At 62.1% G+C, this 46,074-nt stretch carries 40 protein-coding genes; 20 read left to right on the top strand and 20 right to left on the bottom strand.

Annotated features, from left to right (window positions below; all coding sequences use genetic code 11):
- Positions 1–108: 108 nt before the first annotated feature.
- From AB9K34_RS02985 to AB9K34_RS02975, 3 genes are all read right to left on the bottom strand, one after another.
- Positions 109–1,185, bottom strand: a complete 1,077-nt coding sequence (locus AB9K34_RS02985) for an IS1182 family transposase (RefSeq protein ID WP_369952962.1) — start codon at positions 1,183–1,185, stop codon at positions 109–111.
- A gap of 169 nt (positions 1,186–1,354) precedes the next feature.
- Positions 1,355–2,305, bottom strand: coding sequence for a hypothetical protein (locus AB9K34_RS02980; protein WP_369952961.1), 951 nt, complete (start codon positions 2,303–2,305; stop codon positions 1,355–1,357).
- 374 nt (positions 2,306–2,679) lie between these two features.
- Positions 2,680–5,796, bottom strand: coding sequence for a valine--tRNA ligase (locus AB9K34_RS02975; RefSeq protein WP_369952963.1), 3,117 nt, complete (start codon positions 5,794–5,796; stop codon positions 2,680–2,682).
- A gap of 205 nt (positions 5,797–6,001) precedes the next feature.
- Between AB9K34_RS02975 and AB9K34_RS02970 the strand changes: the two genes are divergently transcribed.
- Complete coding sequence (locus tag AB9K34_RS02970) at positions 6,002–8,302, top strand: xanthine dehydrogenase family protein molybdopterin-binding subunit (protein ID WP_369952960.1); 2,301 nt, start codon at positions 6,002–6,004, stop codon at positions 8,300–8,302.
- Positions 8,277–9,356 carry a DUF2235 domain-containing protein gene (locus AB9K34_RS02965; RefSeq protein ID WP_369952959.1) on the top strand — a complete coding sequence of 360 codons (1,080 nt, stop codon included), beginning with the start codon at positions 8,277–8,279 and terminating at the stop codon, positions 9,354–9,356. Before AB9K34_RS02970 ends, AB9K34_RS02965 begins: the two co-directional genes overlap by 26 nt.
- A gap of 9 nt (positions 9,357–9,365) precedes the next feature.
- Here the strand turns inward: AB9K34_RS02965 and AB9K34_RS02960 are convergent, their stop codons facing one another.
- Entirely contained in the window at positions 9,366–9,851 is a 486-nt protein-coding gene (locus AB9K34_RS02960; protein WP_369952958.1) for a PaaI family thioesterase, read from the bottom strand.
- A gap of 58 nt (positions 9,852–9,909) precedes the next feature.
- Positions 9,910–10,776: a methylenetetrahydrofolate reductase [NAD(P)H] gene (gene metF, locus AB9K34_RS02955; RefSeq protein ID WP_369952957.1), complete on the bottom strand. Its 867-nt coding sequence runs from the start codon at positions 10,774–10,776 to the stop codon at positions 9,910–9,912.
- A gap of 85 nt (positions 10,777–10,861) precedes the next feature.
- Here metF and AB9K34_RS02950 point away from each other — a divergent pair, with 85 nt between their 5' ends.
- Complete coding sequence (locus tag AB9K34_RS02950; protein ID WP_369952956.1) at positions 10,862–11,056, top strand: YqaE/Pmp3 family membrane protein; 195 nt, start codon at positions 10,862–10,864, stop codon at positions 11,054–11,056.
- A gap of 6 nt (positions 11,057–11,062) precedes the next feature.
- The gene (locus AB9K34_RS02945) at positions 11,063–11,968 is read left to right on the top strand and encodes a LysR family transcriptional regulator (RefSeq protein ID WP_369952955.1); all 906 of its coding nucleotides are present in this window, start codon (positions 11,063–11,065) and stop codon (positions 11,966–11,968) included.
- Between the two features lie 10 nt (positions 11,969–11,978).
- Here AB9K34_RS02945 and hrpB read toward each other — a convergent pair whose 3' ends face one another.
- Complete coding sequence (gene hrpB, locus AB9K34_RS02940) at positions 11,979–14,441, bottom strand: ATP-dependent helicase HrpB (protein WP_369952954.1); 2,463 nt, start codon at positions 14,439–14,441, stop codon at positions 11,979–11,981.
- A 99-nt stretch (positions 14,442–14,540) separates the two neighbouring features.
- Here hrpB and meaB point away from each other — a divergent pair, with 99 nt between their 5' ends.
- The 4 genes from meaB (at position 14,541) to AB9K34_RS02920 (ending at position 17,026) form a co-directional block, all read left to right on the top strand.
- On the top strand, positions 14,541–15,518 hold the full coding sequence (meaB, locus tag AB9K34_RS02935) for a methylmalonyl Co-A mutase-associated GTPase MeaB (RefSeq protein ID WP_369952953.1): 978 nt from the start codon (positions 14,541–14,543) through the stop codon (positions 15,516–15,518).
- Between the two features lie 233 nt (positions 15,519–15,751).
- Entirely contained in the window at positions 15,752–16,039 is a 288-nt protein-coding gene (gene rpmB / locus AB9K34_RS02930; protein ID WP_369952952.1) for a 50S ribosomal protein L28, read from the top strand.
- 112 nt (positions 16,040–16,151) lie between these two features.
- A complete protein-coding gene (locus tag AB9K34_RS02925) occupies positions 16,152–16,487 on the top strand; it encodes a hypothetical protein (protein WP_369952951.1) in 336 nt (111 codons plus the stop codon).
- Positions 16,488–16,534: 47 nt separating this feature from the next.
- Positions 16,535–17,026 (top strand): copper chaperone PCu(A)C, encoded by a 492-nt coding sequence (locus AB9K34_RS02920; protein ID WP_369952950.1) that lies wholly within the window; start codon positions 16,535–16,537, stop codon positions 17,024–17,026.
- Between the two features lie 148 nt (positions 17,027–17,174).
- On the opposite strand, the gene AB9K34_RS02915 is transcribed toward AB9K34_RS02920, so the two are convergent.
- On the bottom strand, positions 17,175–17,885 hold the full coding sequence (locus tag AB9K34_RS02915; protein WP_369952949.1) for an NAD-dependent deacylase: 711 nt from the start codon (positions 17,883–17,885) through the stop codon (positions 17,175–17,177).
- A gap of 41 nt (positions 17,886–17,926) precedes the next feature.
- Between AB9K34_RS02915 and AB9K34_RS02910 the strand changes: the two genes are divergently transcribed.
- Positions 17,927–18,361 carry a low molecular weight protein-tyrosine-phosphatase gene (locus AB9K34_RS02910; RefSeq protein ID WP_369952948.1) on the top strand — a complete coding sequence of 145 codons (435 nt, stop codon included), beginning with the start codon at positions 17,927–17,929 and terminating at the stop codon, positions 18,359–18,361.
- Here AB9K34_RS02910 and AB9K34_RS02905 read toward each other — a convergent pair.
- From AB9K34_RS02905 to AB9K34_RS02895, 3 genes are all read right to left on the bottom strand, one after another.
- Positions 18,358–19,350, bottom strand: coding sequence for a LysR family transcriptional regulator (locus tag AB9K34_RS02905; protein WP_369952947.1), 993 nt, complete (start codon positions 19,348–19,350; stop codon positions 18,358–18,360). The two genes, AB9K34_RS02910 and AB9K34_RS02905, sit on opposite strands and share 4 nt — an antisense overlap.
- A 75-nt stretch (positions 19,351–19,425) precedes the next feature.
- The gene (locus AB9K34_RS02900) at positions 19,426–19,743 is read right to left on the bottom strand and encodes a hypothetical protein (RefSeq protein ID WP_369952946.1); all 318 of its coding nucleotides are present in this window, start codon (positions 19,741–19,743) and stop codon (positions 19,426–19,428) included.
- A 111-nt stretch (positions 19,744–19,854) separates the two neighbouring features.
- Positions 19,855–21,693 carry a calcium-binding protein gene (locus AB9K34_RS02895; RefSeq protein ID WP_369952945.1) on the bottom strand — a complete coding sequence of 613 codons (1,839 nt, stop codon included), beginning with the start codon at positions 21,691–21,693 and terminating at the stop codon, positions 19,855–19,857.
- Between the two features lie 127 nt (positions 21,694–21,820).
- Between AB9K34_RS02895 and lepA the strand changes: the two genes are divergently transcribed.
- Entirely contained in the window at positions 21,821–23,620 is a 1,800-nt protein-coding gene (lepA, locus tag AB9K34_RS02890; RefSeq protein ID WP_369952944.1) for a translation elongation factor 4, read from the top strand.
- Between the two features lie 266 nt (positions 23,621–23,886).
- A complete protein-coding gene (locus tag AB9K34_RS02885; protein WP_369952943.1) occupies positions 23,887–24,318 on the top strand; it encodes a DsrE family protein in 432 nt (143 codons plus the stop codon).
- A gap of 225 nt (positions 24,319–24,543) precedes the next feature.
- Here the strand turns inward: AB9K34_RS02885 and AB9K34_RS02880 are convergent, their stop codons facing one another.
- On the bottom strand, positions 24,544–24,750 hold the full coding sequence (locus AB9K34_RS02880) for a hypothetical protein (RefSeq protein WP_369952942.1): 207 nt from the start codon (positions 24,748–24,750) through the stop codon (positions 24,544–24,546).
- A gap of 226 nt (positions 24,751–24,976) precedes the next feature.
- Here AB9K34_RS02880 and AB9K34_RS02875 point away from each other — a divergent pair, with 226 nt between their 5' ends.
- Positions 24,977–25,279 (top strand): hypothetical protein, encoded by a 303-nt coding sequence (locus tag AB9K34_RS02875; protein WP_369952941.1) that lies wholly within the window; start codon positions 24,977–24,979, stop codon positions 25,277–25,279.
- A 45-nt stretch (positions 25,280–25,324) separates the two neighbouring features.
- Here the strand turns inward: AB9K34_RS02875 and AB9K34_RS02870 are convergent, their stop codons facing one another.
- Positions 25,325–26,083 carry an alpha/beta fold hydrolase gene (locus AB9K34_RS02870; protein ID WP_369952940.1) on the bottom strand — a complete coding sequence of 253 codons (759 nt, stop codon included), beginning with the start codon at positions 26,081–26,083 and terminating at the stop codon, positions 25,325–25,327.
- Between the two features lie 101 nt (positions 26,084–26,184).
- Here AB9K34_RS02870 and AB9K34_RS02865 point away from each other — a divergent pair, with 101 nt between their 5' ends.
- Positions 26,185–26,559 (top strand): hypothetical protein, encoded by a 375-nt coding sequence (locus tag AB9K34_RS02865; protein ID WP_369952939.1) that lies wholly within the window; start codon positions 26,185–26,187, stop codon positions 26,557–26,559.
- Between the two features lie 46 nt (positions 26,560–26,605).
- On the opposite strand, the gene AB9K34_RS02860 is transcribed toward AB9K34_RS02865, so the two are convergent.
- Both AB9K34_RS02860 and glyA read right to left on the bottom strand, forming a co-directional pair.
- Positions 26,606–28,072 carry an alanine/glycine:cation symporter family protein gene (locus AB9K34_RS02860; RefSeq protein ID WP_369952938.1) on the bottom strand — a complete coding sequence of 489 codons (1,467 nt, stop codon included), beginning with the start codon at positions 28,070–28,072 and terminating at the stop codon, positions 26,606–26,608.
- Positions 28,073–28,269: 197 nt separating this feature from the next.
- Positions 28,270–29,565 (bottom strand): serine hydroxymethyltransferase, encoded by a 1,296-nt coding sequence (gene glyA / locus AB9K34_RS02855; RefSeq protein ID WP_369952937.1) that lies wholly within the window; start codon positions 29,563–29,565, stop codon positions 28,270–28,272.
- Positions 29,566–29,749: 184 nt separating this feature from the next.
- Between glyA and AB9K34_RS02850 the strand changes: the two genes are divergently transcribed.
- Positions 29,750–30,511: an NAD kinase gene (locus tag AB9K34_RS02850; protein WP_369952936.1), complete on the top strand. Its 762-nt coding sequence runs from the start codon at positions 29,750–29,752 to the stop codon at positions 30,509–30,511.
- Between the two features lie 466 nt (positions 30,512–30,977).
- On the opposite strand, the gene AB9K34_RS02845 is transcribed toward AB9K34_RS02850, so the two are convergent.
- A complete protein-coding gene (locus tag AB9K34_RS02845; RefSeq protein WP_369952935.1) occupies positions 30,978–32,405 on the bottom strand; it encodes an amidase family protein in 1,428 nt (475 codons plus the stop codon).
- Positions 32,406–32,451: 46 nt separating this feature from the next.
- Between AB9K34_RS02845 and AB9K34_RS02840 the strand changes: the two genes are divergently transcribed.
- Positions 32,452–33,606, top strand: coding sequence for an endonuclease/exonuclease/phosphatase family protein (locus tag AB9K34_RS02840; protein ID WP_369952934.1), 1,155 nt, complete (start codon positions 32,452–32,454; stop codon positions 33,604–33,606).
- A gap of 36 nt (positions 33,607–33,642) precedes the next feature.
- On the opposite strand, the gene prpE is transcribed toward AB9K34_RS02840, so the two are convergent.
- On the bottom strand, positions 33,643–35,532 hold the full coding sequence (gene prpE, locus AB9K34_RS02835) for a propionate-CoA ligase PrpE (RefSeq protein WP_369952933.1): 1,890 nt from the start codon (positions 35,530–35,532) through the stop codon (positions 33,643–33,645).
- A 266-nt stretch (positions 35,533–35,798) separates the two neighbouring features.
- Positions 35,799–38,072, bottom strand: coding sequence for an NADP-dependent malic enzyme (locus tag AB9K34_RS02830; protein WP_369952932.1), 2,274 nt, complete (start codon positions 38,070–38,072; stop codon positions 35,799–35,801).
- 397 nt (positions 38,073–38,469) lie between these two features.
- On the opposite strand from AB9K34_RS02830, the gene AB9K34_RS02825 reads away from it, so the two are divergent.
- From AB9K34_RS02825 to AB9K34_RS02805, 5 genes are all read left to right on the top strand, one after another.
- Positions 38,470–38,862, top strand: coding sequence for a cytidine deaminase (locus tag AB9K34_RS02825; protein ID WP_369952931.1), 393 nt, complete (start codon positions 38,470–38,472; stop codon positions 38,860–38,862).
- Positions 38,863–38,865: 3 nt separating this feature from the next.
- A complete protein-coding gene (locus AB9K34_RS02820; RefSeq protein ID WP_369952930.1) occupies positions 38,866–40,170 on the top strand; it encodes a thymidine phosphorylase in 1,305 nt (434 codons plus the stop codon).
- Positions 40,170–41,381, top strand: coding sequence for a phosphopentomutase (locus tag AB9K34_RS02815; protein WP_369952929.1), 1,212 nt, complete (start codon positions 40,170–40,172; stop codon positions 41,379–41,381). The genes AB9K34_RS02820 and AB9K34_RS02815 overlap by 1 nt, the downstream gene beginning before the upstream one ends.
- A gap of 77 nt (positions 41,382–41,458) precedes the next feature.
- Positions 41,459–42,091, top strand: coding sequence for a uracil phosphoribosyltransferase (gene upp, locus AB9K34_RS02810; RefSeq protein ID WP_369952928.1), 633 nt, complete (start codon positions 41,459–41,461; stop codon positions 42,089–42,091).
- A 63-nt stretch (positions 42,092–42,154) separates the two neighbouring features.
- Complete coding sequence (locus tag AB9K34_RS02805) at positions 42,155–42,628, top strand: hypothetical protein (protein WP_369952927.1); 474 nt, start codon at positions 42,155–42,157, stop codon at positions 42,626–42,628.
- A gap of 47 nt (positions 42,629–42,675) precedes the next feature.
- Here AB9K34_RS02805 and AB9K34_RS02800 read toward each other — a convergent pair whose 3' ends face one another.
- From AB9K34_RS02800 to AB9K34_RS02790, 3 genes are all read right to left on the bottom strand, one after another.
- Entirely contained in the window at positions 42,676–43,689 is a 1,014-nt protein-coding gene (locus AB9K34_RS02800; RefSeq protein ID WP_369952926.1) for a hypothetical protein, read from the bottom strand.
- Between the two features lie 80 nt (positions 43,690–43,769).
- Entirely contained in the window at positions 43,770–45,395 is a 1,626-nt protein-coding gene (locus AB9K34_RS02795; protein WP_369952925.1) for an AMP-binding protein, read from the bottom strand.
- Positions 45,396–45,535: 140 nt separating this feature from the next.
- Positions 45,536–45,901 carry a VPLPA-CTERM sorting domain-containing protein gene (locus AB9K34_RS02790; RefSeq protein WP_369952924.1) on the bottom strand — a complete coding sequence of 122 codons (366 nt, stop codon included), beginning with the start codon at positions 45,899–45,901 and terminating at the stop codon, positions 45,536–45,538.
- Positions 45,902–46,074: the final 173 nt, after the last annotated feature.

Genomic DNA, 46,074 nt, shown 5'->3' with positions numbered 1-46,074 from the left:
GCCGTCGGCATGCCCGCCTCTTGCTCCTTGATCATCCCGATAATCTGCGCCTCGGTAAAACGGCTCTTTCGCATTCGTCTGCTCCTTCAAGGTTGGGCAGACTCTACATCATGATGAGGGATTTCGCGGGGGGCAGGTCATCCGGCGAAGTAGCTTTTGACCCGGTCCGGCCTGCTTGATCCGTCGCAATGGCATTTCGTGGCCTTCGAGGCAGGTGTAGCTGTCGCGCTCGGGGTCATATTGGAAATGGCTGAGGTCGTACTTGCCTTTGGTCTGATGCTGGCGGTCCAGGACCGGCACGTGGGGAGTGACTTCACGCTTCAGAAGCCAGGCCAGGAACGGACCCGTGCCATATGATCCATCTGCTGCCACCCTGTCCGGGCGGAAGTCATGCCGTTCCTTGCAGCGAGCCAGCATCGCCTTCGCCGCGACGATTTCCTGGCTGAGCCGGGCGGGGGTGGCTTCGACATCCATGATGATGCCGTGATCGGTATCGACCAAATAGTTGGTCTCGTAGCTGAACCGGCCTCGACCATCCTTCAGCGACCAAGCCGCTTCCGGATCGGTTTCCGAGATATACTTGGGCGACTTCCTCTTGGGGCCGGATTGTGCTGCCCCATCGACGTCAGCCAGCTGCGCCAGATAGTCAGCGACCGGGCGCTGCACCTGATCCTTCTGTGACCAGATTTTCTGAACCGCGTCAGGTGCATCCCTGCGATCCCGGTTGGCATCCGCCTCGATGGTACTGCCGTCGATGGCCGCGTCCGTGCCGCCAACAATGCCAAAGCCGATACACTTTTCCACGACATTCTCAAACAAGCGGCGCAGCACGTCGCCGTCAGCGAAACGCCCGTGCCTGTTCTTGGAAAAGGTCGAACGATCCGGCACCCGGCCTTCCAACCCAAGCTTGCAAAACCACCTGTACGCCAGATTGAGATGAACTTCCTCGACCAATCGGCGCTCGGATCGGATGCCGTGAAGATAGCCGATCAACAGCATGCGCAGCATCAGCTCGGGATCGACGGACGGACGGCCTGTGTGGCTGTAGAGTGCTGCCAGTTCCGCGCGGATTGCATCGAAATCCAGCAGCCAATCAATTCGGCGCAAGAGATGATCCTGGGGGACGTGATCCTCGATCCGAAACCGATAGAACAGGTTCTCCTGCATCTCCAGCCGTCCCATCATCGCTTGATCCTCCCCGCCAACATGGCAAGTGAATCAGCCGCTTGAGCCTCGATCAAGACCGGAGTTTTTCACCAGCATCGCTGGTTTCTGACAGTGGTAGAAGACGTTGGGTCTTGGCAAATCTCGCACAGTGTAGAAAGGGCGCAAAGCGAACTGTTTGAGCCGGGCTTCACCTTCGGGAAAGAACTGTTGGTAGAACAACACGCCAAGCAACGAAATATGTAACGAGCACCCAGAAAATAGGTATACCCATCATCGTTGTGGCTGCTAGTGCATCGTCAAGGTTTTCTGAGGAGAAGCGGGCCAAGCCGTCCGTGTCTTGCATCGTGACCGTGTACAGACGGAAGGGTATCGCTGGCAAAACGTCATTTGGAAAAAAGGGCTGATAGGGGTTATCAACATATATGAACCAAGAAGCCAATCTCCAGAAAACGGTACAAACTAAAAGGGTTGCCAATACTATTAGTCGGCCTTTCGTCTCATCGCTCTTTTCGATGAAGACCAACGCAGTGAATGAGAGTAAATACACCTCATAAATCACCTGAAGGTGTTGGAACTGGATGCCATGCTCTTGGCCTACAGGGGCCATGAAGGTCACGAACCCACCGAGAACAATCGCGGTCGATGCCAAACCCAACAGTATCGCACCGATATATTTCTTGATGTGAAAATCTGTGGATGGATGAGCAAAATCCAATGCCATTCCTACGATACCACCAAGTGGCACAGAGAACACTATTATAGGCAGCAACCTGCTCCACAGTGATCCGTATTCCATGGGCTCGAAACCGGGCATATGCATGTGCGTTGCTCCCGCATATCCCAACATACCCCCTACAAATCCAGCAACCAAACCTGCTGCCATTCCATCAATTAAACCTTTGGCAGGTCTAGTAGAAAATGCTCCAGAAACCAGACGTAAGACGATCGTAAGAATTCCAAACGCAAATAACATCCATGTGAGAGAGACAAAGAAAACTCTTACTACATCAGGAATTTTCTCTGTTGGTGCACTACCGATGAATCCGCCAATGACGGCGCTGATCGCTAAAAAGCTGGGACCAACCACGCCAAGTCGCTTAAATCGTTCCCCCAGAATTTTTCTAAGTTCATCTAGCATCAGAGCAGTCAGTCACTTCCAACATCAATATTTGCAAGGGTAGGGGCAATCGAAATAGCTGACAAGCTGAGTGTGTGTCATGGTCTTCTCGCTGCCTCGACGACATAGCTTTACCCAATTCACTTGTTTCGAGCTTTGCTCGTACGATTCGTCTGGGCTTTATTGGCCACCCTTCCAAGACCGGACATTCGCTACGCAGCAGAAACGTGGTAGGTTTGGGCTCAAGCCGATCTTTAGCTCTTATCAGGCAGTTATCGTCGCGCGGCGTGGTTGCGCGACCGGTGTCGGCAGGTTGTCGTCCGTCCTCGGCGGACAGAGCGTCTCCGAGCGGAGGCCGGGGCAGCGGGATATGCCCCGGTGCGGGGCGCGGTCGCTCAGGCCAGTTCGGCCAGACGTGCCAGCGCTTCCTTGATCTTGCCTTCTTCCGCTTCGCGCGCGGCGAGGTTGGCACGGGTTTCGGCAACCACGTCTTCCGGTGCGGAATTGGCAAAGTTCGGGTTGTTGAGGCGCCCGCGCAAGCCGCCCAGTTCCTTGGTCAGTTTGCCAAGCGTCTTTTCCAGACGGGCCTGTTCCTTTGCGATGTCGATGATCCCCGCCAGCGGCAGGCCGAAATTCGCGCCCTCTGCGGCAATCGTCACGGTGCCCTTGGGCAGACTCTCGGCTTCGCTCAGCTCTTCGATCCGCGCCAACCGCTTGATCAGCGCCTCGTTGCGCGCCCACGCGGCGCGGCCCTGTGCGTCGATCTCGGTGACCAGCATCGGCACGTAGAGACCGGCGGGCACGTGCATCTGCGCCCGGGCCGAGCGAACACTCTCGATCAGCGCGATCACCCAGTTCATTTCGTGATCCGCCGCCGCGTCCACCAGATCAGTGTCATAGGTCGGCCAGTCCGTCACCATGAGCATGCCATCGCGGTTGCCCGAGGTGCCCCACAGTTCTTCGGTGATGAACGGCATGATCGGATGCAACAGGATCAGGCATTGGTCGAGCACCCATTTCATCGTGGCGCGGGTTTCCTCGCGGGCCGGGTTATCTTCCTGCAAGAGCGGTTTGGAGAATTCCACATACCAGTCACAGACCTTGCCCCAGACAAAACCGTATAGCGCACCCGCGGCATCATTGAAGCGATAGTTCTCCAGCGCCTCGTCCACCTCGACACGCACCTTTGCGGTCTCGCCGACAATCCACTTGTTGAGCGCCTGTTCAGGCCGGGGCAGGCCATCGGTCGATACCTCGAAAACGCCGTTCATTTCGGCAAAGCGCATCGCGTTCCAGAGCTTGGTGCCAAAGTTGCGATAGCCCTTGATCCGTTCCATATCGAGCTTGAGCACGCCGCCGAGTGCAGCCATGGCCGCCGACGAGAACCGCAGCGCATCGGCGCCATATTCGTCGATCACGCCAAGGGGATCGACAACGTTGCCGACGGATTTGCTCATCTTCTTGCCCTTGGCGTCACGCACGAGGCCATGCAGATAGACGGTATCGAACGGGATCTGCCCGACGACGGAGAGTTGCATCATCATCATCCGCGCCACCCAGAAGAACAGGATGTCGGTGCCGGTGATCAGGTCGCTGGTCGGAAAATACCGCGCCAGTTCCGGCGTATCCTCGGGCCAGCCCAGCGTTCCGATCGGCCAGAGCCCCGACGAGAACCAGGTGTCGAGCACATCGGGATCGCGCCAGACCGGATAGACCAGTTTCGTCGGATCCTGATCCAGCCCGTATTGTGCCAGACTCTCGGCCAGCATGTGAATGGCCGCGTTCTTGTCGGCCACTTCGACGATGGCGGCATGATTGATCGGCACCGGCGTGTCGGCGATTTCGTCGCGAAAGGCGTCCTGCACCGTTTCAAAAGAGGGCGCGCAATGCATCACCGCACCGGCATGCAGCATGCCGCCGTCGATCAGCAGCCGGTGCAGTTCCACGAGATCGAGTGTGCCGTCGTTCTCGTCGTCGCGAAATCCGGGTGCGGACAGATCCAGACCGTACCAGACCGGGATCTGGTGCCCCCACCAAAGCTGTCGGCTGATGCACCACGGCTCGATGTTTTCGAGCCAGTGGAAATAGACCTTTTCCTCGCGTTCGGGCACGATCCTGACGTCGCCATTGCGCACCGCGTCCAGAGCGGGGCCGACGATCCTGTCGGTGTCCACGAACCACTGGTCTGTCAGCATCGGTTCGATGACAACCTTCGATCGGTCGCCAAAGGGCTGCATGATCGGTTTGTTCTCGACCAGCGGCTCGGCCACGGTGACGGCCTCGCCGCTTTCGGGGTCGGTTCTGGTGACATCGTGCATCACCGCCAGCCCTTCGGCAGTGATGTCGGCCACGACGCGCTTGCGCGCCTCGAACCGGTCCAGCCCGCGATATTCATCGGGAACCAGGTTCATCGCCGCGATGGTGGCCTCGTCGAAATCCTGATTGCCATCGGCGATGGCCTGCGCGACCGCGGCCTCTTCGGCATAGGGCTTGCCGTCGGTGCGCATGGTGCCGCGCGTGTCCATCAGGCTGTACATCGGGATGTTGCCGCGCTTGGCGACCTGATAGTCGTTGAAGTCGTGCGCCCCGGTGATCTTGACCGCACCCGAGCCGAAATCGGGATCGGGATAATCGTCGGCGATGATCGGAATTAGGCGCCGGTGCTCTTTTGGGCCGACCGGGATTTCACATAGTTTTCCGACGATTGGGGCGTAACGTTCATCCGATGGATGCACCGCAACCGCGCCGTCGCCCAACATGGTCTCGGGCCGGGTGGTTGCAATCGAGATATAGTCGCGCTCTTCCTTGAGCACGATATTCCCGTCCTCGTCCTTTTCCACATAGGTATAGGTCGCGCCGCCCGCGAGCGGATATTTGAAGTGCCACATGTGGCCGGCGACCTCGATATTCTCGACCTCGAGATCGGAAATCGCGGTTTCGAAATGTGGATCCCAGTTGACCAGCCGCTTGCCGCGATAGATCAGGCCCTTTTCGTACATGTCGACAAAGACCTTGATCACCGCATCATGGAAATTGCCCTCTTCACCCTCCGGTGCGCCGGGCGCGCCGGACATGGTAAAGGCATTTCGCGACCAGTCGAGCGAGGCGCCAAGGCGCTTGAGTTGTCCGATGATGGTGCCGCCGGATTTCTGCTTCTGTTCCCAGACCTTGGCAATGAAATCAGCGCGCGCAAAATCGGTGCGGCGCTTGCCGTCCTTGGCAAGTTCGCGTTCCACGACCATCTGAGTGGCGATGCCCGCATGATCCTGTCCCGGCTGCCATAGCGTATCGAAACCGCGCATCCGATGCCAGCGCACCAGAATGTCCTGAAGCGTATTGTTGAAGGCGTGGCCCATGTGCAGGCTGCCGGTGACGTTGGGGGGCGGGATCATCACGCAGTAGGTTTCGGCGCGCGAGGCGTTTGCGCCGGCCTTGAAACAGCCCGCGTCTTCCCACGCCTGATACAGGCGGTCTTCGGCTTCTGCCGCGTCGAAAGTCTTGTTCATCGCCATAACGCTGATCCCTTTTCCGTCGCGCTTCATCTAGCGAAACCGGGGGGCAAGGGGAAGGCGCGACATCAGCTTTTCTTGGCGGGCGTGGTCGATGCCGGTCGGCCCGGACGGTTTTTGCGGCCCTGTGCTGCATTCGGGCGGTCGCGCGGCTGGACATTGCGCGCGCTGGATCTAGTCTCCGGTCGCAGCGAAAGAGGACATCCCAATGGACAAGTTCGGCAAAAGCCAATCGGTGACACGGATCGAGGACAAGCGGTTCCTGACCGGCTCGGGACACTATATCGCCGATGGTGACACGGCATCGGCGTTGCACTGTTACGTGCTGCGCAGCGAGGTCGCGCACGGGCGTATCACGGCGCTGGACATCGGCGACGCGCAGCAGGCCGCGGGGGTGCATCTCGTGGTGACGGCCTCGGATTTGACCGCGGCGGGAGGAACGAACCGGATCGAGGCCAATCTTGTCCAGAACCGCGACGGCACGATGGGTGCGGCGCCTGCGCGGCCCATTCTGGCCTCTGACCGCGTGCGATTTGTCGGGGAACCGATCGTCGCCGTGATTGCCGAAACACTGCACGCTGCGCGTGACGCGGCGGAAATGATCGTGGTCGAGATAGATGAATTGCCGGTCAAGCTGGATGTGCGCGCCGGAGGCGAGACACTGCATCCCGAGGCACCGGACAATCGTGCCTTTGACTGGGGAACAGGCGACGGGGATGCCACCGACGCAGCGTTTGAGGCGGCGGCGCGCGTGGTCCGGCTGGAGGTCGAAGACAATCGGATCATCACCAATTCCATGGAGCCGCGCGGGTGCCGTGCCGATTGGGATGGTGCGCGACTGCACTTTGCATTCAGCGGGCAGGGGGTTTGGGCGATGAAGGACCGGCTCGCCACCATGCTGGGATTGCAGCCCGATGCGGTTCACGTGACCATCCCGGACGTGGGAGGCGGATTTGGCATGAAGGTGATGCCCTATCCGGAATACGGGATTGTGGCACATGCGGCGCGAACGCTCGGGCGGCCGGTGAGCTGGATGGGCGAGCGCACGGAATCGATGCTGAGTGACAATGCCGGGCGCGACCTGACAACGCTGGCGGAACTGGCCTTTGACGGCGATGGCAGGATCACCGCCTATCGCGTTCACTCGCGGATCAATCTTGGCGCCTATAACGGGATGATGGGCCAGCCGATCCAGACCGAACTGTTTTCCCGTGTCCTGATGGGGTGTTACGATGTTCAGACCGTTTGGATGCGCGCCGAGGGGTTCTATACCAACACGACGCAGGTTGACGCCTATCGCGGTGCCGGTCGCCCCGAGGCGATCTATGTTCTGGAACGGGCGATGGACCGCGCGGCGCGCGAACTGGGCATTGACCCGTGGGAGCTGCGCCGACGCAACTTCATCCCCGCCGACCGGTTCCCCTATCTGAGCGCGACTGGCGAAACCTATGATGTCGGTGACTTTCACAAGGTGCTGGCGCGGGCCGCCCAAACTGCCGATCATGCAGGTTTTGCGGCGCGGCGCGATGCCGATGCGGCGCGGGGGCTGCTGCGCGGGCAGGGGCTCTGTTACTATATCGAAAGTATTCTGGGCGATCCTTCCGAAGGCGCGCGTATCGTGTTCGAGGAGGACGGCACTGTCAGTATCCATGTCGGCACCCAGAGCAACGGACAGGGGCATGAGACCGTCTATGCGCGGTTTCTGGCCGATCAGACCGGCATCCCGGTGGCCAGCATCCGTGTCGTGCAGGGCGACTCCGACATCATCCCCCAGGGCGGCGGCACCGGCGGTTCGCGCTCGGTCACGACGCAGGCCAACGCGATGCTTGCGACGGTGGCACAGATGATGTCGGCCCTGATGCCCTACCTTGCCGACAAGCTGGGCGTGGACCTGGCCGATCTGAGCTTTGATGACGAGACCTTTCGCGCGGCGGGGTCGAACATGACACCATCACTGCTCGAAGTGGCGGAGATGGCGCGCGCCGATGGCCGTGCGGATCTGCTCGATCACGCCGCCCGCGCGACGCTGCCTGCGCGCAGCTTTCCCAACGGTGCGCATGTGGCCGAGGTGGTCGTGGACCCCGAAACCGGTGTCGTGCGGGTCGACCGCTATACTGTGGTTGATGATTTCGGTAATCTGATCAATCCGTTGCTGGCCGAAGGTCAGGTGCATGGCGGTGTGGTGCAGGGGCTGGGGCAGGCGCTTTGCGAACATGTTGTCCATGATGCGGAGGGGCAACTGCTCACGGCAAGTTTCATGGATTATGCCTTGCCCCGCGCCGGCGACGTGCCGATGATCGGATTCACCTCGGAACCCGTTCCGTCCACCGCCAACCCGATGGGCATGAAGGGCTGTGGCGAGGCGGGAACCGTCGGGTCGATGGCCGCTGTCGCCAATGCGGTCCAGGATGCGCTGTGGGTGCGCGGGGTGCGGCAGGCGGACATGCCGTTTACACCGATGAGAGTTTGGAGCCTGTTGCAGAATGAACCTGTCGCGGCTGAGAAATAAACTACTCGGATGGCTCGGGCGGCCACTGCGCTCCGAGCATTCCGCCGAGGTCAAGCCGCGCGGGCGGCTCACCCATGTGATCATCCTCGACGGCACGCTTTCATCGCTTGAACCCGGTTATGAAACCCATGCGGGCATGACCTACCGTCTGTGCCGCGAGATGGGCTCGCAGGTCTCGGTGTTTTATGAGGCAGGGGTGCAATGGAACGGCTGGCGTGGGACGGTGGACGTCATGCTCGGGCGCGGCATCAACCGCCAGATCCGTCGTGCCTATGGCTATCTCGCCTCGCGCTATCGCCCCGGCGACCGGATTTTCCTGTTCGGCTATTCCCGCGGGGCGTTTGCGGTACGCTCGCTCGCCGGGGTGATCGACATGGTCGGCCTGTTGCGCGCGCAGCACGCCACGGTGCGCAATATCCGGAACGCCTATCGGCATTATCAATACTATCCGCTGACGCAGCAGGCGGGCCGGTTCAAGGAAACGTTCTGTCATCCGGATGTGCCGATCGAGATGATCGGGGTCTGGGACACGGTCAAGGCGCTGGGGTTCAAGCTGCCTTTGCTCTGGCGCAGTTCGGAGGATCAGCACGCCTTTCACAATCACCAACTGGGCAAAAGCATTCGAAACGGGTTCCAGGCGCTTGCGCTCGACGAGACCCGGCGCGCCTATTCGCCCGAACTCTGGTACAGCGCGCCCGACTTTCCCGGCCATGTCGAACAGGTCTGGTTCCGGGGCACCCATGGTGACATCGGCGGTCATCTGAACGGTTATGAACCCGCGCGTCCCCTGGCCAATATCTCGCTGGTGTGGATGCTTGAACATGCGCAGGAATGTGGATTGCCGCTGCCGGCCTCCTGGCGGGCAAGATTCCACACTGATCCGGATGCGCCGTCGCAGGGAACCTGGCATGGCTGGGGCAAGATCTTCCTGCTGCGCCGCGCGCGTGTCGTGGGCCGCGACCCGTCAGAGAGCATCCACCCTTCTGTCCGCCCCGAGGTTCTGACGCGGGCGGCTGTGATCATGCCCCGATTGCGGTCGGGCGGGGCAGAATAGTCTTTCGGTTCAGCGGTCGCTCATCTTCATGATGATGCAGGTGGTCGACCCGGTGGCGTAAAGTTTGCCATCGTCCACGCCCCGGATCTCGCCATGCGCGACACCGGTCGAGCGGCCGGCATGATCGATTTCGCCGGTGCATTCTATTGCCATGCCCAGGGGAATCGCGCGTGTGATGTTTATCTTGTACTCCAGCGTCGTATAGACCGACCCTTTTGGCACCGTGGTCATGACCGCGCAGGCCATTGCGCTGTCCAGCAGCGTTCCATACCACCCGCCATGCACCGTACCCATCGGGTTGGTGGCATTGAATTCAGGCGTGCCGCGAAAGATCACGCGACCGGGTTCGACGCTGTGCAGCACGTACCCAAGGGTGCTGGCAATAGGCGGGCCGGTAACGGTGCCTGCAAGCATGCCTTGCATGAATTCGAGTCCGGACATGGACACCACGTCGGCCATGCTTGGCAGGTCTGAAAAATCGTCGGCGAGTTTCATGTCGATCCCTGCGCTGCTGTTTCCGGAACGGTAACAACAGAACCGGGTTCGACAAGCGTTACGCTACGTTCTGAAGTTGCACCTTGGGCGTCACGCCAAGCGCGTGGCAGACATCGCGGGTCAGTTCCGGACGGTTCAGTGTGTAGAAATGCAGCTTGTCCACGCCACCGTCGATCAGGTTGCTGCAAAGCTCGGTGCAGAGCGCCGTCGCCAACAGGTCTTCGCGTCCGTCACGCAATGCCTTGTCGAACGCATCCTCGACCCAGGACGGAATGGTTGCGCCACAGCGGCGGGCGAAGTTGCGCGCGCCTTTCCAGTTCTCGATGGGCAGGATGCCGGGGATGATCGGGGCGTCTATCCCTGCGGCGGCGCAGGCATCGCGAAAGCGGAAGAATGTCTCGGCTTCGAAAAAGAACTGGGTCAGCGCCTCACCGGCACCGGCGTCGATCTTGGCCTTGAGCCAATCGATATCGGCTTTGAAATCGGCGGCCTCGGGGTGCTTGTCCGGATAGGCCCCGACGCGGATGTTGAATTTCCCGGTTTCCGCCAGCGCCTCGATCAGTTCGACCGAATTGGCAAACCCCTCCGGATGCGGGACAAAGGCACCGCTGCCCTTGGGCGGGTCGCCGCGCAGCGCCACGATATCGGTGACACCGGCCTCGGCGAAATCGTCGGCGATAGCCAGTGTCTCGGCCCTGGTGGCGTTGACGCAGGTCAGGTGCGCCGCGACGTTCAGCCCCGAGGATTTGTGCAGGGTCGCGACCGCATCGCGGGTCAGATCGCGCGTGGTGCCGCCGGCGCCATAGGTGACCGAAACAAAGCGCGGGCCGAGCGGCGCGAGCGACTGTATGGTGTCCCAGAGCCGGAACGATCCTTCAAGGTTCTGGGGCGGGAAGAATTCAAACGAAACTGCGGGAACGGTCATGACTGCATCCTCTGATTTCGTCCCTTGTGGCACGTGGCGCTTTGTGAGACAATTTCATAATTCTCAAGAACAACATGAGCCAAACATGAGATTGATTATCGCTATCCTGCTGCCCTTCCTGGTCTTCTTTACCATTGGACGGCCGTTTCAGGGAATTCTGTGCCTTCTCTTGCAGATCACTCTGATCGGTTGGATTCCCGCGGCAATCTGGGCGGTCTATGCGTTGAGCCAATACAACACCGACAAGAAGATTTCGGCGATGCACAAAGACGGGCGATAGACGCCCATGCATCTGGAATTCCGGCATCTTCGCACCATCAAGGCGATTCACGAATGCGGCGGGCTCGCGCGTGCGGCGGATCAGCTGAACATTACCCAAAGCGCGCTGAGCCACCAGATCAAGGGGCTGGAGGATCAGGCGGGGGTCGAACTGTTTATCCGGCGTTCGAAACCGATGACCCTGTCGGCGGCGGGGTTCCGTTTGCTGCGACTGGCCGAGCAGGTTTTGCCACAGGTCGAGGCCACGCTGTCCGAATTCTCGAACCTGCGCGCGGGCAAGACCGGGCGCATGCATATCGCCATCGAATGTCATGCCTGTTTCGAGTGGCTGTTCCCGGTTCTCGAAGCATTCCGCAAGAACTGGCATGACGTGGATGTGGATATCCGTCCCGGTCTGGCCTTTGACGCGCTGCCCGCGCTGCAAAAAGAGGATGTCGATCTGGTCGTGTCCTCGGATCCCGAAGACCTGCCGGGCGTGACATTCGTGGAACTCTTTGATTACCAGGCGGTTTTCGTCGCTTCGGCCGAACATCCCCTGGCCGCGAAACCCTGGGTCGAGGCGGCCGATTTCCGGGGCGAGACGCTGATTACCTATCCGGTCGACCGGGCGCGGCTGGACGTGTTCAGCCAGTTGCTGATCCCCGAGCGGGTCGAACCGGCGGCAATCCGGCAGGTCGAACTGACCGCGGTGATCCTGTTGCTGGTCGCGTCCAATCGCGGGGTGTCGGTGCTGCCTGACTGGGTGGTGCGCGAGGTCAAGTATTCGTCTGATTACGTGACCCGGCCCCTGACCGAGCAGGGTGTGACCCGCCGGCTTTACGCGGCGGTGCGCAGCGAGGATATGGACAAGCCGTTCATGCGCGAGCTGATCGACCTCGCGCGCGTGGAGGCGCGCAAGTTGCAGGCGCTCTGATCGGACAGATCTATTTCCTTCGTTTGGCCCGCAGGGTCGGATCGGCCTCGGTCGGGTCTTCGGGCCAGGGATGTTTCGGATATTGCGCGCGCATGTCCTTGCGCACATCGGCATAGGAACCTGACCAGAATCCGGGCAGGTCACGGGTGATCTGGATCGGTCGTTGCGCGGGCGACAACAGCGTGATCTTGAGCGGCACCCCGGCGCTTGCCGGGTGCTCGGTGACGCCGAACAGTTCTTGCAGGCGGACCTCGATTTCGGGGTCCTCGCCGGAATAGTCGATGGGCACCTTGCGACCCAGCGGCGTTTTGAAATGGCCGGGGGCATGTGTGTCGATGAGTTGTGTCTGTTGCCAGTCCAGCGCGGCGCGCAAGGCCGGGAGCAGGTCGAACCGTTTCCAGTCATCGGCGCTGCGCGTGCCGCCGAGCATCGGCAACAGCCAGTCGTCGATGCGTTGCAGCAGTGCGGGCTCGGAGAAATCCGGCAGATCGGCCCCCGTGGCGCGCACCAGCTCGACACGCGCGGCGAGCCGGGCAGCGGCGCCCGACAGCGTCAGACCCAGATCGCGCACGCCGTCCAGCATGGCCCTGGCGACAAGATCATCGGGCGCGCCCTTCCAGTGACGATCTTGCAGGATCAACGCGCCAAGGCATTCCTGTTGTCTCGTGACGACGCGGCGGTCGCGGCGTGACCATTCGCAGAGATTGCGCCAGCCGATCCGATCGGCGAAAAGGTCGCGAATCTCACCTTCGCTGATCGGCGCCGCCAGCCTGATCCGGGCCTCGCGCGGGTTGCCGTCGGTGTCGATCGCCACGAGATAGGGCGCATTCGCCAGCGGATCGCCGTCATTCAGAATGGCGCCCTTGCCGCCGGACAGAACATAGCGCGGCGCATCGCCCTTGCGCCTTTGTCCGATCCGGTCGGGATAGGCGAGCGCGACCATCATTGCAGGTGACATGGCGGCGCGACCGGGAGAAGCGACCTTATTCAGGCGCGCGGTTTCCGTTCGGATCCGGGTGAGAGCGCCAGAGTTGACAGGGTAGGGGCGCGTTTGTGCGAACCCCTTGGGATCGCGCATCGCGGCGAGCCGCAGGGCAAGATCAACCGGAGCGTTTCGCAGCGGGTCGCGCTCGGCCAGCAATGCGGCGAGCGGGGCGGCCTCGGGCCCGCTGACGGTCAGCATATGCGCGAGCCGGGGATGCAGCGGCAATCTGGCCAGCGCCAGACCGTGTTCGGTTATCCGGCCAGCGTGGTCCAGCGCCCCCAACAGCGACAGAAGCGCGCGTGCCTCGGCCAGCGCAGCCTCGGGCGGCGGGGTGAGAAATGGCAGATCCGCTTCATCCGCGCCCCATTGCGCCAGTTCCAGCGCCAGACCGGTCAGGTCCGCGGCCTCGATCTCGGCGGGTGGAAAGGCGTGTAGCGCGCCCTGTTCGCCCCGCGTCCACAGGCGATAGCAGACGCCCTCGGCAACCCGCCCGGCGCGGCCCGCGCGTTGCGTGGCTTCGGCGCGGGTGACGCGTTCCGTCACCAGCCGCGACATGCCCGAGCCGGGATCGAACCGCGCGCGCCGTGATTGTCCGGCATCCACGACCACGCGAATGTCCGCAATGGTCAGCGACGTTTCGGCAATCGAGGTGGCAAGCACCACCTTGCGCCCCGTGTCCTCCGGCGCGACGGCGGCGCGTTGCCGGGTAAATGGCATGGCGCCAAAGAGCGGGCGGATCACGCAATCCGCAGGCAACCGCGCCGCGAGAGCGGCAGCGGCCTTGCGGATTTCACCTTCGCCCGGCAGGAACACCAGCAGGCCACCGCCCGTCTCGCGGGTTTCGGCCTCGGCCTGCACCACCAGATCGACCAGCGCCGCATCACGGCGCGCGCCCGAAGCCAACGGACGGTCGAGCCAGCGGGTTTCGACCGGAAAACTGCGGCCTTCGGATGTGACCATCGGCGCCTGCATGAGACGGGCCACCGGGTCGGCATCGAGCGTCGCCGACATGACCAGCAGCCTCAGATCCTCGCGCAGCGCTTCCGCCACCTCAAGGCAGAGTGCCAGCCCGAGATCGGCATTCAGCGAGCGTTCGTGGAATTCGTCGAAGATCACCATGCCAATGCCCGGCAGGTCCGGGGCGGATTGCAACATCCGTGTGAGGATACCTTCGGTGACCACTTCGATACGGGTGTTGCCAGAAACCCTGGCCTCGCCCCGCATCCGGTAGCCAACCGTCTGACCAACCGGCTCGCCCAAGGTGTCTGCCATGCGTTCGGCGGCGGCCCGCGCGGCAAGGCGGCGCGGTTCCAGCAGGATCAGCCGCCGGTCCGCCGCACCAAGACCGGCCTCGATCAGGGCGAGGGGGACGCGGGTGGTTTTGCCCGCGCCGGGCGGGGCCTGCAACACTGCGCGGCCACGGCTGCGCATCGCCGCGACCAGTTCGGGCAGCGCGTCGTCGATGGGCAGGGGGGCGGGGCGGTTCATGGCCGTCTTATCGCCAAACCCCGGCGCGGCGTCCAGCGGTGCTCTGGACAATACCCCACATGGCGCGGCATGTATCGGAAGGGCAGTTGCGGAGCAGGCATGGACATTACTGATCTGGGCAATCGAATTCTTGCCGGAGAGCGCCGGGCGCTGGCGCGTGGCATCACGCTGGTCGAGAGCCATCGTGCCGATCACCGGGCGCAGGCGACCGACCTGCTGGAATGGCTGGGCCGGCACGGACGACAAGCCTTGCGCATCGGGCTTTCGGGTACGCCGGGGGTGGGCAAATCGACCTTTATCGAGAGTTTCGGCATGATGCTCATCGGGCAGGGCTTGCGGGTTGCGGTGCTGGCCGTCGATCCCAGTTCGACCCGTTCCGGCGGCTCGATCCTGGGCGACAAGACCCGCATGGACCGGCTGAGCCGGGAAGCGGCGGCCTTTATTCGCCCGTCACCCAGCCAGACCCATCTGGGCGGCGTGGCGCGGCGTTCGCGCGAGGCGGTGTCGCTGTGCGAGGCGGCGGGATTCGACGTGGTGCTGATCGAGACCGTCGGGGTGGGACAATCGGAAACCGTGGTGTCCGAGATGAGCGACCTGTTCCTGCTGCTGCTGGCACCGGCGGGCGGCGACGAATTGCAGGGGGTCAAGCGGGGCATCATGGAGATGGCCGACCTGATCCTTGTGAACAAGGCGGATGGCGATCTGAAACCGGCGGCGACCCGGACCTGTTCGGATTACGCCGGCGCGCTGCGGCTGCTGCGCAAGCGGGTGCAGGACCCGGAAGGCTTTCCCAAGGCGATGATGGTCTCGGCGATGGAGGAAAGCGGGCTGCGCGAAGCCTGGGGCGAAATGCAGAGCCTCGTTGGCTGGCGCAAGGAGAACGGCCATTGGAATGGCCGTCGCGCGGCGCAATCGCGGTACTGGTTCAACGAGGATGTGCGCCAGGCCCTGCTGGCGCAGTTGCAGGAAGATGCGGTGCGCAGCGAAATGCAACGGCTGGGTGACCTGGTCGCGAAGGGCGAGATGACACCCTCGGCGGCGGCGCGCGAGGTCCTGCAAGAGCACCTGTCGCGCTGAGCCGATTCGCCGTTTTGGTGCCGGACTGCTGCGGGCCGGCGCATCAACGGCCTGTCGCACCGCAATTTTTCACGTGACGCGGCAAACCGGGCCGAGTTTCAGCGCATGGGCGGCTTGACGGGGCAGGGCTTTGCAACTATCAGCACCGAACAGATTTCGGGCGCGGCAAGTGCAGCGCCCTTTTGCATTGTGATACGGCGTGGCCGTATCGGACACTAGACGAGGTACCTGACATGTCGCGCCGTTGCGAACTGACCGGAAAAGGCCCGATGACTGGCAACAATGTCAGCCACGCCAAGAACAGAACCCGCCGCCGGTTTCTGCCGAACCTGAATGATGTGACGTTGCAGTCCGAAACCCTGGGCCGTGGCGTCAAGCTGCGGATTTCGGCATCGGCGCTGCGCAGCGTTGATCATCGTGGCGGGCTGGATGCGTTTCTTGCCAAGGCCAAGGACGACGAACTGTCGGCCAACGCTTTGAAGATCAAGAAAGAGATTGCCAAGGCGGCCGCTTCGGCCTGAGCCTGATCCCAACGCGGATTTGACTTACAGCCTCGCGGTTTCGCGGGGCTGTTTGCGCTTGCGCTGCGCGCTTTGCGGTGCCTATACCGGGCGCGCCATGCGGCCCGTTTCAATGAAACATATCAGTGCTGCGCTTGTCGCGCTTGTGGTCCTGACCGGTCAGGCCATCGCCATGGCGCGTGGTGCGCCGGGACCGGCCGGACAGATCGAACTCTGTACCGGCAACGGTCCGGTCATGGTCTACGTGGACGACAGCGGCGCGCCGGTCGGGCCACCGCAACTGTGTCCGGATTTCGCGCTTTCGCTGCTTTTCGACGTTCCGGAGCCGCAATCATTGGAGCGGCATGTCGCGCATCCGCGCCGCCTTGCGCCGGTCCGGGCCGATCTGCAAAACGAGTCGGTGCCGCGGCGCATGATACGCACGCGGGCTCCTCCCCGGGCGAGCTGATCTTCACAAACGATATCAGACTTGTTTCACGAAAGAGGAATGGCACCATGTCCATCAAACAGAACCTGCTGGCCGCTGCGGCCCTGCTGACACTTGCCGGGACCGCCTGGGCTGGCGACGACACCGCGAAAATAAGCGTCACCGACCCCTACGCGCGCAGCTCGACCGCGAATTCCGCTTCGGGCGCGGCCTTCATGGTGCTGAACAACGGCAGCGATCAGGATGACCGGTTGATCGCTGCTGCATCCGACATTGCCGAGCGTGTGGAACTGCACACCCATGTGGAAGATACCAATGGCGTGATGAAGATGCGTGAGGTCGAAGACGGTTTCCCGGTTGCCGCAGGCGACTCGCACGAACTCCGGCGGGGCGGCGACCATGTGATGTTTCTCGGGCTGAAGGAACCGCTGGAGAATGGTGACATCATCCCGCTGACCCTGACATTCGAAAGGGCCGGGGAGGTGGTGATCGAGGTGCCGGTGGATCTCGAGCGCAAACCCGCTGGCGGCGGTATGTCGCATGGCAGCAAGGGCAACTGACCCGCGAGCACGCGAACGGAAAGCCGGGCGGCAATGGTGAGCGGTCTATAGCGTTTCGCGATAAACCTGAATCATCTAACGCTGCCTGAAATCAAAGATTTCAACGCGTTAGCTGATGCGAGATGTTTCAAGTCAATCGCGAAACGCTCTATCCGTCCGCAGCCGGTTCGTCGCCGATTAGATCGGCCACCCAATCCACGACGACGCGGGTGGCCGGGCCGAGCCGGCTTTCGGCAAAGCCAAAGCTGACATCCGAGGCTTCTAGGGTCATTTCGAGCGTATGCGCGCCGGCTGCGCTGGCCTCCTGCACGAACCCGGCGGCCGGATAGACCTGTCCGGAGGTCCCGATGGCGGCGAACAGGTCCGCGCCTGCAAGGTGATCCATGATCCGGTCCATGTGGTACGGCATCTCGCCAAACCAGACCACGTCGGGCCGGGTCGAGGCGCCACCGCAGCGCGGGCACAGGTCGTCCGGGCTCATCGTGTCGGGAGCGGGCCAGCGATGACCACAGGCCGCACAGAGCGCCCCCGCCAGTGTGCCGTGCATATGGATGACATCGCGTGCACCGCCTGCTTCGTGCAAGGCATCCACGTTCTGGGTCACGATCACAACGTCGTTGCGCCACCCGGCTTGTAACCGGGCCAGCGCGCGATGGGCGGCGTTGGGCGGGGCGGAGGCGGCCTGCTGGCGGCGGGCGTTGTAGAAGTCGTGTACCAATGACGGGTTGCGGGCAAAGCCCTCGGGCGTCGCCACATCTTCGATTGAGTGACGCGCCCACAACCCGTCCGCGTCGCGAAAGGTGCCGAGCCCGCTTTCGGCGGAAATGCCCGCGCCGGTCAGAATCACGATCTTTCCCATGTTGTCTCCTTTGCCTATCACTGTGGCCAAAGGAGATCGCCATGACCACCCGTGTTCTGTTCGTCTGCCTCGGGAATATCTGTCGCTCGCCCGCTGCCGAAGCGGTGTTCCGTGCACTTCGCCCCGACCTGGCCACCGACAGCGCGGGAACAGCCGGCTATCACATGGGCGAACCACCCTATGGCCCGATGCAGGACGCCGCGCGCAAACGCGGGATCGCGATGGATGACCTGCGCGCGAGACAGTTCACGGCGAAGGATTTTTCCCGGTTCGACCTGATCCTGGCGATGGATGCGGATAACCTGCGCGATATCGAGGCGCTGCGCCCGCAGGATGCGGCCACACCGGTACATTTGCTGACCGACTATGGATCGACGGCCAACGCCGTGCCGGACCCGTATTACACACGCGATTTCGATGGGGCGCTGGATATCATCGAGGCCGCGGCGCAGGGATTGGCAGAGGCGCTGAATTAACCCAGCCGAAAACTGGCGGGTTCTGTTGGCGTCTCATCGATGATGCGCAGGCTGTCGCCAAGCCACGGCAACCGCCCCAGGGCCGGGGTGATCATCTGGGTCTGAACCAGCCGCCGGACCGTATCGGCCACGTCGCGCGGCACCCGGTCGGCCCAGTCCGCCCCGGCAAAGAGCGAAATCGTGCGCGCAAAAGAGCCGAAGGGCAGGGCAAAGGCATCAATGTCGTCATGGAACCGTTGGGCGCGCATGTAGCCCAGCGGGGTCGTGATGGCCCAGCCGATGCGCCGCGCGACCATGGCCACCAGCGCAAGGTGGCTGCCGATCTCGAAGCGATGCTCGAAACTCAGTTGATGGTGTGCGAGATGGGTCTCGATCTGTTGCGCAATCAGTTGCTCGCCGGCATAGCGCAGCAGCGGCAGGTCTTGCGCCGCGATCTCTTCGATGGAGGTGACCGCATCCTTTGGCGCGATCAGGATGAATGGATCACGGACGAGCGGATATTCAATGACGTTGTCCGGCGTGGGACCGGCGCTGGCGGTGACGGCGATGTGATAGCGCCCGTCCTGCACCGCCGCGCACAATTCCAGGCTTGGAGCGGTAATCAGCTTGAACCGGCAACCCACGAGGCTGTCGGCCAGGATCGTCGCAAGGCGCGGCGTCAGGTCGTTGTCGAAATCGTCGATCAAGCCCACCGACAACGTGTCGAGATGCCCCAGATCCATCACTGTCAATTCGCTTTGCGCCAGCCTGAGCTGCGTCAATGCCGCCTCGGCACGAGCCAGGAAACTGCGCCCAGCAGGGGTTAGTTGCATCGGTCGTCGCGTGTGATCGACCAGATCGGTGCCGAGCGCGGTCTCGAGATTGCGCATCTGCTGGCTCACCGAGGGCTGGCTCAGCCCGGTCCGCGCGGCCGCCTGTGCGACCGTACCGGTCGCGGCAAGCGCCTCGAACACTTCGAGACCGCGCAGGGTGACGCCTTTGGTCAGCATGGACAGGGCTCCAACAGTTTTACCTTTTGTGAAACTGCGGAAACGTACGGTCAAGCGTGGAAACGCGCCGTCCGATCAACTGCAGGATCTGCGGGCGAGATCGCCAAAAGCGCGGTAGTTCTTCCAGAATGTCTCGTCGCTGCGCCGGTCCGACTGGCGGATTTCCTGCGCCATGTTCGGATCCTTGAAGAGCTTGGCTGCCCGTCTGCGTTCGGAACGCGAGAGAGTGTGATTGGCAACGGCCTGGATGCAGCCACAGAGCCGCGGCGTGGCGCTGTTGCGCCCGGATGTGCGGCACGCCCGTTCGATGGCCCCGTTGGCGGCGAACACCGGTTCCGGGGCTGCCCATGTCAGCGTTCCTGCGCATAAAAGTACTGCAATCGCGTGTTTCATATCCTGCCTTCTCCGCCTTGCGGGGTCTGGTGCCCCTTGTCCGACTTTGCGGCGCAGTATGACTGAACAGGACGACACGATCAATCGCGTCGTCGCTCGCCCATGTCCGGATCACGCGAAGACGAAATCGCCGAGGCTCAGTTCATAGTCGAATATCTGCCCGTCAGCCGATTTCACAACGATCACTTCGCCCATCACCCTGACTCTGACGTCATTGCCGGCCTGCCTGATCGAAAGGTCGGAGAACTCCAGATCGCGGCCAAATTCGGTCAGGTCGATCCGGTCGAGATTATCCTCGTAATCCCAGATCACATCGCGGTTGCCGTCTTTCCAGAACGCGAAAACATCCGCGCCGGTGCCGCCGGTCATCTGGTCGAAACCTGCGCCATCGGTGAGCACGTCGATACCATCGCCGCCCTTCAGGATGTCATTCCCGCTTGCTCCGAACAGCCGGTCATTGCCGGTGCCGCCATTCACAAGATCATCGCCCGTTCCTCCGTTGATATAATCGTTGCCTGCCATTCCGTACAGAATGTCGTTTCCGAAGTCGCCAAACAGGAAATCGTTCCCGTTGCCCCCCAGCAGCTTGTCCCGTCTGGCGCCACCAAACAGGTTGTCGTCGCCATCGCCGCCGACAAGCTTGTCGCGCCCGTTGCCGCCCTCGATCAGATCGTCACCATCCAATCCCCGCAGAACGTCATTCCCGCCGCGCCCGTATATCTGGTCGTCTTCCGCTGTGCCCTTTCGCCTGTTGGCGCCATTGTTGCCGTTTATGCTGTCGTCCACGGCCACGTAACGGAGCGAACGGATTTCGTCGGTGGCGTTGGACGAGACGAACAGATATTGGCTCCCGTTGATGTCCCGCGCCTCGAGGTCGGCATTGTTGCCCATCGCGGTCGCCGGTCGGAAATCGTCAACCTGGATCAATGCGCCCCCGTCCGAGATCCGGAACACACCGATACCGGTGCCGGAGGCGGCCGCGACATAGGCGTCGCCGTTTTCCTCGAACACTTCGAGCGCGCCCGAGTATCGCCAGCTGTCGCCCGTGTCGGGCGTTTCTTGCTCGACCAGTTGCAAACGCCCGCTCGGCAAGATTTCGTAAACCAGTATGGTTCCGCGGGTGACTTCAGACACGATGACAAACGACCGATTGCCGATCTCGACCGTTTCAAGATCCGTGGTGATCCGGTTGTAGATCGCGGTGTCGCTTGTCGGGAGTTCGAAAACCGGCCTCATGACGCCTGTCTTGAACAGGCGAAGGACCTGCAACGGCGCAACATCGTATTGGCCAAACGCGATGACAAATGCCTTTCCGTCAACCGTGACCACGTCGTTCTTTTCGAAATCGTAGACAAAGGGCTGCGAACTGGCGAGTGGTTTGAGCGTACCGTTGGCTCGGATCTGAAAGGTTTCGAAACTGCCGCCGTCGCCTGTGCCGTTGCGGGCATCATCGGAAGAGACGAGAATATCCCGCCCCCCGACATTGATGATCTTGGGGTCCGACCCGAGCGAGCTTGTGGAGCCATAGCCCTGGGGTGCGCCGGATATCGGTCGGTATTGCAGCACGTCGGGTGTGCCGGTGTCGTCGATCTTGAGAACCAGCAGCCCGCTTTCATTGTGATCCCGGTTATCCACCAACTGCCGCGCCCGACCGCTGAGATATACAAAGGTCTCGCCATTCTTCTCGATACTGGCGATGGTAGTGGACCCGAAAGCCCAGCCCTCGAGTCTTTCGTAGTTCACTCCGAACGCATCGACGAAATCGAGCGCCCCGTTGGAGCCGATCGTGGCGACGCCAAAGCCGTCGCCCTCGGAGGCCATCACCAGAAAATCCTGGCCGGCAACGTTGACGGAATCGATCCGTCCCGCCCTGAAATAGCCGGTTCCGTAAGGGTGGGTGTATGTCATGTCGCGCACACGCTGCAGCGTGTCGATTTCAATTACGGGCATTTTCAAATCCTGAACAAAATATCTCTGGCCGAAGGCTAGAAAACCACCATTCTTGCTGTCAACGACAAAAGCCGCCCAAATCATTGTCCCGCTTGACGACAGTCTGTTTCCCGCTCATATCCACGCCATGATAGACCTCGCACATATCCGCAATTTCTCGATCGTCGCGCATATCGATCACGGGAAATCCACGCTCGCAGACCGCCTGATTCAAGAGACCGGCACCGTTCAGGACCGGGACATGAAAGAGCAGTTGCTCGACGCGATGGATATCGAGCGCGAGCGGGGCATCACCATCAAGGCGAACACCGTGCGCATCGACTATCTCGCGGATAATGGCGAGAGCTATGTGCTGAACCTGATCGACACGCCGGGCCATGTGGACTTTGCCTATGAGGTCAGCCGCTCCATGCGCGCGGTCGAAGGCTCGTTGCTGGTGGTCGATTCGACACAGGGTGTCGAGGCGCAGACGCTGGCCAACGTGTATCAGGCAATCGAGGCCGACCACGAGATCGTGCCGGTTCTGAACAAGATCGACCTGCCGGCCTCGGAATGTGACCGGGTCGCCGAGCAGATCGAGGACGTGATCGGGATCGACGCATCCGGTGCGATCCGTGTCAGTGCCAAGACCGGTGTCGGCATTCGGGATACGCTGGAGGCAATTGTCCATCGGCTTCCCGCGCCCAAGGGCACCCGCGACGCGCCGCTCAAGGCGATGCTGGTGGACAGCTGGTATGATTCCTATCTGGGCGTGATCGTGCTGGTCCGGATCATGGACGGCGTTCTGAAAAAGGGCGACCGGGTGCGGATGATCCAGTCGGGTTCGACTCATCTGGTGGACCGTATCGGGGTGTTCCGTCCGCAGATGCAGGTTGTGGACGAGCTCGGCCCCGGCGAGATCGGATTTCTGACCGCGTCGATCAAACAGGTACGCGACACCCGCGTGGGCGATACGATCACCCATGAAAAGAAAGGCTGCGACAAGCCACTGCCGGGCTTCAAACCCTCGGTGCCCGTGGTGTTCTGCGGATTGTTTCCGGTGGATTCCGCCGAATTCGAGGATTTGCGGGACGCAATCGAGAAACTGGCTCTGAACGATGCGTCGTTCTCGTTTGAAATGGAAACCTCTGCTGCTCTAGGCTTTGGCTTTCGCTGCGGATTCCTCGGTCTCCTGCACCTTGAGGTCATACGGGACCGGATCGAACGCGAATACGATATCGAACTGATCACCACGGCGCCGTCGGTCGTTTATCACGTCTACATGAAGGACGGCTCGATGAGCGAATTGCACAACCCGGCGGACATGCCGGACCTGTCCGTGGTCGATCACATCGAAGAGCCGCGGATCAAGGCGACGATCCTTGTTCCGGACGAGTATCTGGGCGATGTGCTCAAGCTGTGCCAGGACCGGCGTGGCATCCAGATGGACCTGACCTATGCCGGATCGCGGGCGATGGTGGTGTATGACCTGCCGCTGAACGAGGTTGTTTTCGATTTCTATGACCGGCTGAAATCGGTGACCAAGGGCTATGCGAGCTTTGACTATCAGATGACCGAGTATCGCGCGGATAATCTGGTCAAGATGTCGGTGCTGGTGAATGACGAGCCGGTGGACGCGCTGTCGATGATGGTGCATCGCGACCGTGCCGAACTGCGCGGACGGGCCATGTGCGAGAAGCTCAAGGACCTGATTCCGCGCCACATGTTCAAGATCCCGATCCAGGCGGCGATCGGCGGCAAGGTGATTGCCCGCGAAACCCTGTCCGCGCTGCGCAAGGACGTGACCGCGAAATGCTATGGCGGCGACGCGACGCGCAAGAAGAAGCTGCTGGAGAAGCAGAAGAAGGGCAAGAAGAAGATGCGCCAGTTCGGGAAAGTGGACATCCCGCAGGAGGCGTTTATCTCGGCCCTCAAGATGGATGGGTAAGGCAGCCGCACGGGCCGATGCCCTGTGGGCGGGATCGTAACGGCAGCGTCAGGGCCGATAATGTCGTTCCCTGCGCTGCCTATCGCGTTCGTGAGTGTGTTGGCTTTGCGATGACTCTCATATAATCGTCTCTGGCCCGAACCCAATCCGATTTTGTGCCAGAGTTTTCCGAGTTCGCGCCAATCACGGGGTGCAGGCACACGCTGTCGTGTCTGGGCGCAGGTCCGGCTTGCGGTTATGTTCGGCAGGATATTGGGAGGTCTATCATGAAAATTGTTGCCGCGAGCCTGCTTGCGCTGAGCCTTGCCACCGGGGCGCTGGCCGAGGGCAAGACACATCGCATCGTCTTTCATGTCGATGAAAACGACGCGCAGGTGATGAACATGACGTTGAACAATGTGGCGAATGTCACCCGTTATTACGAAAGTCAGGGCGATGATGCGGTGATCGAGGTGGTCGCCTATGGTCCGGGGCTGGCCATGTTGCTGGCGGATGAAAGTCCCGTCGCCGACCGGATCAGCGTGATGAGCCTTGAGATCGACAACCTCTCGTTTGCGGCCTGCGGCAACACGTATAACGCGATGAATGCAAAGGCCGGAAAGGAACTGGACCTGCTGGACGAGGCCGGGATCGTCACCTCGGGCGTTGTGCGGCTGATTGAATTGCAGGAGCAGGGCTATGCCTATGTGCGGCCCTGATCATTTTCCGGCCACCCGGGTTCCGTCGCCTGGCCATGGCCATTTGCGCGGACATCGCTACCAGACAGGGGCGGAGAGCAGTTCCGGGTGAATTTCCGAGCACAGGTGCGCTCTTGCATGTCGTCGGGGTCAACACGCAGCGATGCTGTCGTGGTCACTTTGCCATGCGGTTCTTTGACAGTCCGCGAAGCCGGTTGTTTCGAAGAGCAGGATGCAGGGCCCCGTTCAGGAGGTGGCCCGGCGCACGTTCGTAGCCGCCGCCGTGCGAAAGGCGCTGCTCAGGATCAGTTGCAATGCGATGCTGACTATGAAACCGGCCCAGCCCCCTACGAAATAGTAGAGTAAAATCGACCCGAGCCCGCCCCCCGTCAACGCCCCGGTCAGGGCACCGATAAGCCCGAAGGCTATGGAAAGGACAAGATGCGCCAGCATTTGCTGTTGTGTCTCCCGAGTCACAGGAACTTGATTTTAAAGTAGTCTGACAAAAAGATTAACAAAAAGCTAATAAGCCGCCGACGGGACTGCATTCATCGGCACGATTTTGCCGTGTATGCCAAGAATTGGTTCAACCAAAGCGTTAAAATCCTGCGAAAACAGGCGATTTTCGTACTGAAATTCTCTGAATTTTTTATTAAGATAATGAAAATAAAGGCGTTTTGTGGCGCATCTGCTTTTTACCCGTGAAACGGACGTCCGGATTGTTTCCGATCAACGAAATCGGCTGTTGCACATCTCATGCTGGCACCTGCGCAGACCCAAAGAACAGGAACAACGGGTGATTCGCCTCGCGATGCCTCGCGATTCGCTGATTTTCACCAGTCTCGCGGGCACCGCGGTGATTGTCGTTCTGGTCACGGGCCAAGGCACCTTGCGACCGATTCTGATCGCGGCAGCCACCGGAGCCGTGCTGGCGATTCCGGTGGCTTATCTCGTCGCGCGCAGGCTTTATGACCGATTCTGATGGACATGGGAGGCGCGAGGCGTGGGAACCTCGCGATATACCCAGTCACGCCGTCAGGAACGCGCGCAGCGACGCTTCGAACTCGCGGGGTTTCTCTGCATGAAGCCAGTGGCCGGCACCCGGCAGTTTGGCAAATCGCGCATGCGGAAACAGGGTGCGGATGGCGTCGCGGTGTTCGCGCAGCACATAGTCTGACGCTCCGCCCGACAGGAACAGGGCCGGCCCGTCCCAGTGGGTGTCGACCTTTGGGAACCCCATGATCCGGGGCATCTCGGCGGCCAGCGTATCGAGGTTCAGCTTCCAGCGCTTGTTCGGCAGGTCGAGCGACTGGGTGAAAAAACTCTGCAACGCCCGTTCGACGCCCAGTTCGGCCAACCGGGCCTCGGCTTCGGAGCGGCGCGTAATGCTGTTCAGATCGACCCCCCGCATGGCGTCGATGAACGGCATCTGGGTATGGGCATAGCTGACGGGGGCAATGTCCGCGACCACCAGCTTGCGTACGGCAGCGGGATGGCGCAGGGCGAGCATCATCGACGCCTTGCCGCCCATGGAATGGCCCACCACATCCGCAATGCCGCCGAATTGTGCGATCACCTCGGCGAGGTCATCGGCCATGTCGGGGTAGCTGTGGCTGTCGCTCCACGGGCTGTCACCGTGATTGCGCATGTCGACGGCCACGACCTGCCGGCTGTCGGAGATACGTTTGGCGATAACGCCCCAGTTGCGTGCCGAGCCATAGAGTCCGTGGGCGATCAGCAGCGGAGGCAGGTCGGTGGCGGTGCCGTGAGTGATCATGTTCAACATGATGCGGTGATAACGGCTGTGTTCGATCAGGGCCAGACCCGTTGAAGCAGCGGCGCAGGGGGAGTATGGCAAGAGCATCGGGCCGCGCGACAGGAGACAGGATGACCGAACCGCAGGACTTCGAAACCGCCAGCGCCGGATTGCTTGCCCTGATGCGCGAAAAGCTGGGGGTGCGGGCGCGCTCGTTGCGGGACGCGCGCACTCCGGCCAAGCGGTTGTTGCCGCGCAAGGTGTTCCGGAGCTTCGAGACCTTGCAGAAGGCGGAACCGTTTCTGGCGCATCCCAAGCTGGCAAGAACGGTGAATACCACGGAAATCGCGGCAGCGACCAGGACGGTGCGCGACCACCTTGACGCAATCGACCTTGCGGACCGGCGCAAGGGGTGGTGGCTGAGCCTCGCGGGCAGCCTGGCCTTCAACCTGCTCCTCGCCAGTGTGGTGTTGATCGTATTTCTGTTCTGGCGCGGCATTCTCTAGCGCATCGCCGGATACGGCCCGGTTGCGGGCCGTATCGGATCTGTGTTCAGCCCTTCGTGGCGGATGTCTTGGCGGTGGCGTGTCCGCCGGCCTGCGGGGCGTCGGGCCACGCGGTCGGATCGGTGTCGAGATCGGCAAACTGCGCCGGATCGAAGATCGGCCGGTTTATACCCTGCGCAAGTTGCGCGCGATAATCATCCACCACGCGCATCGCAACCGGGAACAGCATCATCAGGGCCAGGAGATTCACCACCGCGAGAATGCCCATCATCGGATCGGAGAAGGCAAAAACCGCCATCGCCCCCGGTGCCACGGCGCCGAGAAAGACGATGCCGATGATCGCGACACGCAACACCAGCACAGCAGCCGGGTTCCCGGTCATGAAGGACAGTGCGTTTTCGCCGAGATAATAGTTGTACATGATCGACGAGAAGGCAAAGAGCAGGATCGCGAAGGTCAGGAAATATTGCGCCCAACTGCCCAGGTGGCTGACAAGCGACTGCTGTGTGAGGGCAACGCCGTCGATCCCTTCCGCGCCGGGTTGATAGACATCGCCGAGCAGGATGACGAAGGCCGTGCAGGAGCAGATGATGATCGTGTCGATGAACACCGAGAACGATTGCGTGATGCCCTGGCTGACCGGATGCTTGACATAGGCCGTCGCCGCGACGTTGGGCGCCGAGCCAAGACCGGCTTCGTTGGAAAACAGACCGCGCCGCAAACCCTGGGCAATCGCGGCGCCCATGCCGCCGGCGACCGCTTCGCGGAACCCGAAAGCGTTGGCCACGATGTCGACGATCACGCCGGGCAGGCTGGTGATATTCAGCACGATGATGATCAGGGCCATCGCCAGATAGCCGATCGCCATGATCGGAATGATGACATCTGCGGCCTTTGCAATGCGATGGATCCCGCCAAAGATGATGAACCCGGTCACGATCGACAGCAAAACGCCGGTATAGACCCGCGGGATCGACATGCTGTCCAGCGCGGCACCGGCAACGGTATTGCCCTGAAACGCATTGAAACCGATCGAGAAAGAGGCGATCAGGCAGACCGCGTAGATCACCGCCAGCCAGCGATAGTTCTGACCGAGGCCGTGGATGATGGTCTGGGCCGGACCGCCGCGATAGTCGCCTTCCGCCGTGGTGCGTTTGTAAAGCTGGGCGAGGGTTGCTTCGATCAGGGCCGTGCACATGCCGACCAGAGCGATCATCCACATCCAGAACACCGCGCCGGGACCGCCGATGGTGATGGCCACCGCAACGCCTGCGATATTGCCGCCGCCGACGCGGCCACCGACCGACACGAAAAGCGCCTCCCGGGCGCTGATCTTGCTCGGGTCGCCCGAGTCGTCGCGCCTGAGAACGGCAAACATGCGTTTGAAGAAGCGCAATTGCACGAAGTGACTGGCCGCCGTGAAAAACAGCCCGAAGACCACGAGGATCGGGACGAGTGCAAAGCCCCAGGTCAGATTGTTGATGAGATCGAATAACCAGTTCAAAAGGTCCACGGAATCCCCCTCCTTGGATTGTATTTGTCCTGCAATCATGCACGCTTGGGGGTGTCCGGCAAGCTATTCGCGCTATGAGGTGATTTCAGTTTCCCGTATTTGTTGTGCCGGGATGCAGGAAAGCCGGCGTCCGGAACAGAAAAAGGGCGTCGCCAAATCTGACGACGCCCGACCGGTTTTTCCGTTGGCGCGGGATCTCAGAGGTTCGGGTAGATCGGGAAACGCGCGCACAGGGCGGCAACTTCTGCGCGCACCTTGTCCTCGACCGCGCTGTTGCTGTCTTCGCCATTTGCGGCGAGTCCGTCGACCACCTCAATGATCCAGTCGGCGATCTGACGGAATTCGGCCTCGCCGAAGCCCCGCGTGGTTCCCGCCGGGCTGCCGAGGCGAATACCCGAGGTCACGGTCGGCTTTTCCGGGTCGAACGGCACGCCGTTCTTGTTGCAGGTGATATGCGCGCGACCGAGGGCCTTTTCAGTGGCGTTGCCCTTGACCCCCTTGGGTCGCAGATCGACCAGCACGACATGGGTGTCGGTGCCGTGCGTGACAGTGTCGAGACCGCCCTTGATCAACTGATCCGACAGTGCCTGCGCGTTGGTCACGACCTGCTTGATATAGTCCTTGAAACCGGGCTGCAGCGCCTCGCCGAAGGCAACCGCCTTGCCGGCGATCACATGCATCAGCGGGCCGCCCTGAATGCCGGGGAAGATGGCCGAGTTGATCTTTTTCGCCAGCGCTTCGTCATTGGTCAGGATCATGCCGCCGCGCGGTCCGCGCAGGGTCTTATGGGTGGTGGTGGTCGCTACATGCGCGTGCGGGAAGGGCGAGGGATGTTCACCCGCCGCAACCAGACCGGCGAAATGCGCCATGTCCACATGCAGGTAGGCGCCAACGCTATCGGCAATCTCGCGCATCCGCGCAAAATCGATCTGGCGCGGGATGGCCGACCCCCCGGCGATGATCAGCTTGGGCTTGTGTTCGCGCGCGAGGTCCTGGACCTGATCGTAATCCAGCAGGTTGTCCTGTTTGCGCACGCCATATTGTATCGCGTTGAACCATTTGCCCGACTGGTTGGGGCGCGCGCCATGGGTCAGGTGACCGCCGGCGTCCAGGCTCATTCCGAGAATCGTGTCACCGGGTTGCAGCAGCGCGGTGAACACGCCCTGATTGGCCTGCGAGCCGGAATTGGGCTGCACATTGGCAAAACCGCAGTCAAACAGCTTGCAGGCGCGGTCGATGGCGAGGTTCTCGGCAATGTCGACGAACTGGCACCCGCCGTAATAGCGACGCCCGGGATAGCCTTCGGCGTATTTGTTGGTCATCACCGACCCCTGCGCTTCCATCACGGCGGCGCTGACGATGTTTTCGGACGCGATCAGTTCGATCTCGTCGCGCTGGCGCCCGAGCTCCTGCCGGATCGCGCCGAAGATCTCGGGATCACGCTCGGCGAGAGGGGTCGTGAAAAAGCCGGTATCTGGATTTGGCGCGGTCATCGGGGGCTCCGTTCTGGAAAAGTGATGTGTTTGTGGACAAATTCCAGCGGCAAACTAGTTGCTGCCGCCGCGGAGTGAAAGGCTATAAACCGGCGATTTGCCGCCTTGAAGCGGCAAGGCTGGTCACCGCGTCAAAGGTGTGGTTGTTTCGGAACCGAAAGCGCAACACCGGAAACCCGACGCCATGACATTAAAAATCGCGTTCCTGGCCAGCAGGGCACCGGTTGCGCAGACGGCGCGCGCGGTTCTGATCGGGCGTTATGGCAATGTCGAGCCCGAAGAGGCCGACGTCATCGTGGCCCTGGGGGGCGATGGGTTCATGCTGCGCACGCTGCACCGGGCGCAGACACTGCCGGCGCCTGTCTACGGGATGAACCGGGGCACCATCGGCTTCCTGATGAATGAATACAGCGAAACCGACCTTATGGACCGTCTCAAGGCGGCCGAGCAAGAAGTCATAAACCCCTTGTCGATGCAGGCGACAGACCAGTTCGGACGCAAGCACAGGGCGCTTGCGATCAACGAAGTATCGCTTCTTCGCGCGGGTCCGCAGGCCGCCCGGCTCAAGATCACGGTGGATGGGCGCGTCCGGCTCTCGGAACTGGTTTGCGATGGTGCGCTGCTGGCGACTCCGGCCGGGTCGACCGCCTACAACTATTCCGCCCACGGTCCGATTCTGCCCATCGGATCGGATGTGCTGGCGTTGACCGCAATCGCCGCGTTCCGGCCCCGTCGCTGGCGCGGGGCGTTGCTGCCCAAGACCGCCAATGTGCGCTTTGACGTGCTCGAGGCGGACAAGCGCCCGGTGATGGCGGATGCGGACTCGATCTCGATCACCGACATCGATTGGGTTGAAATAAAATCCGATCCGACCATCGAGCACAGGATTCTCTTCGACCCTGGGCACGGATTGGAAGAACGTCTTATTTCTGAACAGTTTACGTGATTCTGCAGCCCGTCGTCGACGGCGCATCGGCCTCTTTTGAACAAATTGAGGCAAAAAAAATCACGAGTTTTCCATCATTTTTTCACCTTGTGTGATCATGCTCACAGAAAGCCGGGTTGGCTTCTGGCAATGTGTAATCGTTGTAACGAGGAATTTTGGCAAAGAGTACGGAGTAAGTGAGTGGTGTTGGTAAAGAGTACCGCGTGAGTGAGTGGTTCTTGTAACGAGTTTATTTCAGTAGGGCCCGGGCGCAGAGGAAACTCTGCGTCCGTATTTTTTGGAGAACGGCACCTGTTTTCGCGCCAATGTCGGCCCGCGCGGATGATCTGGTGTGTCGGCGCGGCGTGTGCGTGGTGGCCGCGCCTATAGCATTTCGCAATAAACCTGACTCACCTGACGCTGCCTGAAATCAGAGATTTCAACGCGTCAGGTGATGCCAGATGTGTCAAGTCAATCGCAAAACGCTTTAGCCGAACCGCGCCCACAAGGGATCGCACATCCGCCCGACCCGCTCTTCGATCGCGGCGCAGGCATCGACAACCAGGTCTTCGCGCCAGCGCCGGCCGACGATCTGGATATTGATCGGCTGCGTGCCCTGCGGCAGCTCGGCCAGATGCGCGGGAACGCTGCCTGCGGGCAGGCCCATGAAATTCATCGCATAGGACCAGAGCGCTGCGCCCAGCACTTCGCGCACCCCTTCGCTGCCTTCGGTGTCGCGGTCCGGGGCAAAAAACGGTTGTGGCAGGAACGGCGTGATGACCAGCGGATAGCGTTCCAGAAACAGCGACCATTCGCGGGCATAGTGGCTGCGTTGCGCCATCATCTGCAAAAGCTCGTCGCCTTCATATGGCGGGAACTGCTCGAAATACTGCTCAAAGATCGTCTGGATCGTTGGCGAGCCATAGGCTTGAATGTCCGGCGCCATCAGCGCCTTGACCTCGCCCAGCAGCGCCCGGTATCCCGCAAGACCGGCCTCGCGAATGTCGGGGGGCGTGATTTCCTCGACCTCATAGCCCGCATCACGCATCGCGTCGCGCGCCACGTCCAGCGCCCTGGACACCTCAGGATGCAGGTCAAAGCCATAGGTCTCGCGGGTAAAGCCGACGCGCACCGGCGTGTCCGGCGCGTCACCGCGCCAGGGCAGGGGGGCGTGAAACGGATCGCGCGGATCGGGGGCGATGACGGCGGGCATCGACAGGTGAAGATCCGCAGCCGACCGCGCGATCAGTCCCTGCACCGACATCGATTGCGCCAGCATGCCGCGCTCCTTGGTCTGGCTGGGGTTCCAGGCCGGGACACGCCCCAGGCCCGGCTTGACCGTGACCGCACCTTGGGCCGCCGCCGGGAATCTCAGGCTGCCGCCGATATCGTTGCCATGTCCAAGCGCGCCGATCCCGGCCATCACCGCCGATCCGGCCCCGCCCGAGGACCCGCCCGGCGACACGTGATCGCCCCAGGGGTTGCGCGTGCGCCCATGCAGCGCGTTGTCGGTTTCGGCCCGGAATGAGAATTCGGGCGTGTTGGTGCGGCCGATCACCACCGCGCCGGCGGCGAGCAGGTTCCTGACGATCGGGGCATCGTCCGGCGCGATGGCGTTGGCAAGTGCCGTGACGCCGTTGGTCGTGGCGTGGCCCTTCTGATCGACATTCACCTTGATTGTCACCGGAACGCCGTGCAGCGGCCCGGCGGGCTTGCCACTGGCCAGGTCATCGTCAAGGGCGCGGGCGCGCTGCATGGCTTCGTCGCCCAGATCCTCGACCACTGCGTTCAGTGTCGGGTTCTTCTCATGCATGCGCGCGATGGCGGCGGCGGTCACGTCGGCGACGCTTATTTCTGCGGATTTGGTAAGGGTGGAGATCTCGACGGCGTCGAGTTGCCAGAGCGGTTTTGTCATGTGGAGTCCTTTCGGCGATACGGTACGCATCGAAGCGGTCAATGCAATGGAGAAAACTCGCGTGGACAACCTGTGGCGCAAGTGGCGGTTGCTGCGCCAGACCCTTGCGCCGCAGGGGGCAAATGGTGTTCGTTTGACCCGTGCGGACACGGCCGTCACGGCACAAGGAGAGGCGATCATGGCCTATTACAAGGGAATCAATGATTACCCTCCGGGCGATGACGCGCCCGGGCAACGCGGGTGGATTGCGGACGGGCTGTTGCGGCTGCGCGCGGCTCTTGCGGTTCAGATCACCGATGTGCGGCGTCCGAATTCGCTGGTGATCGGCTCATGGAACATCCGTGCCTTCGACGGAGGGCGCAACCGGCTGGACGAAAGCTATCATTATATTGCCGAGATCATCGACCATTTCGATATCTGTGCGGTGCAGGAGATCAAGCCCGATCTCGGCCCGCTGAAGCGGTTGACGAACCTGCTGGGCGACAACTGGGATTACTTTGTCACCGATGTCACCGCAGGGGATGCGGGCAATGACGAGCGGATGGCGTTTTTGTACAACCGCAACAAGGTCGTGTTTCGCAACCTGATCGGCGAGATCGTGCTGCCGCGCGATGCCCTGATCGACGGCGAACAGATCGCGCGCTCGCCGTTCTTTGCCTCGTTCCAGGCGGGCTGGTTCCGGTTCACGCTGTGCACCGCCCATATCCGCTTTGGCGATGACGTGGGGCTTCGTGCGCGCGAGATTTCGGCACTGGCTTCGATCCTGAGCGCCCGTTCGAAAAACGAGGGCGAGGTTTACGTGCTGCTCGGTGACATGAATATCGAAAGCAGCGAGGATGAAACCATGGCCGCGCTTCAGGATGCGGGCCTGGTGGTTCCGGATTTCGGGGCCACCAACCTGGGGGGTGACAAGCTCTTTGATCATATTGCCTTTGCCGGCGAGGGGACCGAAACGCGCTTGCTGCGCAAGGGCAAGTTCGATTGGCGCGGAACGGTGTTCCGCCCCCAGGATGTGAGCGCCTATGAGCAGATCGCGAGGGACATCCGCAGCAAACCGGACACCGGCAAACCCTATGCCAACTGGCCCGGCACCTATCCGGGCTGGACCACGCACGAGATGTCGGACCATCTGCCGATCTGGATCGAGATCGAGGTGGATTATTCCGACGAATATCTCGCCGGGATCAAGGCGAACCGCTAGCGGGAACCACCCGAACCGGCCGGGTGGCGCAGATGTTTATCCAGCATAGCCAATGGTTTGCAACGCGCCCTTGATCTCATCCAGGATCGCGGGATCATCGATGGTTGCGGGCATCTTGTAGGGGGCTCCATCGGCGATCCTGACCATGATTGCGCGCAGGATCTTGCCCGAGCGCGTCTTGGGCAGACGATCGACCACCACCGCCAGCTTGAAGGCGGCAACCGGTCCGATCCTGTCGCGCACCAGGCCGACAACCTCGTCGACGATATCTCTGGGATCCCGGTCCACGCCCGCGTTCAGGCACAGGAACCCGACCGGCACCTGGCCCTTGAGCTGATCCGTGACCCCGATGACGGCGCATTCGGCGACATCCGGATGGCCTGCCAGCACCTCTTCCATCGCGCCGGTGGACAGCCGGTGGCCCGCGACATTGATCACGTCATCGGTGCGGGCCATGATATAGAGATAGCCGTCTTCGTCGATCATACCCGCGTCGCCGGTCTCGTAATAGCCGGGAAAGGTCGACAGGTAGGATTTCACGAACCGTTCCTGCGCATTCCACAGGTTGGGCAGAGTGCCCGGCGGCAGGGGCAGCTTGACCGCGATCGCTCCGAGTTCGCCGGGTTTGACGGGATGGCCGGCGTCGTCGAGAATTTGCACGTCATAGCCGGGCATCGGGACCGAGGGGCTGCCAATCTTGACGGGCAGCGGTTCGATGCCCATCGGATTGGCCGCGATGGCAAAGCCGGTCTCGGTCTGCCACCAATGGTCGATCACCGGGATGTTCAACAGCTTTTGCGCCCATTCGATGGTGTCCGGATCCGCGCGTTCGCCTGCGAGGTAGAGCGTCTTGAGGCAGGAGAGGTCATATTTCGCCGCGAACTCGCCCTTGGGGTCCTGGCGCTTGACCGCGCGGATTGCGGTCGGCGCGGTAAAGAACGATTTGACGCCATGTTCGGAAATGACCCGCCAGAATGTTCCCGCATCCGGCGTGCCCACGGGCTTGCCCTCGAACACGATGGTGGTGTTGCCGTGGATCAGCGGCGCGTAACAGATATAGGAATGGCCGACGACCCAGCCCACGTCCGACGCCGCCCAGAACACGTCGCCCGGATCGACATTGTAAATCGCCTTCATCGTCCAGTTCAGCGCAACGAGATGCCCGCCGGTGGCGCGGATCACGCCCTTGGGGGCACCGGTCGTGCCGGAGGTATAGAGGATGTAGGCCGGGTGGCTGCCCTCCACCGGGACACATTCCGCCGGTTCCACACCGTACTGGAATGCGTGCCAGTCGACATCGCGGCCTTCTTCGAGATGTGCGATCTCCTGCTCGCGCTGGAAGATCACGCAGAAATCGGGCTTGTGTTCGGCAAGATCGATGGCACCGTCCAGCAGTGGCTTGTAATGCACCACCCGGCCGGGTTCGAGCCCGCAGGACGCGGCGATGATCGCCTTGGGCTTGCAATCGTCGACCCGCACCGCCAGTTCGTTTGCGGCAAACCCGCCAAAGACGACCGAATGCACGGCCCCCAGCCGGGCGCAGGCCAGCATCGCTTCCAGCGCCTCGGGGACCATCGGCATGTAGATGATGACACGATCGCCCTTTTCCACACCTTTCGCACGCAGCGCCCCGGCGAGCGAGGCAACCCGGTTGCGCAGTTCCGAATAGGAAATCCTGTGCTTCGTCTGGGTGATCGGGCTGTCATAGATGATCGCGGTCTGTGCGCCGCGCCCGGCGTCGACATGCCGGTCCACCGCGTTGTAGCAGGTATTGACCATCCCATCGTCAAACCAGCTGTAAATCGGCGCGTGTTCGTCGTTGAGAGCCTTGCTCGGGGTCTTGTCCCAATCGATGCTCTTGGCGGCTTCCATCCAGAAGCCCTCCGGATCGTCTTTCCAGCCGGAATAGACCTCTGAATACCTCATCGAACCTTCTCCTCCTGCGTTTCCGAATGTGTAGTGGAGCGACGCAGCGTCAGGCAAGATCGTTACCGGCATCAGCGGCAGAAGGACGCAAGAAATTTGCAGATTTTCGCGCAATCTATGCAAAAAATTTGCAAACCCGTGACTATTATGCGGGAAAAATCCGGGGTTCAGCGATTTTTGCAAACCTGAAAACCTGGAAATGCAAATTCTCGCGCACCGCTTTGCCGCGCCACCCCGGCGGCGCGGCGCGGTGTCTGCTCAGGCGCTTAACCGTATTGCGCGACCGGCGTGCCGGCAACGGCGGCCATGTTGAGCAATCCGCGTGCGGTGATCGAGGGGGACACGATATGCGCCTTGTTGCCCATGCCCATCAGGATCGGACCCACCTCCAGGCCGCCGGCCTTCATCTTGAGGATGTTGCGCACGCCGCTGGCGGCATCCGCATGGGCAAAGATCAGCACGTTGGCGTTGGATGTCAGCCGCGATGCCGGGAAAATTCGGGCACGCAAATCCGCATCAAGTGCCGTATCGATGTTCATTTCCCCTTCATAGGTGAAATCGCGCGGTTCGCTGTCCAAGATGCTGATGGCGTCGCGCAGTCGTCTGCCCGATCCCTCCGACTGGTTTCCGAACTGCGATTGCGAGCAGAACGCGATCTGTGGCTCGACGCCAAAGCGTTTGACATGGCGGGCCGCCGCGATGCCGATCTCTGCAAGCTCACGGGCGTCGGGCAACTGGTGCACATGGGTGTCGGCGATGAACAGGGGTCCGTCCTCGAGGATCATCATCGAGAGCGCACCATGCGGCGACAGGTCGGGCGACCCGAGAATCTGCGCCACGTAATTGAGATGCCAGCGATATTCGCCGAACGTGCCGCAGATCAGGCTGTCGGCCTCGTCACGATGCACCATGATGGCCGCGATGGCGGTGGTGTTGGTGCGCATGATCGCCTTGGCGATGTCGGGCGTGACGCCCTTGCGCTGCATCAGGGTATGATAGCTGTTCCAGTAATCGTAGTAGCGCGGGTCGTTCTCGGGGTTGACCAGCTGGAAATCGCGTTCGGGCCGGATCACGAGCCCGAACCGTTCGCACCGTTGTTCCATCACCTCCGGGCGACCGATCAGGATCGGTGTCTCGGTGGTTTCTTCCAGGATCGCCTGCGCGGCCCGCAGGACACGCTCGTCCTCGCCCTCGCTGAACACGATGCGGCGGCTGGCCTGTCGCGCGGCCTGAAAGACCGGACGCATGAGCAGGGCGGATTTGAACACGCTCTGGTTCAGGCGCTGGCGATAGGCTGTCATGTCCTCGATCGGGCGGGCCGCGACGCCGGTGTCCATCGCGGCCTGTGCCACCGCCGCCGAGACCACCGCCACCAGCCGGGGGTCAAAGGGTTTCGGGATCAGATACTCGGCCCCGAATGTCATCTGTTCGCCGCTATAGGCGGCGGCGGCTTCGGCGCTGGTGGTTGCACGGGCCAGTTCGGCAATGCCGTCGATACAGGCCAGTTGCATCGCGTCGTTGATTTCGGTCGCTCCAACGTCGAGCGCGCCGCGAAAGATGAACGGAAAGCATAGCACATTGTTCACCTGGTTGGGAAAATCGCTGCGCCCGGTTGCGATGATGGCGTCCGGTGCGACGGCGCGGGCATCATCGGGCATGATTTCCGGGTTCGGGTTGGCCAGCGCAAAGATGATCGGACGCTTGGCCATGCGTTCGACCATCGCCGGCTTCAGCACGTTTGGCCCGCTCAGGCCGAGGAACAGGTCCGCGCCTTCGATCACCTCGTCCAGCGTGCGTTTGTCGGATGGCTGGGCGAACAGGGCCTTCTGCGGGTTCATATCCTCGGTGCGGCCTTCGTAAACCAGGCCGTGAATGTCGCAGAGCCAGATATTCTCGCGCCTGACCCCCATCTTGACCAGCATGTTCAGGCAGGCGATGCCGGCCGCGCCGCCGCCGGTGCTGACCACGCGGATGTCCTCGAACTTTTTCCGGGCCACATGCACCGCGTTCTTGGCCGCTGCGCCCACGACAATGGCGGTGCCGTGCTGATCGTCGTGAAATACCGGAATATTCATCCGCTCACGGCAGATCTTTTCGACGATGAAGCAATCAGGCGCCTTGATGTCCTCAAGGTTGATCGCGCCGAAGGTCGGGGCGAGCGAGCAGACGATCTCGGCCAGCTTTTCCGGATCGGATTCATCGACCTCGATATCGAAACAGTCGATATTGGCGAATTTCTTGAACAGGACCGCCTTGCCCTCCATCACCGGCTTGCTGGCCTGCGCGCCGATATTGCCAAGTCCCAGCACCGCCGTTCCATTCGAGACGACGCCCACGAGATTGGCCTTGGTCGTATAGCGCGAAGCGCTTGCCGGATCGTTCTTGATCTCGATACAGGCCTCGGCGACGCCGGGTGAATAGGCCCGCGCCAGATCACGTCCGTTGGCCATCGGCTTGGTGGCCCGGATCTCGAGTTTACCGGGCTTGGGGTTCTCGTGATAGAACAATGCCGCCTGACGCAGGGTTTGATTTTCGGACATGTCCGCGATCCTCCAGGAAAGATGGTTGAGCACTAAACTAACCGGTGGCGACGGGGCAACCGGGAATGTCGAGCGCCGGGCTGTCGGGGCCATGCTTGCAGAATCTCCGCCCTGTCGCCAGCGTTTTGCACATCCTGAAACGAGGTTTCATGCCGGACTCCTCCTAGCGTCGGCTGCCCACATCCTACCGGACCGCTGTGCATGCTGCCCGACGATCCGCTGTCACCGGCGAAACCGTGACCTTGCGGGGTGAGGGGTGGGACGCCTATCATCTGGCAGCAGGAGATGCCTCTGAAAGGCCACCGGGCAGGTAAACGCAGCTGGTCGACCCGGGTTGCGACATTGAACTGCCCCAGATTGCCTTGCCCGATGCCTTTACCACGGAGATGGATAGCGAATGAGTTTGAAAGATGCTGCAACACGGGTGCGCGAAAATGCCCACGCCCCTTATTCGGGATTCAAGGTGGGGGCCGCGCTGCGCGCCGCGTCTGGCGCAATATATGTCGGCTGCAACGTCGAGAACATTGCCTATCCCGAGGGCACCTGCGCCGAGGCCGGTGCAATTGCCGCGATGGTTGCCGCTGGCGAGACCGAACTGACCGAGGTGCATGTGATCGCGGACAGCCCGATGCCGGTTACGCCCTGTGGGGGATGCCGCCAGAAACTTGCCGAGTTCGGTGTTGGCACGGTGCGTGTGACCATGGGAACCACCGCAGGGCAAGAACAGGTGATGACGCTTGCGGAATTGCTGCCCGGTGCTTTTGGTGCCGCTCACATGGGCGACCGCTAGGGCATGGATGCGCGTGCCATCATTGCCAAACTTCGGCACCGGCAGGTGCCCGATGCGGCGGAGCTGCGCTGGTTCGCGCAGGGGCTGGCGGATGGCACGGTCACGGATGCGCAGGCGGGGGCCTTTGCCATGGCGGTCTGCATGGGCGATCTCGGCGAGGCGGGGCGCGGCGCCCTGACGCTTGCCATGCGCGACAGTGGCGACGTGTTGCGCTGGACGCTGGATGGCCCGGTGATCGACAAGCATTCGACCGGCGGGATCGGCGACTGCGTGTCGCTCCTGCTGGCCCCGGCGCTGGCTGCCTGCGGCGGCTGTGTGCCGATGATCTCGGGGCGGGGGCTTGGGCATACCGGCGGAACGCTGGACAAGCTCGAGGCGATTGCCGGGGTGAGCACCGGATTCTCGCAGGAGCGATTGACCGAGATCGTGTCGCAGGTCGGCTGCGCCATCGTCGGGGCAACGGCCCGGATCGCGCCGGCGGACAAGCGCCTTTATGCGATACGCGACGTCACGGCCACGGTCGAAAGTCTTGATCTGATCACCGCGTCGATCCTGTCCAAGAAACTCGCCGCAAGCCCGGATGCGCTGGTGCTTGATGTCAAGGTGGGCAGCGGTGCCTTCATGAAGACGAGACAAGAGGCCAGCGCCCTTGCCGCGGCGCTGGTGACGGCGGCCAATGCCGCAGGCTGCAAGAGCAGTGCGATCGTCAGCGACATGAACCAGCCGCTGGCCCCGGCGCTTGGCAATGCGCTCGAGGTGGCCGAGATCATGAAGATTCTGACCGGCCAGCGCGAGGGTCCGCTGGTGCAGCTTGCCGCAGCATTGGGCGGGGTGCTGCTCGCAAGGTCGGGGCTGGTCGACGATGTTCAGGCCGGGGCGGACCGGGTTGTCGCCGCGATCCGGGACGGTCGTGCAGCCGAACGGTTCGGCAAGATGATCGCGGCGCAGGGCGGGCCGCTGGCCTTTGTCGAGCATTGGCAGCGCTTTCTTCCGGAACCCAACGTGATCCGCGAGATCGCCGCGCGCGAGGATGGGTATATCGCCGAAATGGATGGCGAGGCTCTGGGGCTGGCCGTGGTTGCACTGGGTGGCGGGCGACAGGTCGAGAGCGACGTGGTCGATCCGGCGGTGGGGCTGTCCGGCCTGCTGCGACTTGGCGAACGCGTGACGCGTGGCCAGCCGCTCGCCGTGATCCACGCCGCACGCGAGGATGCCGCGCAGCGGGCCGAGGCGGCTGTGCGCAAGGCAATCAGGATCGGGGCGTGGCCAGAGGCGGTGCCCGATCTCATTCACGAAAGGATCGGCTGATGGCGCGCGCATTTCTGGTGGTGATGGATTCCGTCGGCATAGGCGGTGCACCGGATGCCGGGCGCTATTACAACGGGACGGTGCCGGATACCGGGGCCAATACGGTGGCCCATATCGCACAGGCCTGCATGGCGGGGCGGGCCGAGCGCGGGCGCAGCGGCGCATTGAAGCTGCCCAATCTCGACCGGCTTGGGCTGGGAGCCGCGGTGCGGCTGGCCTCGGGGGTGCCTGCACCGGGTCTCGGCGCCGATCCGAAGGGAGTCTGGGGCGTCGCGACGGAAGAGTCGCGGGGCAAGGATACGCCCTCGGGCCATTGGGAACTGGCCGGGGTGCCGGTGCCGTGGGACTGGCATTACTTCCCCGACAGCACCCCGGCCTTTCCCGACAGTCTCATGCAACGGGTGGCGGCGGCGGCGGGTACGGCCGGCACCCTGGGCAATTACCACGCATCAGGCACCCGCATCATTGCCGAACTGGGCGCCGATCACATCGGGAGCGGCTGGCCGATCTGTTACACTTCGGCGGATTCGGTCTTTCAGATTGCCGCGCATGAAGATCATTTCGGGCTGCAACGCCTGCTCGATCTCTGCGCCGCGATTGCGCCGCATCTTCACGCCATGAAGGTGGGCCGTGTCATCGCCCGGCCCTTTACCGGGCAGGCCGATACCGGGTTCATACGAACGTCGAACCGCCGCGATTTTGCCATTGCGCCGCCAGCCCCGGTGCTGACCAACTGGGTTCAGGATGCGGGGCGTCGGGTTTACGCGGTCGGCAAGATCGGCGACATCTTTTCGATGCAGGGCATTGACGAGCTGCGCAAGGGCGATGATGCCACGCTGATGGGGCACCTGTCCGATCTCGTTGACACCGCCGAGGAGGGCAGCCTGACCTTTGCCAATTTCGTCGAGTTCGACAGCCGTTTCGGTCATCGGCGCGACATCTCCGGTTATGCCGCGGCGCTGGAATGGTTCGACGCGGAACTGGGCCGGATCCTGCCCCGGTTGCGCCCGGACGACATGATGATCCTGACTGCGGATCATGGCAACGATCCCAGCTGGACGGGAACCGATCACACGCGTGAGCGGGTGCCGGTTCTGATCAGCGGGCGGGGCGCACGGTCGGTGGGGCATGTGGGCTTTGCCGACGTCGCCGCAAGCGTCGCGGATCACCTCGGGGTGCGGCCTCGCGGGGTCGGCACCAGCTTTTTCTGAGGAGCCGGGTTTGTCGATGGGTTGCAGACCTGACGGCCCTGGCCCACAACATGATGCAGAATATCCGGGAGAGTCGCATGTCAGAAGCCGTCACAGTCGTTGATCATCCGCTGGTACAGCACAAGTTGAGCCTGATGCGGGAAAAGGACACGCCCACCGCAGTGTTCCGCCAGCTCTTGCGCGAGATCACGCAGCTTCTGGCCTATGAAGTGACCCGCGAAATGCCGATGACGAAAAAACCCATCGAAACCCCGCTGGAAGAGATGGATGCGCCCACGCTTGCCGGCAAGAAGCTGGCCCTCGTGTCGATCCTGCGGGCGGGCAACGGGATGCTGGACGGGGTTCTGGAACTGATCCCGCTGGCGCGCGTGGGGTTTGTCGGCCTCTACCGCGATGAAAAGACGCTGCAACCGGTGCAGTATTATTTCAAGGTGCCCGATGGGCTGGAGGATCGGCTGGTGATCGCGGTCGACCCGATGCTGGCGACCGGAAATTCCTCGGCGGCGGCGGTGGACCTGCTCAAACAGGCCGGGGCCACCAATATCCGTTTCCTGTGCCTGCTGGCGGCCCCTGAAGGCATCGCGCGGATGCAGGAGGCGCACCCGGATGTTCCGATCGTGACCGCGTCGATCGATCGCAAGCTGAACAGCCAGGGGTATATCGTTCCGGGGCTGGGTGACGCGGGCGACCGCATGTTCGGAACCAAATGATCGCGCTTTGACACGCATGCCGTTCTGCGGCAGAGTTTCGTCAGGCCACTCCCGAGGGACCGTATGAACGCGCATCATCTTTTGGCAGCCATGATCCTGAGCGTCGGTTTGGGGGGCGTGTCGTCTTTCGCATCCGCCGAGGGTGACGTTGCGCCGGCCTTGCCGCAGACGACGCGGGTTCTGCCTTATCACATCTACGAGGAGCGCCAGCAGGCGCGCGATGTGACCGTGCCGCACGGCTACAAGCCGGTCTGGCATGACGGGCGGCTGAACCCACAGCGCGGGATCACCACTCTGAAACCGACCGGGACGGGGACCCATGCGTTCGTTCCGCGCGGCTACAAAGCGGCGTGGACGGATGGCCGCCTGAACCCGAACCGGGGGCAGGGCACCGCGCGGGGCGATGCACAAAGCGATCAGGTCTGGAGCCAGACGGTGCCGCGACTGCTTGTCCCCGCAGCACCGCCACCGCAACTCTATGGCGGGCCGACACCGCGCAAGCAGCAGAAGACACGGTTCTGGGAAACGGCGCGATAAGGCGTTTCGCGATCAGGACAACGCCCGACCACAACGCCCGACCCTTGTCACCCGCCACAGATATTCTGAAGCTGAACCCATTCGCGATCCGGCAGGATCGGATCGGTATCCCGCCCGGCCATCGGATCGGCTTCGATCAGTTCAAGCACGGATTCCCCGGTGACATCGCGCGCATAGGCATAGGGGGATGAGGGCAGTTGTGCCGCCTTGAACGCCGCCAACAATAGATCGGGCGCAATTTGCGGGCGCGGCGAAATCAGCACCCATTCCGCATAGCTGTCAAGCGTGTCCTGTGTCACTTTGCCGGTCGTCAGAAGCCGGAAACTCGCGACCGGCCCGGCATAGCTGAGCAGCCGTTCGAGGGGGTCGTTCTCTTTGGCCTGCACCGTTTCGGACAGGATATAGCCTGCGGCGACCGCCGGGCCTTCGTAATCCTCGATCAGCGACTTGTTCAGCAGGATCACACCACCGGGCAGGTTGCGGCTGTCGGCGACCCCGGCGGGCAGGACGACCACCCGCCGCGCTCCGGCCCGCTTGGCAAGCCGTGCCAGTACCGCTGTGGTTTCGGCGCTGCCGCAGGCGACCCCGGCCACGCGTTCGATGCGCCCGAGCAGCGCCTTGCCGATGGCTTCGCGCTGGATATCGGGCACCACATTCAGCGCGTGGTTCCGCAACATGTCCGGCAACCAGAATGCCAGCAGCAGCACAACAATCACGGCAAATGTCATCGACCCGGCAAAGCGCAGGCGACCGGGGCGTGACCGGCTGCGATCAATGGCGCGCCGCAGCCTGGCGATGGCATCCAGCATCGCGGTTTCGTCCTCGGCGATCTCGAGCGTTTCGCCGGGATCGCCATCGGGAAAGAAGATGGCGGGAAAGTCACCGGGGTTCTGGCGTTGCACCGCAGCCAATGACCAGTGGGCCAGTGGCTGTTCCTTGGTGTCGGTGATGGTCAGGGTCGCTTCGCCGATCTTGACGATCACCTCGCGGCGCTGCTCGTCGGGCGACGCCCGCCAAAGACCCGAGGCTTCGAGCCTTTCGTATTTCTTGAGCGCCGTCATGTTGCGGGGTCTGCGAAGCCTCTGTTTTCGCCACTCTTACCATGAGCCGCCAAGGCGGCAAACCGATTCACGCCCGCGTGTCAGAGCGCGGCGGCATGATTGCGCAATTCGAATTTCTGGATTTTGCCGGTCGATGTCTTGGGCAATTCCTGAAACACCACCTTCTTGGGGGTTTTGAAACCCGCCAGCGTTTCTCGGCAATAGGCGATCAGGTCCGCCTCGGTCGGGTTTGTTCCGTGCTTCAGTTCGACGAAGGCACAGGGAACCTCGCCCCATTTGTCGTCCGGCTTGGCCACGACCGCGGCCAGCAGAACATCGGGATGCCCCATCAATACACCCTCGATTTCCACCGAGCTGATATTCTCGCCACCCGAGATGATGATATCCTTGGCGCGGTCGGCGATCTGGATATAGCGATCCGGGTACTGAACCGCGATGTCGCCGGTGTGGAAATACCCGCCCTTGAACGCCTCGGCGGTGGCCTTCGGATTCTTGTAATATCCCTTCATGGTTCCGTTGCCACGCATCACGATCTCGCCCTGGGCGCGGCCATCCATCGGGATCTGCGTCATCTGCTCGTCCACCACGGTGATATGCTCCATGAACGGCATGGCCACGCCCTGACGGGCCTTGATCGCGGCGCGCGCGTCACCCTGCAGATGATCGAGATGCGGACCCCATGTGCATTCGGTGGCTGGCCCGTACACCTCGGTCAGCCCGTAAACCTGTGTGACGTGGAAACCCATCGGTTCGATCTTGGCCAGCGTGGCCGGGGCAGGGGGTGCGCCGGCGGTGAACACCTCGACCGTGTGATCAAAGCTCCGGCGTTCGTCCTCGGGCGCGTTGACCAGCATGTTCAACACGATGGGAGCGCCACCGAAATGGGTGGCGCCCTCGTCAGCGATCGCATCGAAAATCGCTGGCGCGGTGATGTCGCGGCAACAGATGATCGTGCCCCCGACCATCGGCATCATCCACGTGTGGCACCAGCCGTTGCAGTGAAACAGCGGCACGATGGTGAGATAACGCGGCCGCAGCACCATACCCCAGCTGATCACCTGGCCCATCGCGTTCAGATAGGCACCGCGATGATGATAGACCACGCCCTTGGGGCGTCCGGTTGTCCCGCTGGTATAGTTGAGCGCGATGCTCTCCCACTCGTCGCCGGGCATGATCCACTCAAAGTCGGGGTCGGCATCGTCCAGTACCTGTTCATAGGTCGCGTGACGCCCGGTCGCCGGAAAGCCCGCATCGTCATCGGGGACTTCGATCACGATGGGCGGCGGGCCGTCATTGCGGGCGATGGCCTGTTCGACAAGCGTGATGAATTGAGTATCCACCAGCACCGCCCGCGCCTCGCCATGCTCCAGAATATAGGCCACGGTACCGACGTCGAGCCGCGTATTGATCGCGTTCAGGACCGCGCCGCAGGCCGGCACCCCGAAATGCGCCTCGGCATGGGCCGGAATGTTGGGCAGGACCGTGGCCACCACATCGCCGGGCGCGACCCCGCGCGTCGCCAGCGCCGATGCCAGGCGCGTGCAGCGGTCGTGATATTCTGCATAGGTCTTGCGGTGGGTGCCGTAGACAATTGCCATGTCGCCGGCAAAGACATGCGCGGCCCGACGCAATCCCGAGAGCGGCGTCAGCGGGACATAATTGGCCGCCACCTTGTCGAGCCCGGTTTCGTCCTTCATCCACCCCATGTCGCAATACCTCCGATGCCGCAATATCGCGAACCCTAGGGTCAAGGCACACGGCTTTCAATCGGGATTGCGACGGGCGCTTCTCCAAAAAGAAAGGCGACGCACCGCGCCGCCTTTCAAAAAGATCATGTGTCTGAAGCTCAGCTCTTGCGACGACGGCGCGCCGCGTAGCCGAGACCACCCAGCGCCGCCATCAGCAGCGGCATCGTCGCGGGCAGCGGAACCGGGGTCAGTTCCGGCTCTCCGACGACCCGGAGAGATGCGCTCTGAAGGTCGAACTCGTCCGCTCCGTAATAGGGCCAGCCAGAGCCGGTGTTTTCCGCAAAGCCGAACGAGAACATTTCGGTTGCGACCGAGTGCGCGAACGCATCGGGCGATCCGAAATCCGTCCAGAAGCTCAGCGTGATGGTCTGGGGGCTCGCTTCGTCATACAGCGTCACGAAGTTGTCGTCGGCCGACGAGTTGTCATCCGAACCGAGAATGCGGGCCTGCCAGCGTTCGCCCAAGTTGAAAAATCCGCTTGGTCCGGCGCCACCAACCCACATTTCCCAAGTAAGGCGCTGATTTCGCTGTCCTGACCATTATATTTCCTATATAAAACATGGTGTTGAAGGCTGCGAGGGGCGCGTTTTATGGATCACCCAGAGGGTGCGGGCTTGCAACGGGCAGATCGGGTGGA

It is taken from the genome of Sedimentitalea sp. XS_ASV28 (assembly GCF_041224545.1).
Taxonomy (GTDB): Bacteria; Pseudomonadota; Alphaproteobacteria; order Rhodobacterales; family Rhodobacteraceae; genus Sedimentitalea.
This window is presented reverse-complemented; position numbering and strand designations above follow the sequence as displayed.

Bases quoted from the DNA above. Each gene is read 5' to 3' on its own strand.
- lepA (WP_369952944.1), top strand. From the start codon at position 21,821: ATGATAGACCTCGCACATATCCGCAATTTCTCGATCGTCGCGCATATC.
- AB9K34_RS02795 (WP_369952925.1), bottom strand. From the start codon at position 45,395: ATGGGGTGGATGAAGGACGAAACCGGGCTCGACAAGGTGGCGGCCAAT.
- AB9K34_RS02830 (WP_369952932.1), bottom strand. From the start codon at position 38,072: ATGTCCGAAAATCAAACCCTGCGTCAGGCGGCATTGTTCTATCACGAG.
- AB9K34_RS02850 (WP_369952936.1), top strand. From the start codon at position 29,750: ATGACATTAAAAATCGCGTTCCTGGCCAGCAGGGCACCGGTTGCGCAG.
- AB9K34_RS02975 (WP_369952963.1), bottom strand. From the start codon at position 5,796: ATGGCGATGAACAAGACTTTCGACGCGGCAGAAGCCGAAGACCGCCTG.
- AB9K34_RS02915 (WP_369952949.1), bottom strand. From the start codon at position 17,885: ATGGGAAAGATCGTGATTCTGACCGGCGCGGGCATTTCCGCCGAAAGC.
- AB9K34_RS02825 (WP_369952931.1), top strand. From the start codon at position 38,470: ATGAGTTTGAAAGATGCTGCAACACGGGTGCGCGAAAATGCCCACGCC.
- AB9K34_RS02800 (WP_369952926.1), bottom strand. From the start codon at position 43,689: ATGACGGCGCTCAAGAAATACGAAAGGCTCGAAGCCTCGGGTCTTTGG.
- AB9K34_RS02945 (WP_369952955.1), top strand. From the start codon at position 11,063: ATGCATCTGGAATTCCGGCATCTTCGCACCATCAAGGCGATTCACGAA.
- AB9K34_RS02805 (WP_369952927.1), top strand. From the start codon at position 42,155: ATGAACGCGCATCATCTTTTGGCAGCCATGATCCTGAGCGTCGGTTTG.
- AB9K34_RS02985 (WP_369952962.1), bottom strand. From the start codon at position 1,185: ATGATGGGACGGCTGGAGATGCAGGAGAACCTGTTCTATCGGTTTCGG.
- AB9K34_RS02900 (WP_369952946.1), bottom strand. From the start codon at position 19,743: ATGAAACACGCGATTGCAGTACTTTTATGCGCAGGAACGCTGACATGG.
- AB9K34_RS02960 (WP_369952958.1), bottom strand. From the start codon at position 9,851: ATGAAACTCGCCGACGATTTTTCAGACCTGCCAAGCATGGCCGACGTG.
- glyA (WP_369952937.1), bottom strand. From the start codon at position 29,565: ATGACCGCGCCAAATCCAGATACCGGCTTTTTCACGACCCCTCTCGCC.
- AB9K34_RS02980 (WP_369952961.1), bottom strand. From the start codon at position 2,305: ATGCTAGATGAACTTAGAAAAATTCTGGGGGAACGATTTAAGCGACTT.
- AB9K34_RS02815 (WP_369952929.1), top strand. From the start codon at position 40,170: ATGGCGCGCGCATTTCTGGTGGTGATGGATTCCGTCGGCATAGGCGGT.
- AB9K34_RS02885 (WP_369952943.1), top strand. From the start codon at position 23,887: ATGAAAATTGTTGCCGCGAGCCTGCTTGCGCTGAGCCTTGCCACCGGG.
- AB9K34_RS02910 (WP_369952948.1), top strand. From the start codon at position 17,927: ATGACCACCCGTGTTCTGTTCGTCTGCCTCGGGAATATCTGTCGCTCG.
- prpE (WP_369952933.1), bottom strand. From the start codon at position 35,532: ATGAGGTATTCAGAGGTCTATTCCGGCTGGAAAGACGATCCGGAGGGC.
- upp (WP_369952928.1), top strand. From the start codon at position 41,459: ATGTCAGAAGCCGTCACAGTCGTTGATCATCCGCTGGTACAGCACAAG.
- hrpB (WP_369952954.1), bottom strand. From the start codon at position 14,441: ATGAACCGCCCCGCCCCCCTGCCCATCGACGACGCGCTGCCCGAACTG.
- metF (WP_369952957.1), bottom strand. From the start codon at position 10,776: ATGACCGTTCCCGCAGTTTCGTTTGAATTCTTCCCGCCCCAGAACCTT.
- rpmB (WP_369952952.1), top strand. From the start codon at position 15,752: ATGTCGCGCCGTTGCGAACTGACCGGAAAAGGCCCGATGACTGGCAAC.
- AB9K34_RS02920 (WP_369952950.1), top strand. From the start codon at position 16,535: ATGTCCATCAAACAGAACCTGCTGGCCGCTGCGGCCCTGCTGACACTT.
- AB9K34_RS02870 (WP_369952940.1), bottom strand. From the start codon at position 26,083: ATGTTGAACATGATCACTCACGGCACCGCCACCGACCTGCCTCCGCTG.
- AB9K34_RS02950 (WP_369952956.1), top strand. From the start codon at position 10,862: ATGAGATTGATTATCGCTATCCTGCTGCCCTTCCTGGTCTTCTTTACC.
- AB9K34_RS02880 (WP_369952942.1), bottom strand. From the start codon at position 24,750: ATGCTGGCGCATCTTGTCCTTTCCATAGCCTTCGGGCTTATCGGTGCC.
- AB9K34_RS02970 (WP_369952960.1), top strand. From the start codon at position 6,002: ATGGACAAGTTCGGCAAAAGCCAATCGGTGACACGGATCGAGGACAAG.
- meaB (WP_369952953.1), top strand. From the start codon at position 14,541: ATGGACATTACTGATCTGGGCAATCGAATTCTTGCCGGAGAGCGCCGG.
- AB9K34_RS02820 (WP_369952930.1), top strand. From the start codon at position 38,866: ATGGATGCGCGTGCCATCATTGCCAAACTTCGGCACCGGCAGGTGCCC.
- AB9K34_RS02905 (WP_369952947.1), bottom strand. From the start codon at position 19,350: ATGCTGACCAAAGGCGTCACCCTGCGCGGTCTCGAAGTGTTCGAGGCG.
- AB9K34_RS02865 (WP_369952939.1), top strand. From the start codon at position 26,185: ATGACCGAACCGCAGGACTTCGAAACCGCCAGCGCCGGATTGCTTGCC.
- AB9K34_RS02895 (WP_369952945.1), bottom strand. From the start codon at position 21,693: ATGCCCGTAATTGAAATCGACACGCTGCAGCGTGTGCGCGACATGACA.
- AB9K34_RS02925 (WP_369952951.1), top strand. From the start codon at position 16,152: ATGAAACATATCAGTGCTGCGCTTGTCGCGCTTGTGGTCCTGACCGGT.
- AB9K34_RS02845 (WP_369952935.1), bottom strand. From the start codon at position 32,405: ATGACAAAACCGCTCTGGCAACTCGACGCCGTCGAGATCTCCACCCTT.
- AB9K34_RS02965 (WP_369952959.1), top strand. From the start codon at position 8,277: ATGAACCTGTCGCGGCTGAGAAATAAACTACTCGGATGGCTCGGGCGG.
- AB9K34_RS02840 (WP_369952934.1), top strand. From the start codon at position 32,452: ATGGAGAAAACTCGCGTGGACAACCTGTGGCGCAAGTGGCGGTTGCTG.